This window comes from Buttiauxella noackiae ATCC 51607, from assembly GCF_001654865.1.
GTDB classification, from domain to species: domain Bacteria; phylum Pseudomonadota; class Gammaproteobacteria; order Enterobacterales; family Enterobacteriaceae; genus Buttiauxella; species Buttiauxella noackiae.
This window is the reverse complement of sequence record NZ_LXEO01000067.1, coordinates 1-42,657: the sequence shown is the minus strand read 5'-3', so window position 1 is coordinate 42,657 and position 42,657 is coordinate 1. Positions and strand designations below refer to the sequence as shown.

Here is a 42,657-nt window from a genome sequence, read left to right as displayed (position 1 = left end):
GTATATCAGGACTAGTCATGTTAAAGATTGAATCTCTGAGGTTTCAATGGCCGGCAGTGTCTACGCCTATCATTAATGGACTGAATTTGACTATTAACTCAGGGGAATGGGTGGCACTAATTGGCGATAACGGTGCGGGCAAATCGACGTTGCTGCGTCTGATTGCCGGATTATTAAAACCGGGGAGTGGGCACGTATTCTTACAGAACAAAAATATTGCCAGCATGAAAGCAGCACAGCGCGCACCTCTGGTGGGTGTGTTATTCCAGGAAGCGGAGCGGCAAATATTCCATAACCGTGTACGTGATGAAATTGCTTTTGGTTTACGACATCAAGGAATACGCGGTGATGAACTACAACAGAAAATCATGCAGACCCTCACTCTTTGCGAGTTAACCGATGTCGCGGACGCCCACCCTCTGGACTTACATGCTGGTCAACGCCGAATGGTGGCAGTTGCCAGTCTCGCGGCCGTTGCTCCGCCATTATTATTATTAGATGAACCGAGTCGCGATTTTGACAGTCAGTGGCTGGCAATTTTTACGAAATGGTTGTCCGTCTGCCGTGAGCAAGGCACGACTATTCTCGCCATAAGCCATGACTATGACTTTGTGAAGCAGCATTTCTCCCGCACGATCCGATTAGCCAATGGTGTTATCGTCGAAGATCGGGAGACTCACTCAATGCATATAAGTTGATGAGGTATCAATGTTAATCATTAAATTGACATCTACCCCATCAGAGCTCTTCACCATATTCACTACCTGCCCCCTCTTCACTTCAATATCTACCTGACTACTAAAAAAAACAATTCTGGCGGCTTGCTGAAATAACGCACTTAGCAGCCTTGTGGACTATATATTTCTTGGACTGATTCTCGGAATGACATCCATGATGCGGCTAACAATGATCCTGCTTGGCGTTGATTTCCTGCGCTCCCACTGGCGCGGGCTGCGCCGTTTTGGCTGGGTTACACTAATTGCCGGCGTGGTGATATTCATTGATGCACTGGATGGAACACTGTTCTTTCCTATTGAACCTTTTGCCTGCTTACTGCTGATCGAAGGATGTGCGACGCTGATGGTTGCTCATAGCGGTATGGGCGGGCAGCGCGTGCTGCGCTACGTAAAAGGCGGGGCATTTACTGTTGCTGCGCTGTTGATTCTGGCGGGCCATCATGACGGAAACTTCGTGCTAGCGATGATCTTCGGCACGCTATTTATGTTTGATGGCGCACTGCAAATCGCTTCTGCATTAGTAGTGCGCTATCGGCGCTGGCGGCCCGCTTTCTGGGGCGGAATTGTCGAAATAGCTCTGGCAATATTCTTCTTCCAGCCCTGGCCCTCACACTATGAAGGTACGGTTCCGTACTGCCTCGGGCTGGGCCTGGCTTTTGCGGGCTGGAATATGTTTATTCTCGCCAACCGCGTTAAAAGCGCCGCTGCAAACCCTGGGCTTAAAGGGGCGGTCTTTATGGAAGAAGCAGATATTCCGCCGCTTAAGGTCGTGGAGTGGGACGGGCCACCCAGCGATGATGAAAAAGCACTGACGGTTCATGTCTGGACACCTGCTGGCTCAGCCCCGAGCGAGACAATTCCCCGCCCGGTAATAAGCCGTTATATCGCCGCTGTCGACCGCAACGGGGTTATCTCAACCGGTCACGCAGCCCTTGAGTCCCCAGGCGGGGTTTATATCAGCCTCTATCCTGCAGAACTTATTGACCAGTCGCCCGACGAGTTCGTCCGCCTGTTACGCGCGACCCCGGAAAACAACGTTGCAGGATTATTTCAGCCAGATTATGCGACGGAGGCCGCAAAGTGGTGCCCGTCGACAAGAAAAGTGCGCATCCGTAATTATAACGAGGAAAAGCTAAAAACATTCTGGGAAAGTTACCGCCAGAATGAGTCCTACAACCTGACTTACCGCAACTGCTCCAGTAGCGTAGCGCGGGCGTTGGAAGCCGCACTAGAAGGATCGGTTGGACGGCTGTGGCATAAACGCGGGTTCTGGATGGCAATGGGGAAATTGATGTCGACTCCAGAGCTTTGGGTGGCGCTGCAACTGCGTAAGCGTGCTGAAACCATGGCCTGGACACCAGGGCTTGTGCTGGATTACGCCCGCGCCCTGAGTATGCTTGCCGACCCACGCCCAACCGGTTGGTTAAATACATCCGGCCGGGCGCTAAAAAAGATGCTCCAGCGCCGCGCTGCATGGGGGAAAGGCAAAAGCGAAGAAAGCGTTACGGAAGATTAGCTAAATATCCGATACCAATTTTTCGTAGCCTTTGTGCGACGGGAGATTAAATCCGCTACATCCAGCCCAGCGATATTGCCGTTGGTGACGCGCTATTTCCCGCCGACCATCACATGTTCAGCCTTTTCCACTCCACTTAAAATCGCATCATAGCTGCCGCTAAAACCACCATTACAGCACTCGTCATATAGCGAATTAAATTTCTTTTCATTTAATAAGCATCTCGTTGGAAATAAGAGTATAAATTCCAAAAATTAGAAAACATAATTCTAAATGAACAACTATAATAATGGTGATAAATACAAAATTTCAGGAATATTATTTATATTCAGCCAATCATTTTTAAACGCCGAGCCGTTTCATAATGATCCATCCAGTAGCGGTTAGCCAGTGAGGAAATGGTTACTCCCACGCTGCTTGAAGCATGGATAAACTCGTTATTACCGACATACACGCCAACATGGCGGGTACCTGGAGAAGTTTGAAAAAAGACTAAATCACCTGGTTTAAGCATTTCTTTATTGACGTGTTCACCATTTCGAATTTGCTGAGTTGTCGTTCTTGGTAGCGACTTGTGAAAAGAATCACTAAAAATATGCTGCATGAGTGCAGAGCAATCCACACCTTTATGTGTGGTGCCACCAAAATGATAGCGTGTTCCTTTCCAGTTGGAAAATTCAGCCAATATAGTGGCTCTGATATTATTAGAATTTATTTTTCTTTCAGGATTTATAAGTGAAGCCTGTTTAGAAAACACATCTTTATGTGAAAGAGCATTAACACCCAATGATGCAAATTCCTTTGGCATATTAAAAGCAAAGGAATTTGCACTAATAACTAAAGGGATAATTAAGAGTGAAGCGGTAACGATTTTTTTAAACAAATACATGCGTTATATCTTTATTGAAGGTAAATACTGCATTACTGAATGTTCAGCAACGTGACGAGCAACTCCATTTAGTGAACAAATAATAAACAATACTGAATGTTAATCCAGAAGATAATCAGTCCATTTTTAGATTTGGATTTTTTTAGTTTAAAAAACAGCCTGATGTCAGATCAATCTAAATGGGAAAAGGCACTATACATTCTCAAGACAGACCTCTGGGCGCTGAAGATGCGGCCACACCAAAGCAACCAATGCAGGATAAGCATCATGACTGAACTCATCAAAGCACTGACGTAAATTCAGCACCTCGATATCAGCAAAAGGTACCATCTCCCCCTCTGAACAGCGTTTTCTGAGATTTTCGTAATAGCGGTAGATGGCCGAGTGTAAATCACTACAACGTCGCTGAGCGTTAAAGAGTGCCAGATCAGCGCTGAGTTCGTCGATACGCATCCGTTTGATAGTGGCGTGGTTGAAATCCACATATTCATGGCTAACTCGCCAGTAATAATCAGGCGTTATTTTTGACATTAACTTAGCAAAATAATCTTCGCGCTCATCAATTTCAGATAAATTTAATTTAGGGACGTTACCGGGCGTTAATTTCACTTTGGGATGCGAAATCTCACGCATCAGCACCAGTACTACGCACAGCAATAACAATATTAATACAATTGAATAAAAGACGCTTTGCATGAGGACTCCTGTTTTTTTTATAGTAATTTTGAGGCAACATATAGTCAACCTGCCGTCTGTTAACCATAAAATTTAATTCCATTGCTATAAAAGGACATCTCTAATGCTGCCCAACAACCTGGTGCCAGTGACCTTTCCTGTCTCACAGGCTGATATTGCCGTATCAGAAGAACATAGCGCTCTAACACTAAATTCTCAGGATAATCTTTTAGTTCTGGAGAAAACGATTCTGAGCGCCCCTCATTATGCTGGGCAAGCGAAAAATACATTGCTTGAAGAGAATGACCAGCATTTAAAAGACCGCTTATTTTATGCAGTAAAAATTGAAGCGATAGTGACAGTATTAAATGAACTCATAGAACAAGAAAAAATCAACTCAGCCGATCTGCAAATGCTAATAGAAGATAAAAAATTGCAGATAAGTCATCATTCGCAGCAAATCTGGGTAAATCAGTTAACCCAGGAAAAAAGCTGGCCTCTGTTTTATTCGCTGGATGAGTAATGCCAATGTCAGAATTGCAATTCCCCCCTCTTCAAACGGTTGTGCCATCTGACGATACAGTGTCTGAAAATACGTTATTACGTGAAAATATCGCCGCGCTGGTACAGATTAAAAATGAAAATATTGCCCGCATCGCGCAAGGCCAGATCAATATTACTGCGGCATTGGTTGAGCAAAAATGGCACAACCGCCATCAAATTTACCCATATCGCGTGAAAGATGAGATTTACGGCGCCGTGCTTAGCGAAATCATCAGCCACAATCCCAGGCTTAAAGCCGAAATTCTGGCTCGACTAGAGGAGGTGTATCAGAAGTTGAGAGATGAAGAAACACAAACACTCTCACGTACCCGCGCGTTGCTGGAAAACAGCTACAAAACACCCCACTTATAAAGTTGCTGAGGCGCCTGCAGCAAGCAGGCACTCTTTCCAGCGACAAAAATTCGCTCGCGAAACCTGCTATCAGGCCAGACGAAATACTGAGATTGCCTGCTGTAAATCATCAGCCTGATGCTGTTGTTGGCGCGCGGCCTGTACGGTTTGCGCAGTATGCTCCACGTTATACCTCACGCTTTCATCGATACTGGCAATACTTTCATTCATTTGCGTGATGCTGATACTTTGCTGGGCACTCATATCGGAAAGCTCCTCCACCAACCCTGCCAGCGCATTAATGGAACCAATCACTTCACGCATGGTTTGCCCAGCATTTTCCACTTGCACCGAGCCTGTCCGAGTACACTCTACCGATACGCTTATCAACTGGCGAATGTCTTTGGCCGCGTTTTCGCATCGTAACGCCAGTGTGCGTACTTCCGAAGCCACCACCGCGAATCCTCGACCGTGAGCGCCTGCCCGGGCTGCTTCAACAGAGGCATTCAGGGACAGAATATTAGTCTGGAAGGCAATGCCATCAATCAGTTCAAGTATGTTGCTGATGTGGTCAGACTCTTCACGGATTTGCTCCATAGTGCGTGTGGCAGCATCAATACTGACTCCACCTTTGCTTGCGAGATGACTTGCCTGAGTGGCAAGCGCTCTGGCACTTTGCGCTTTGTCACTAGTCGCGACTGCGGAGGAGCTGAGTTGTTCCATAGCACTGGCGGCAACGGCAAGTGCTGCGGCCTGCTCGTCAGTACGTTTAGACAGTGCGGCATTACGTTGGATGATGCTTTCCGAAGCTGTGAGTACTGATGCCACACCAGTGCTCACCTGGCTTAGGGTACTTCTCATCGTGGTAAGCGTAGTATTAAAGGTTTGAGCAAACGGCGTGCGACTTTCCCTTTCACTACACGTAAGGGTCAGGCAACCCGGCTGGCAATTTATCTGTGCTGCTAACTGCGCCACTTCGCTGGCTGAACGTGCGTCATCGGCCATACGCAATGCCATGTAAATGAGTATCGCAGTTTGTGCCACCACAAAAATGGCATGGAATACGACCATATGAATTCCTGGATGCATAAAGCAGGTGATACCGAATAACTCATTAGCTTGCAGCCAGGCAAATAATACATGGTGAAGCGCTGCAACCGCCGCCCCCATTAATAATGGTCGATAATCGCGATAAGCTAATAATGCTGATAGCAATACAAAAACCGAAAAGTGATATTCAGTTTCACCATCGCCTAATTGAATTAACAATGCGGCAAATCCAATTAATGTAAAAGCGTAATAGAGCCGGGTAAATAGTTTTCCGGGTAGCAATAGCTTAACAACACTGGAGCTTACAGCAAGAATGCTGCCAGCTATAAGTGCGACGAAAAGTGCATCGTAAGCCCACCCCACACCAAGCGAAATTACAAATAGCCCCCAGACAACAAAAAACATTAATACATCTGCATGTAGATAAATACTCCGAAGAGACACCACATCGGGCTTTTTGTTGCCTGCATCAAAAACAGTCATCGTTGCCATTTGGTTATCCACATTTTTATCATTAAGTTTTTATTAGGTATTTTCAATATGGAACTATTACGTACAGAAAAAGCATAGAAGGTTATTGTTAGCCTGAGTATATTTTTCTTCTGTTTTCAATAATAAAGCTGAGTGATTTTTATAATTTGAATTAAGTCAGCAAAGAGGAGCAAATGAAAGAGTGATTTACAGGATGGGATACTGAACTAAGTAAAATCATTATGGGTATGAAAAAGCGGCCTGATAGTTAAACTAGCAGGCCGCAGAGGATTTCGTTGCAGTAATAAATTAAACGTTATTGAGTTTTGGTGACTTCTTGTCCCACCAACCCAATCTTCAAATACCCTGCCTGATGCAGAGTATCCATCACGTTCATCATGGTTTCGTAATCAACCGTTTTATCAGCGCGGAAGAAGATCGTGGTGTCTTTCTTACCTTCTGTCGCAGCCATCAGCATGTTAACCATGTTATCCCTGGTCACTTCGTCGTTCCCAATAAACATGGTTTTGTCCGCTTTGACGGAGAGATAAATCGGTTTTTCCGGGCGCGGCTGCGGCTGGCTTGAGGATGCTGGAAGGTTAACCTTCACATCAACCGTCGCAAGGGGTGCTGCCACCATGAAGATAATCAGCAACACCAACATGACATCGATAAACGGCGTCACGTTGATATCATGCATCTCGCCGTTATCGTCGTGGTTTTCGTTAAAACTCATTGCCATGGGATTAACCTACACGCAGTTTCTGAGCCGTACGTACCGGGCGAGCCTGAGAGCTGGCCTCTAAATCCAGGTCACGACTTTGCAACAACAGAACCTGAGCCGCAACGTCACCCAGAGAAGCTTTATAGCCACCGATAACACGGGCAAATACGTTGTAGATAACTACCGCAGGAATTGCTGCAATCAGGCCGATAGCCGTTGCTAACAATGCTTCTGCAATACCAGGTGCCACCACAGCAAGGTTAGTGGTCTGCGACTGCGCAATACCAATAAAGCTGTTCATGATGCCCCAGACCGTACCAAACAGACCGACGAACGGGGATATCGCACCGATGGTCGCAAGGAAGCCATTACCGCGCCCCATGTGACGACCCGCTGCCGCGACACGACGTTCAAGGCGGAAACCGGTACGCTCTTTAATGCCTTCGTTGTCTTCGCTGCCCGCGGAAAGCTCAAGCTCATTTTGCGCTTCATTGATAAGCATGGTGCTCAGGCTTTTCGCATCAAATGCTTCCGCCATTTCACTGGCTTCATTCAGAGAGCGGGCATTAGCCAGTTGTTGCTGCTCACGCTTCAGACGACGCTTTTGCGCAGACAGCTCAACACTTTTGCTAAAGAAGATTGCCCACGTGACGACAGAGGCCATAATCAGGCCGATCATCACAATCTTTACCACGATGTCGGCATGTTGATACATGCCCCAGACAGAGAGGTCTGTCTGCATCAAATTATTCGTCACTCTTACTCTCCACCACGAAATGATACAAAAACTGTGCGCAATAATATCAAAACGACATCGAATTGATAGTAGTTCTCATTAGTATTTAAAGAGTGCCTTAAATTGTCTATGCATTCCTTGCGCTTACGCAGCAAAAGCATGATAAGTTAGATTTAGACATCCAGATGGTTAAACAGGGTAAAGTGAAGATGAGTAAAAAGCACATTGAAACGGCGCTGGTTAATGCCGGGCGCGATAAAAAATTCACCCAGGGTTCGGTTAACAGCGTCATTCAACGCGCTTCTTCTTTGGTGTTCGAAAGTGTTGAAGCCAAAAAGCTGGCAACGGCTAACCGCGCGAAAGGCGAACTTTTTTATGGTCGCCGCGGCACCCTGACCCACTTTTCTTTACAAGAAGCGATGTGCGAGCTCGAAGGTGGTGCGGGTTGTGCGCTTTACCCTTGTGGTGCCGCAGCCGTTGCCAATGCGATTCTGGCGTTCGTCGAGCACGGCGACAATGTGTTGATGACTGGCACAGCTTACGAGCCTAGCCAGGACTTCTGCACCAAAATCCTCGCAAGGCTCGGCGTGAGCACCACCTGGTTTGACCCGATGATTGGCGCAGGCATCGCAGAACTTGTGCAACCCAATACTAAAGTCGTATTTCTGGAATCACCTGGCTCTATCACAATGGAAGTACATGACGTTCCAGCAATTGTGCAGGCGGTGCGTAGCGTTGCCCCGGATGCCATTATCATGATTGATAACACCTGGGCGGCAGGCATTCTTTTTAAGGCGCTGGATTTTGGTATCGATATTTCAATTCAGGCTGGCACCAAATACTTGATTGGCCACTCGGATGCGATGGTTGGCACAGCTGTATCAAATGCTCGTTGCTGGGATCAACTGCGTGAAAATTCTTATCTGATGGGGCAAATGTTGGATGCCGATACCGCTTATATGACGAGCAGGGGTTTACGCACTCTTGGTGTGCGCCTGCGTCAACATCATGAAAGTAGTTTGAAAATTGCCGAATGGCTGGCGCAACACCCGCAGGTTGAACGTGTAAACCACCCTGCACTACCCGGCAGTAAAGGGCATGAATTCTGGAAACGAGACTTTACAGGTAGTAGCGGCTTGTTCTCATTTGTACTGAAAAATCGTTTAAATAACGAGCAATATCAGCACTACCTGGATAATTTCCATTATTTTAGTATGGCCTATTCCTGGGGTGGCTATGAATCGCTTATCCTAGCCAACCAACCGGAAGAACTCGCGCAGATCCGCCCGGCTGGCGGGATAGACTTCAGTGGGACATTAGTACGCATTCATATTGGCCTGGAAAATGTTGACGATCTCATCGCCGATCTTGAAGCAGGTTTCCAGCGGATCGCCTAAAATTGCCAGAAGTGGACGCCCGGAAGGACAGTTTTTGCTATTCCATGATGATTTGTTGAGCCTGCGATCAAGATGTCGCAGGTTTTTTAGCGTTACACTAAGCCCCTAAAACTAAGGTGTGCCTAATCTAACTACTGTAGATTCAGGCCTGCTCAATAAAGCGGTTCCACAGGATTTGCCATGGCTGTTATACACAATATCGTTCAAGCGCTTTGGCAACATGACTTTGCTGCACTCGCGGACCCTCATGTTGTTGGAGTGGTTTATTGCGTCATGTTTGCGACGCTGTTTCTCGAAAATGGATTGCTGCCCGCCTCGTTTTTGCCGGGCGACAGTCTGCTGTTACTCGCAGGAGCGTTAGTGGCAAAAGGGGTCATGGATTTCGTCCCGACAATCATTATCTTAACCGCGGCGGCAAGCCTCGGTTGCTGGCTGAGCTATGTGCAAGGCCGCTGGCTCGGCAATACTCGGGTGGTGAAAAGCTGGTTGAAACAACTTCCACCGCAATATCACGAACGAGCAACGGTGATGTTTGATCGACACGGTTTGTTCGCATTGTTAGCTGGGCGTTTTTTGGCGTTTGTGCGCACATTGCTGCCAACCATGGCGGGCATTTCTGGCCTTAGCAATCGCCGCTTCCAGGTATTTAACTGGCTAAGTGGGTTGTTGTGGGTTGGTAGCGTCACCAGTCTGGGTTATGCCCTGAGCATGATTCCATTTGTGAAACGCCACGAAGACCAGGTGATGACCTGCCTGATGATTCTGCCGATGGTTCTGCTGGTCGCAGGTCTGGTAGGCACGCTATTTGTAGTTATTAAAAAAAGATTTAACCCCGCATAAAAATCACAGAGTGGGTAATGCGAAATTATCCACTCTGTAAGCTTCGGCTTAAATGACTCGCATACGAGCAGCATCTTCCCCCGGGGTTACCCCAAAGTAGCGTTTAAACTCGCGGCTAAACTGCGAAGCACTTTCATATCCCACACGAATAGCCGCAGCGCTAGCTTTCATCCCGTCATGCAAAATCAACATCCGCGCTTTATGCAGACGGTAGCTTTTGAGGTATTGCAGCGGCGAAGTACTGGTCACCGACTTAAAGTTATGATGAAACGCAGAGACGCTCATATTCGCTTCAGCGGCCAGTTGGTCCACTGAGAGGTTCTCGGTGTACTGCGTTTCGATGCGGCGCAAGACACGGCTAATCAGGCTGAAATGCGTCTGCCGGCTGACCAATGCCAACAATGCTGCACCGCACGACCCCACCAGGATGTGATAGAGAATTTCGCGGATAATTTGTTTACCCAAAATACGCGCGTCGAGCGGGTTCTCGAGCACGTCGAGTAAACGCTCGACGGCGCAAAGAATTTCTTCTGAAAGTTCGGCGGAATTAATGCCCGTTGAGCACGTTTGCGGGTGTGATAAATCGTCTTCACCGATATCCATCAGCAAGTCCTGCAACTGCAAAATATCGATGTTAATACGCAGGCCAGCCAGCGGAACTTCAGGTGTCGCGAAGGTTTCGCATTCAAAAGGCAGCGGCACAGTTAACAGCAGATATTCATTAGCATCGTAGCGAAACACGCGATCGTTTAGATAACCCGTTTTATGGCCAGAAAAGAGAATAATGATTCCCGGCTCATACATCACCGGAGTGCGGGCATAAGGTTTCGTACCATACAATAAAGTGACATTTGGCAATGAAGAAAGAGCACTATTTTCTTTTTGTATCAAATGATTAATCTTATTTGTTAATTGCAGACAAATCTCTTTCCGCTTCATTTCCTTCCGCTCCACAAGGCTTTTATGACGCAATAAGTTTGCGACTAATTTTTATTTTTCTCCAGAGGTAAGTAGAAATAGGCAAGACAAAGGCAGGAATAAGCATTGAGAGATAACCACCTGAAGCCGACAATGGCTACCATCAAATTCGATAAGTATTGTCTCTAACGCTCCAAACCACAGGAATCAAATAATGAACAACTTCGACCTACATACCCCAACTCGCATCCTGTTTGGTAAAGGCGCTATTTCCGAATTGCGCGCACAAATTCCTGCTGATGCTCGTGTGTTGATCACCTACGGCGGCGGCAGTGTGAAGAAAAATGGCGTACTGGACCAGGTTTACGCCGAACTCGAAGGGCTGGATGTACTAGAATTTAGCGGCATCGAACCAAACCCGGCTTACGAAACGCTGATGAAAGCAGTAGAAGTGGTGCGCCAGCAGAAAGTCACTTTCCTGTTAGCCGTTGGTGGCGGTTCTGTGCTCGACGGCACTAAATTCATCGCAGCAGCAGCGAACTATCCGCTGGATCAAGATCCGTGGAATATCCTGCTGACTCGCGGTAGTGACGTTAAGAGTGCAATCCCGCTGGGTTCCGTATTGACGCTGCCTGCAACCGGTTCTGAATCCAACAAAGGCGCTGTGGTTTCCCGCCGCTCAACCGGCGACAAACAAGCATTTATGTCTGAACACGTGCAGCCTGTCTTCGCGGTACTTGACCCGGTTTACACCTATACTTTGCCACCGCGCCAGGTCGCAAACGGCGTAGTCGATGCTTTTGTTCACACCGTTGAGCAATACATCACTTACCCGGTGAACGCCAAAGTGCAGGACCGTTTTGCCGAAGGCATTCTGTTAACACTGGTTGAAGACGGCCCAATTGCACTGAAAGAACCAGAAAACTATGACGTGCGTGCCAATGTAATGTGGGCGGCGACCATGGCGTTAAACGGTTTGATTGGTGCTGGCGTCCCGCAGGACTGGGCAACTCACATGCTGGGGCATGAACTGACTGCGATGCACGGTCTGGATCACGCACAAACTCTGGCGGTTGTTCTGCCTTCTCTGCTGAATGAAAAACGTAACGAGAAACGCGGCAAACTGCTGCAGTATGCTGAACGTGTATGGAACATCACTGAAGGTTCTGAAGAAGAACGTATTGATGCAGCGATTGAATCTACACGTAATTTCTTCGAGCAAATGGGAGCACCAACTCGCCTGTCAGCCTACGGTCTGGATGGTAGCTCTATCCCAGCTCTGCTAGTGAAACTGGAAGAAAAAGGCATGACCAAACTGGGTGAGCATCAGGATATTACTCTGGACGTAAGCCGTCGCATTTACGAGGCAGCACGCTAAGTAATTTAGCCATTTTTTTCACGTTTCTGAGTATTTGGTCCAGACTTAAATGCATTATTACGCTGGGGCCTGGCCCCAGTCGTATCATTTGATTAAGGAGGAATACATGGCAAACCCAACCATAATCAAGCTCCAGGACGGGAATGTGATGCCGCAGTTAGGCCTCGGCGTCTGGCAAGCCAGCAACGACCAGGTTCAAATTGCAATCGATAAAGCGCTGGAGGTCGGCTATCGATCTATTGATACCGCCGCCGCGTACAAGAACGAAGACGGCGTGGGTAATGCGCTAAAACAGGCCAGTATCCCGCGCGATGAACTGTTTATCACCACCAAACTGTGGAATGACGACCAGCAGAGGCCGCGTCAGGCATTAGAAGATAGCCTTGAGAAATTACAGCTCGATTACGTCGATCTGTATTTGATGCACTGGCCGGTGCCAAGCAAAGATCATTATGTTGAAGCCTGGAAAGGCATGATTGAGTTGCAAAAGCAGGGGCTGGTCAAAAGCATCGGTGTTTGCAATTTCCAACTCAACCATCTCCAGCGGTTGATTGATGAAACGGGCGTCTCACCGGTTATCAACCAGATTGAACTCCATCCATTACTGCAACAACGCCAGCTTCATGCCTGGAATGCGACACACAAAATTCAGACCGAATCCTGGAGCCCACTGGCTCAGGGCGGTGAGGGTGTGTTTGATAAGAAAATCATCCGCGACCTGGCCGATAAATATGGCAAAACCCCGGCACAGATTGTCATTCGCTGGCATCTGGATAGTGGGCTGGTTGTGATCCCGAAATCGGTCACACCATCGCGCATTGCTGAGAACTTTGACGTGTTTGATTTCCGTCTTGATAAAGACGAGTTAAGCGAGATTGCGAAGCTGGATAGTCATAAGCGTCTGGGACCAGACCCTGATGTGTTTGGCTCGTAAAACTGTTTCATAGTGTCGGATGGCGCTTACGCTTATCCGACCTACGAAAAATATTGTAGCGGTAGTGCTGATGTGGTTCACGACATCCGCCCTACCGCTGTTTTACAACAATCGTTAAGCTGGGCGCTTCCGACTTGTAGGCTTCGATACAACTTTAGGTGCAGGTCTTGCACCTGTAGACGCTTTCGCACCAGCATTAGGTTTCGAACCAGCAGCAGGTTTCGCACCAGCAACTGCTTTAGCATCAGCAGGTGCACGACGCTGATGTGTCATTGGCGTATGTTTCGTCAATGCTGGGCGCGCACCACGGTTATAACGACGCGCTTCACGCATCTCTTCAATCGTTGGCGAAGGCACCAGGCACTCACGACGGCCACCAATCAGGTGCTTTTTACCCATCGCTTCCAGTGCTTCACGAATCAACGGCCAGTTGGCAGGATCATGATAACGCAGCAGCGCTTTGTGCAGGCGGCGCTGACGGTCACCTTTCGGCACCACTACATCTTCACTCTTATAGCCAATCTTACCCAACGGGTTCTTACCGGTGTAATACATGGTGGTCGAGTTTGCGAGCGGTGACGGATAAAAGTTCTGCACCTGATCCAAACGGAAGCGGTTTTTCTTCAGCCACAGTGCCAGATTCACCATGTCTTCATCACGCGTACCAGGGTGCGCAGAGATAAAGTAAGGAATCAGGTACTGCTCTTTACCTGCCTGTTTAGAATAAGTATCAAACAGCTCTTTAAAGCGCTGATAACTGCCCATACCCGGCTTCATCATCTTAGAAAGCGGCCCTTCTTCGGTATGTTCCGGGGCAATCTTCAGATAACCGCCAACGTGGTGCGTCGCCAGCTCTTTGATATAACGTGGATCTTCTACCGCGATATCGTAGCGAACACCGGATGCGATCAGGATCTTCTTAACGCCTTTAATCTCACGGGCGCGGCGATACAAGTTGATCGTCGGCTCATGGTTGGTGTCCATGTGCGGGCAAATATCCGGATAGACGCAAGACAAGCGGCGGCAAGTCTGTTCCGCACGTGGTGACTTACAGCGCAGCATATACATATTAGCGGTCGGGCCACCGAGATCCGAAACCACGCCAGTGAAGCCTGGAACGGTATCGCGCATCGCTTCAATTTCGCTGATGATCGAATCTTCGGAACGGCTCTGGATGATACGACCTTCGTGTTCGGTAATAGAACAGAATGAACAGCCACCAAAGCAACCACGCATGATGTTCACCGAGAAACGAATCATCTCATAAGCAGGGATACGCGCCTTGCCATAGGCAGGATGCGGAACGCGCTTGTAAGGCAGTGCGAACACACTGTCCATCTCTTCAGTGGAAAGCGGGATGGCTGGCGGGTTAATCCAGATATAACGGTCACCGTGTTTTTGCATCAACGCACGAGCACAACCTGGGTTGGTTTCATGGTGCAAAATACGTGAGGCATGCGCATATAGCACTTTGTCGTTTTTGACTTTTTCAAAGGACGGCAGCAACACGTAGGTTTTTTCCCACGGCTTCATCGGTGCAGGCTTAACCACGATAGCCTGCGCTTCGTTAATTGGCTTATCCGGCTTACCGGTTTCTGCACACGGCAAATCTTCGCCGTAAGGGTGTGGAATCGGGTCAATACGGCCAGGCATATCCAGACGCGTAGAATCCACACCAGACCAGCCCGGCATCGCTTCTTTACGCATCATAGCGGTGTTACGCACGTCGCAGATTTGGTCGATTTTCTCACCCATTGCCAGGCGGTGAGCTACTTCTACCAAAGGGCGCTCGCCGTTGCCAAAAATGAGCATATCGGCTTTAGCATCGACCAGGATTGAACGACGAACGGTATCAGACCAGTAATCGTAATGCGCGGTACGGCGCAGGCTCGCTTCAATGCCACCAAGAATAACAGGCACATCGCGCCAGGCTTCTTTACAACGCTGGGTGTAAGCAAGTGATGCGCGATCCGGGCGTTTACCTGCCACGTTATCTGGCGTGTACGCATCGTCATGGCGCAGCTTGCGGTCCGCGGTGTAGCGGTTGATCATGGAGTCCATGTTGCCAGCAGTCACACCGAAAAACAGATTCGGTTTGCCAAGGCGCATGAAGTCTTCTTTGGTGTTCCAGTCCGGTTGAGCAATGATGCCCACGCGGAAACCCTGGGCTTCCAACATACGGCCACAGATCGCCATACCGAAACTTGGATGGTCAACGTAGGCATCTCCGGTAACCAGAATGATGTCGCAGCTATCCCAACCTAACTCGTCCATTTCCTTACGTGACATGGGTAAAAATGGTGCCGGGCCGAAACAGGCAGCCCAGTATTGTGGCCACGAAAAGAGTTCGCGATCGGGCTGGATCAAGCTAATAGAGCTCATAATGCTTCCGAAAAATGAATAAAAAATGATTTAAAAATAACCAAAGCCGGCGATTATACGCTGGTATGGGTTCAAAAATGAAGTGTTATTGCCGTGTTAAAATCTAAGGCCCTTTCACTGATGGAAAGGGCCTAAATGGTTTATGGCGCAGGCTGCACCAGCACCTGCCCGATAGATCCACGGTCCGCCATTTCAAGCGTCTGACTTGTATACAAGAATGGGAAATGTTCCCAGGAAGGCTGACCAAAATAGACCAGTAACTCGACCTGCCCATCAACCCAAACCGTGTCTTTCCAGCCGCGGTCTTCACCAAATGGTGCTGCGCCATTGACGTTTTTAATCAGGAAACTCACACCTTCAATATGGAAGGATTGGGGCATATCGGAACGCACAGTCCAGCGCTCCCAGGTGCCTTGCTGAGTCTGAATATCAATGCGTTTCATATCCCATAGCTGACCGTTAATGCCAGGATCTTCGCCGAGTGTAATTTCACGGCTACGCGCCGGGTTGCCATTGATAATCTCATCCGGCAGCAGACGCATTGGTAATGTATCAGTCACTAACGGCAGCAGGCCGGTGGCACGCAACGTGAGAACCAACGTGGAAATAAGAATGCTCGACGGCTCGAAGAAGCCACGGATTCTATCCATGATACCGGCAGCTTCACCGCAGGTTATCGACACTTCTTTGCCGTCACTCATATCCACCAGAATCTCACGGCGTTCCCCCGGAGCCAGTGAAAGTTGCTTCACGGAAACCGGTGCTGGTAGGAAACCCTGGTCACTGGAAATCACGTGCATCGCGCGGCCATCGCTCATTTGCAGCAAATAGCGGCGCGAGTTAGAAGCGTTCAGCAAACGCAAACGCACCCAACCGCGAGAGACCTCAACATATGGCCCCTGCACACCATTCACCAACAATGTGTCGCCCACAAATCCACCATTGCCCGGTTCTTCATATTCAGGCGCACCAAAGTTATCGAGGCGCTTATCCTGAATAATGACCGGGAAGTCATCGACGCCATAGTGGTTAGGAATCGGCAGCGACTTACTCACTTCATCTTCAATCAGCCACATGCCCGCAAGGCCATTGTAAACCTGCTTTGCGGTACGGTTAGGCGTGTTGGCATGATACCAAAGCGTCGCTGCTTGCTGGCGAATAGGCAGAACCGGGGCCCAATCCACATTGGGTTGCATCATACGTGCAGCACCGCCCATAAGCGGGCCTGGAACCTGTAAACCGGCAATCGTCATAGCGATATTTTCTTGTAGACGATTGCTGTAAATCATCTTCACGTCATCACCGCTCCATACCCGAATGGTCGGCCCGAGATAACGTCCGTTCAAACCCCAGACCGGCGCTTTAGCACCGCCGGTAAATGACCAGTGCGCGCGCTGTAAGGTCAGGAACAAAGGCTGACCACGACGAGATTCTAATAACGGCGGTACGGGTAAAGGTTGCTGCAGCCCTGCTGCGTTTGCCCTCAGTGGCACCGAGCCTGCACAAAGTGCGACTCCTGATGCCTGGATAAACTGACGCCGACTGAGTGACATATTAACTCCATGTGAAACTGACTAACGTGGTGCGGCACAAGACGTGCCGCCAAAATATCCCCGTCATACATCTAATTACAGGGGTATAAAAATGATTAATTCGCCTGCTTTTTCTCAACTCGGCCGGAGGCTTCACGCTCCGCGACTTCTTTATCTAATTCGGCGATTTTTTCCCTCATGATATCGCGGCAATGCGTAGCGAGTTTACGCGCCTGATCTTTGCCATAACCACTGATATCAATTGGCTCCAGCATTTCGACAATCACCAAACCGTTATTCCAACGGTTTAGCTTAATTTTATTACTGGTATTGGAAACACACACCGGAATAATTGGGACGCCCGCAGCAATTGCGGCATGGAAAGCGCCGGTTTTGAACGGTAACAGGCCACGACCACGGCTACGCGTGCCTTCAGGAAACATCCAGACCGATATTTTACGTTTCTGAATTTGTGCCACAACCTGGGAAATGGTGCTGAGAGCTTTGGCGCGATTATCACGGTCGATAAGCATATTTCCAGTCAGCCAATAGATTTGGCCAAAAAATGGAATCCACAGCAGGCTCTTTTTACCAACAGTAACTGTCGGTGGCTGCACGATATTCGCAGCAGTGACCATGTCGAAATTATTCTGGTGGTTACAGATATAAATCGCCGTCGGGTGATTTTCATGACCTTTCGGTAAACGGGTTTCGACTTTCAAACCGAATACCGGTGCCAGGCGCCCAAACAGATGGCCAAAAGTTGCAACGTGGCGCGGGTTACGTGGGCTGAACAGGCAATAAATACAGCCAAAAATGCTCACCAGGATGCAATAAATTATAACGATAATAAAACGTACGATGGATAGCATAACAACCTCAAAAGCCAAAAGCGCTGACAAGTATACCCTAAATAATTCGCCATGCAGGAAAGCACCAGACTGTAAGCATGGGGGTAGTCAGGGCTCTGCAACTTGAATGATGACGGGTGTACGACTTGCTTAAGCGTAAAACATACCAATCTGGCGGCCTTTAAGCCGCCATTTTTTTGATTACTCTTCGCTATCACCTGCACTTGCACGAAGCGGAGAATCAACTTCAACACGATCAATGCGTTGTAGACCACGCATCAATGTGCCGCGACGACCACGCTCACCAGTGATTTTTTGAAGCTCTTCCGGACGAAGTTTAATTTTGCGCTTGCCGACGTGCAAAGTAACGGTGCTTTGCGGCGGCAATACAAATAGATGAACCAGTTTGTCTTCGCCGTTTGCTGCTTCAGCAGTTGGAATAGAGATAATTTTATTCCCTTTCCCTTTAGAAAGCTGCGGTAAATCGCCAACAGGGAACATCAACATACGACCCGCAGCAGTGATTGCCAGCAGCATGTCATCAACACTTGAAATCTCTACCGGCGGCATCACTTTTGCGTTTTCCGGCAATGAGATGAGCGTTTTACCCGCACGGTTACGTGACACTAAATCATTAAAGGTACAGACGAAACCGTAGCCTGCATCAGACGCCATCAGTAATTTTTGGTCATCCGGTGCCATTAATACGTGTTCAACGACGGCACCCGGCGGCGGTGTCAGTTTACCGGTAAGGGGTTCGCCCTGCCCGCGCGCTGACGGCAACGTAATCGGGTCGAGAGCGTAGCTACGCCCGGTGGAGTCGATAAACGCCACCGGCTGGTTGCTCTTACCTTTAGCACAACCCAGGAAGCTATCACCCGCTTTGTAATTCAAACCTTGCGCGTCGATATCATGGCCTTTGGCGCTACGCACCCAGCCCATTTGCGACAGCACAATAGTGACGGGTTCAGACGGCGTCATGTCGTGCTCGCTCATGGCTTTCGCTTCACCACGTTCACGCAGCGGTGAACGACGATCGTCGCCATAAGCATCTGAATCCGCCTGCAACTCTTTCTTCAGCAAGGTATTCATTTTGCGTTCAGACGCCAGAATGCCCTGCAATTGGTCACGCTCTTTTTCCAGCTCGCTCTGCTCGCCGCGAATCTTCATCTCTTCGAGTTTTGCGAGGTGACGTAATTTCAGCTCGAGGATAGACTCAGCCTGGGTTTCGCTTAACTCGAAACGCGACATAAGCACCGGCTTCGGCTCATCCTCAGTACGAATGATGTGAATCACTTCATCAATGTTGAGGAATGCCACCAGCAAACCTTCGAGGATATGCAGGCGTTTGAGTACTTTTTCGAGACGGTAGCTAAGGCGACGGCGCACCGTTTCACGACGATAAACCAGCCATTCGGTCAAAATTTCCAGCAGGTTTTTCACCGATGGACGGTTGTCCAGGCCAATCATATTGAGGTTGATGCGATAGCTTTTCTCAAGATCGGTGGTGGCAAACAGGTGGTTCATCACCTGCTCTACGTCGATACGGTTAGAACGGGGAACAATCACCAGACGCGTTGGGTTTTCGTGGTTCGACTCATCGCGCAAGTCTTCAACCATTGGCAGTTTTTTAGCACGCATTTGGTTGGCGATTTGTTCAAGTACGCGCGCGCCGGAAACCTGGTGCGGCAACGCGGTGATCACCACATCGCCATCTTCTTTTTTCCACACCGCACGCATACGCACAGAGCCACGGCCGTTCTGGTAGATTTTGCGGATCTCTTCACGCGGGGTGATGATTTCGGCTTCTGTCGGGTAATCCGGCCCCTGAACAATATCCAGCAACTCATCAAGCGTAGTTTTCGGCTGGTCAATCAGAGTGATTGCCGCTTTCGCTACTTCACGTAAGTTATGCGGAGGGATGTCGGTTGCCATACCAACGGCAATGCCGGTGGTGCCGTTTAGCAGGATATTCGGCAGACGCGCAGGAAGCATTTTTGGCTCCTGCATGGTGCCGTCAAAGTTTGGCACATAATCAACCGTCCCCTGCCCTAACTCTCCCAGCAGGACTTCAGCATATTTCGACAGACGCGATTCGGTATAACGCATCGCGGCGAAGGATTTCGGATCATCCGGCGCACCCCAGTTTCCCTGGCCATCAACCAGCGGGTAGCGATAAGAGAAGGGTTGTGCCATCAATACCATGGCTTCATAACAAGCGCTGTCGCCGTGTGGATGGTATTTACCCAGTACGTCACCGACGGTACGGGCAGATTTTTTGAATTTAGCGCTATTGCTTAATCCCAACTCCGACATCGCATAGACGATACGACGCTGTACGGGCTTTAAACCATCGCCAATGAACGGCAGGGCGCGGTCCATAATGACGTACATGGAGTAGTTGAGATACGCATTTTCCGTGAATTCGTGCAGCGCAAGGCGTTCTGCACCATCATGAGTTAAATCACTCATTAATTATTCATCCTCAAACTGACGAGCCGAGTGTTGCCACATACCCTAAATAATTCGCGTTGCACAAAGACGGCAAACTCAGTAATCCCAAAAGCTTACTTGAGTAAGTGACTGGGGTGAGTGAGTGCAGCCAACGCACATGCAGATTGAAATATGACGGGTATAAACGGCGTAATTGCCGCCGATAGTAACCTATCTGGCAGTCGTAGTCACAGAGGAGTGCGTATCTTTAAGAGAAGTAAGGGAGGAAGAAATGAGCCGCAAATTGCGGCTCATTCGGGGCGTTATTTTACTTTGGTAATTTGCTTCACGTCGATTTCAACAGAGTTCCAGTCCTTATCGACTTCACCTTGAATCTCAACGGTATCTTGCGGAGTGATAGTCTGGCCGTTCCAGCGCTTATGGTCGATATCGACATTAATAGTGCCAGAAGTATCACGGAAGATGTAATGGTCGCCGCCGATACGTGACTCAATCTTGCCGCGCAAAGTGACCCAGGTATCGTCAGACAGTGACTTGGCCTGAGTCGCCGTGGTGTTGCTGCCACTTGGGCCGACAAAACCGCCTGCGGTTTGAGTTTGTGTGGTGGCAGGAGCTGCGTTCGGATCAGAGAAACCACCCTGATTTGCAGCCAGTGCAGGTGCTGCGGTAATAGCGAGAATAGTCATAATAGCGGCTATTTTTTTCATTTTAATTTTCCTTTTATGAATGATTTCATGAGTGCTATTTAACGTGATAGATCTTAACGCGATCTTAATTCTCCCATCAAAAATCGCTTTTTTTAGTCAATTGCGCACCATGCCGAAGCATCGTATTTTTCCCCTGTACACATCCTCGCAAAAGTTATTAACTTCCCGCAAATGGGCAGTAAGGGAAACACCATGCGCATATTACTAATTGAAGACGATAAGCTCATTGGCGACGGACTCAAAGCCGGGCTGACAAAAATGGGTTTTACCGTCGACTGGTTTACTGATGGTCTTCAAGGCCAGTCAGCTCTGAGTTTAGCCCCCTACGACGCAGTGGTACTGGATTTAAGTCTGCCGGGAATCGACGGGCTGGATATCTTAAAATATTGGCGTCGTAATGGCCGAACTGAACCTGTGTTAATTCTAACCGCGCGCGATGCGCTGGAACAACGTGTTGAGGGATTACAACTTGGTGCCGATGACTATTTGTGTAAACCCTTTGCGTTAATAGAAGTTGCCACCCGCTTACAGGTTTTAATTCGCCGTAATCATGGGCAGACGCAATCAACCCTTTGCCACGCTGGTGTTGAACTTGATCCGATTAAATTAACCGTTACCCGCGACGGCGAACCACTGCTGCTAAAACCTAAAGAATTCGCCTTGCTGGAATTATTTATGCGTAACGCAGGACGCGTATTACCGCGCACGCTTATTGAAGAGAAACTTTATAGTTGGGAGAACGATGTTTCCCGAAATGCGCTGGAAGTGCATATCCACCATTTACGCCGCAAACTCGGCAGCGGGTTTATTCGTACAGTGCACGGCATTGGTTATACGTTAGGTGAAGAATGCTAAAAAGAGTGACTCAGAGTTTACGCGCAAGACTCATTGCCGGGTTTATTTTGCTCACGCTGGTTGCCTGGGTTGGCGCAAGTGTTGCTGCCTGGCAGCAAACCAGCAAAAACCTCAATAAACTTTTTGATACCCAACAAGTGCTGTTTGCCAAACGTCTGAGTGCTTTGGAGCTTGATGGCGTGCAAAGCGATACACAATTGCCTCGTACCAAAAAGATGATTTCGCATCATCGCGGTAAGCAAGATGATGACACCCTCGCCTTCGCCATTTATACCGCCAATGGGCAGTTGTTGCTCAATGACGGCGACAACGGCAGGTATCTCAGCTATCGCTACCAGCGTGACGGATTTGTTGATGGCAAGTTGGCGGGCGATGACGATATGTGGCGCATGGTCTGGGTGACAACACCTGATGGAAAATACCGTATCGTGGTAGGTCAGGAGTGGGAATACCGCGAAGATCTGGCACGGGATATCGTTTTGTCTCAACTTACTCCGTGGCTTATTGCCTCACCGATGATCTTGCTGTTGTTGGTATGGCTGGTCAGCCGGGCACTCTCCCCGCTCCACAAACTGGCGCTGCAATTACGTAGCCGTAAACCAGACGATGCCAGTGAACTGCCAATACAAACGCTGCCGCAAGAAGTGCGCCCTTTGGTGATAGCACTTAATCAGCTATTTACCCGTACCGGGGAATTTATGCAGCGCGAACGGCGCTTTACCTCTGATGCTGCACATGAGCTACGCAGCCCACTCGCCGCATTAAAAGTACAGGCCGAAGTGGCACAGCTTGCGCAAAATGATGAGCCGATGCGCGATCACGCACTGAGTAACCTGAGCACAGGCATCGATCGTGCGACTCGCCTGGTCGATCAACTGCTAACCTTATCGCGGCTGGATTCTTTAGCGGGTCTGGATGATGTGCAAGAGGTAGCTTTTCAGCCGCTACTGCAAAATGCGGTGATGGATGCGTATCACGAGGCGCAGCGTGAAGGCATTGATATTCGCCTTGATATTCAGGACGCAAAAGTAAAACGCCAGGGTCAGCCGCTACTGCTCAGTTTGATGGTCAGAAACGTGCTGGATAATGCCGTGCGCTACAGCCCGCGCGGCAGCGTAGTCAATGTCGTTCTCCAGAGCCACGAAATTACGATTACCGACAACGGCCCGGGCGTTAGCACTGAATATCTGAGCTCTTTGGGTGAACGCTTCTTCCGTCCACCCGGACAGGAAAAAACCGGCAGCGGTCTCGGGTTATCTATCGTCAGAAGAATCGCTGCATTACACGGTATGCAGGCGATTTTCTTAAACGCCACCAGCGGTGGATTTCAGGTAAAAATAGACTGGTAAAAACAGATTCAGCCCTCTGATTATTGCGTTTTTAGCAAAAGTCTTTGCCTATTTATGGCATTTAACTGTGACAGCCGTCACGGTAAACTCCGCGCCAGACGCAATTATTCGAGGAATAACGATGAGCAACATTCTGATTATCAATGGTGCGAAAAAATTCGCCCATTCTAACGGCCAACTTAACGACACCCTGACCGACGTCGCGGAAAGCTTTTTGCGCGACCTCGGGCATGATGTTCAGGTCACACGTACCGACAGCGAGTACGACATTAAAGAAGAAGTCGCAAAATATATGTGGGCTGATACCGTGATTTACCAGATGCCAGGCTGGTGGATGGGCGCACCATGGACCATGAAGAAATACATTGATGATGTATTTACTGAAGGTCATGGCTCACTGTATGCAAGCGATGGTCGCACCCGTTCTGATGCAGAGAAAAAATACGGTTCCGGCGGCCTGATCCAGGGCAAAACTTACATGTTGTCACTCACCTGGAACGCCCCGCTGCAAGCATTTGAAGATAAAGAACAGTTCTTCCACGGTGTTGGCGTTGATGGTGTTTATCTGCCATTCCACAAAGCTAACCAGTTCCTTGGAATGGAAGGCCTGCCGACCTTTATCGCCAACGATGTAATGAAAGCGCCTGATGTACCGCGTTTTATCGCAGAATACCGCGAGCATCTGGGCCGAGTTTTTGCTTAACTGTCTTATGTCGACAACAAGGAGTTGAACATGATTACAGTAATAGCTGAAATTCGTACCCGCCCTGGTGTTCACCATCGCCAGGCTGTACTGGACGCGTTTGCAAAAATTATTCCTACCGTGCTCGAAGAGGAAGGCTGCTTTGGTTATGCGCCACTCATCGACCATAACGCACAAGTCGCGTTCCAGACCACTGCACCAGATTCTGTGTTTATGCTGGAAAAATGGGAGAGCGTGGCTCACCTGGAAGCTCACCTGCAAACACAGCATATGAAAGCGCACAGCGTCACGGTTAAAGATGACGTTCTGGACGTTCATATCCATATTCTGGAAGACGCAATTAAGTAATTGGGTTTACCGAATCATTAAAGGGAGCGGTGTTTACACCAGCTCCCTTTTTTATTTTCTAAACCTGAATATTGCAGGCAGATTAAAGGAAATCAGCCTTGCGGAAGGCTTGCAGCGCATCTTGCTTTTGCTGCTCAGTCATTGGGCGCAGCGGACGACGCGGGTCGCCGACATCAATGCCATGGAGTTTCATCGCAACTTTACCAGCCGCAACACCACCGTACTGCACCAGCACGCGGATGATAGCGATGACCTTATCCATGCAACCAGCAACATCTGCCAGGTCACCACGATTAAAACTCTCTATCAGGCGGTGATACAAAGGCGCTGCATAGTTATAGGTGCTGCCAACGGCACCAACCGCACCACATGCCAGGCCCGCAGGTAAAAACTCATCCACACCAAATGGAATATCGAACTGGCCGTTATTCACGCGCACACAGCGTTGATATTCATACATGTCACTGGAGTTAAACTTCATGCCAGTAAGGTTAGGAATACGATCGGCTGCAACCTGTAAAAATTGCTCCATATCGAGATTCACACCAGACATGCCGGAATGGTAATAGTAGAAACCTTTAGATGGTGCAGCTGCTGCATTGATGCGGCAGTATTCGACTAAGTCTTCGATGTTACCCGGCTTGAAGAAACAAGGACCAATCACTGAGGTAGCAAAGATATCTAAAGTTTCAGCATGGCGGCTAAGTTCAACAGAGTCTGCGATACTCAGAGCACCAGTATGCAAAGTGATACTCAATTTACCCGCACTTGCACTCACCCAACGTTCTGCAATTTTTTTGCGCTCATCTACCGAGCAATGAATACCTTCACCGGTAGTTCCCAGTACATAGGCACCTTTAACACCTTGCTTAATCAAATGTGCAGCTATTTGGTCAATAACCGGATAATTAACACTACCATCAGCGGTAAACGGGGTGTGCGGCGCGGCGATTAAGCCAGTTAACTTTTCCATGCAAGCCTCTTTGGAGTTTTACTTCTAATGATTTGTGATTATGAAGTTTAACTCTATATTAAGGTGACAAATGGAGTGATGCAACCATGGCTGCATAGCTAAAATGGCTTAATACATTGAACTGTGATCAATGCCGCTAATGTGGCATTACTTTGCGATGTTAAGTGCGTCCATGGTACGCAACTTACTTTCCCGGGCTTGCTCTGGTGCAGCTTGTACCAGCAAGGTGTAGAGCAAATCCAGTACAAATAGTTGTGCTGTCTTAGTGCCAATCGAATCGCCTTGCAGCATCCCCTGGCGGTTACCGTTGATCAGGCTAAAATCGGCTATTTCAATAAGTGGGGAGCCTAAATTATGGGTCAGCGCTACCGTGGTAGCTCCCGCTTGCCTGGCAAGCTTGAGGGCATGGACGGTTTCCGGTGATGTACCAGTGTGGCTGATAGCAATCGCGACATCGCCCGCTTTGAGTAATGTGGCCTGCATATACATAAAGTGATTATTGGTAACGGCATCGACCCGCAAACCAATACGCATCAGCTTATGCTTCATATCTTCCGCCGTAATTCCCGACGAACCGACACCGAAAATATATACCGAGTGACTGGTACGCAACGCATCGACTACCTGATTAACCTGATTCATATCAAGCAGGTTTAAGGTTTCAGACAACACATTATTAATGGTGCTTTGCAGTTTCAAACCAATGGTATGCGCATCGTCTGACTCAGTGATTTCTCCATCCAACAGCGGGCTACTGTTATCTGTATCCATCGTGGCTAACTCAATAGCCAAATCCATTTTGAAATCTTGAAAACCTTTATAGCCCAGGGTGCGACAGAAACGAATAACGGTGGCTTCGCCAGCCTGTGTTTCGCGTGACAACTCGGCGATAGAGAGCTGAGTTACCTGCTGTGGAGAGGTCAAAATATAGTGCGCGATCCGCTGTGAAACACGCGTCATGCTATTTTGCATCGCACCAAGTGTGTCGAGGATTTTTCCGGGTTTAAGACGTAGGGCTTGAGACTCCATAATTTCCTGCTCTTGAGTGCGTGTTGTGGCAAAAAGCCTGCAATATTGAATGGTTGAGAGCGTAACAAGTCTGTGGCATGAAAAAAAGCGCGATGTAAGCATAGGGGGTATGCGTACATCGCGCCGTCAAAGAAGAACTAATTTACGGCTTAATATTATTATGGCTTTAAAACAAAATTTTATAGACAGCGATAATGCACTTTGATGACTACCTTGCTGATTGACTGCGCCGTTTCGCTGACACAACCTGGTTTATGTGGCTCCCCTGGGAGAAATATCGCAAACATTCCGGGTTGCATATGCAAAGTCTGGCAAGGCACGACCTCATCACAAAGCAGATAATCATCATCCTGGTGATAAACATCTGGCTCTATTGCCGCACCAATCGGGCCAAAATCAATGCGCTCCTGGCCATTAAGTAACAGCTGAATATCAAGATATTCGCGGTGCTGCTCGTAACGCTTGCTCTGCGGTTCTGAGGTATCAAAGCTCATAACATTCATAAAGATATCGTCGCCGTCTATTTCATGGCGGCCCGCACTTAGTGTTTCCGGATGCTTCGCCAGTGCCTGCTTAATAATAGCCAGTAGCTGAGGAGCGATACCGGTCTGAGCACTGAGCTCCGAAATGCGTCCTAAAATCATGATGTCACCTTTTACTCACGTGTTTCACCAAGCGTCAACGCTGGCGCTGAAGCAAATAATGGGGCGAAAATAACGCCGCTGATCACTACACTCAGACAGCCAACCACACCATAGAAGAAGAAATTCAAGTCTGTGGCATAGCGGGCAAACAGCACCGCTACAATACTGACCACAATGCCAAGAGTGGCACTACCCGCATTGGCGCGTTTGCAGAAAATCCCCAGCATAAACAGACCTGTCATCGGGCCACCCATCAATCCAATCAAGCTGTTAAAGGCATCCCAGATTTCTGATTCATTCGCCATAACCAACCATACCGTCGCAGCGCTACTAAATAGCCCGGCAATAAGGATCACCAGTTTCGCCATACGCATACTGTTTTCTGGGGTTCTCTTTTTGCTGCTCAGTCGTTGATAAATATCGGAGTTAAAGCAACTGGAGATGCTGTTCAGGCTGCTTGAAATACTGGACTGCGCAGCAGCAAAAATAGCGGCGATAATCAAACCGGCAATACCTGTAGGCATTTCTGTCACCACGAATAGCGGCAAGATTCCCCCGATGTTAAAACCTGCGGGTAACAGGCCTGGGTTTTGTTTGTAGTAAACAAACAGAGCCGAACCGATAGCAAAGAAGAAGATAGGAATAATGGCGATAAGCTTAGCGTTGGTCAGCAATGTTTTCTTCGTCTCCTCGATGGAGTCCGTGACGATATAGCGCTGGACCACGTCCTGGCTGGCAGTAAATTGTTGAATATTGGCAAACAGAAAACCAATCATCAGTACGGGCACTGTGCTTTCCGTCCAACTCCAGCGGAACTGTGAAGCCGGGAAGAATTTATCGGCATGTTGGGTCACGGTAAAAATCTCGCCGAACCCGCCTTGCACTTTAAAGCAAATTACGATGAAAATAAGCACCGCGCTGCCCGATAACAACAACCCCTGAATAACGTCAGTCCAGATAACCCCTTCGATACCGCCCATCCAGGTGTAAATAATGCACATAACACTAATCAGCAGCACTAAAACAATAGGGTCAATACCAATAAATGGTCGCAGAGCCAATACCGTTAAGTAAGTGATAATGGCGATACGGCCAATGTTAAACATCATAAAAGAGAGACTGGCGAACAAGCGGCTACGAACATCAAAACGAGCTTCAAGATATTCGTAGGCAGAGGTTACTTTTAGCTTCCGGAAGAATGGAATATAGAAGTAAAAGACAACCGGTAAAATAGCAATAACCAGATATTGGCCGAGAATAAATGTCCAGTCAGTGGTGAATGCCTTGGCTGGAATGGACATAAAGGTAATTGAGCTTAGCGTAGTAGCAAATACACTGACACCTGCAGCCCAGCCAGGAATTCGGCCGCCGCCACGGAAATAATCATCAGCCGTTTTCTGCCGCTTTGAAAAATAGACACCGACTAACATCATGGCCAGTAAATAGCCGAAAAGAACAACGTAATTTAAGATGCCGAAAGAATGAGTCATTATGGCACTTTCCTACTTATGGTTTTATTAGGGTGAGGTAACTGTCTGAATTTTAAATTTTATAAACGATCAGACTGCGCGATATTCAGACCAGAGGGCAGCTCCCATTAACCCCGCATCATGCAGATAGTGAGCTGAATAAACTGGAACATGGAATGCCACGGGTAATGTTGCGAGCTGCTTTTCCACCTGTAGACGATAACCCTGGGCAAGCCCGACGCTGCCACCTAGCACGATGCATTCGGTATCCAACAGAGCTTTAAGATTGGCAATCAGTTGGCAAATTGCCTGTGCTGAACGCGCAACTAGTTGTTGTGCCTGCTCATTTCCTTCCTGCGCCAAAGCAAAGATTTCGCGGGCATTTTTTCCCAAAAGATCGTGCTGAGCCCCTGCTGCAATGGCACGCCCGGACGCTATGGCTTCAACACAACCAACACGTCCGCAACCACACATTGGGCCATTCGGATCCGCCTGGGTATGCCCAATGTGGCCTGCAAAGGCATGAGGACCCGTTAGCAACTCGCCATTAATCACGATGCCACCACCGACTCCTGTGGAAACCGTAATAAACGTAACGTGTTTGAATTGAGCTGACAGATGGCAATATTCTGCCCAGGCGGCAGCCTGTGCATCGTTGAGAACTACACACGGCAACCCCGTGAGACGTTCAACGGTCGCCTGCAATGGAAATTGATTCAGCCCACCGAGATTATCTGGATTTAGCGCAGTAAGAATTCCGTTATCAATAATACCTGTAGAGGCAATAGCCACCCGCTGTGCTTTCCCTTCATAGACTGCAACCAAATGAGCCATAGCCTGCTCCAGAGCTTGTGGCTCTGCATGTGCCGGAGTGGGGATCTCCGTGCGTAGCGAGATTTCATGCTGCGAGTTGATAAGCGCCGCGGCCAGCTTGGTACCGCCGATATCAATAGCAAGTGTGTTCATCATCTTCTCCGACTTAGCGCTTAACGGCATCACTGAACCACTGGCAAATATGTTCAATACGGGTGATGGCTGAACCAACAGTAACAGCCCATGCGCCATGATTGATAGCCTGTGATGCCAACTCAGGAGAGTTGTAACGACCTTCAGCAATGACGCGGCAGCCAGCATCGCTTAACTCTGACACCATCATCAGATCCGGTCCTTCAGGCGTAACTGAAGTGATGTAACCAGACATCGTTGTGCCGATAAACTCGACGCCTTTGTGTTTGCAGTTGAGGCCTTCTTCTACCGTGGAACTGTCTGCCATTGCCAGTAATCCATGATGGTGAATACGGGCAATCAGTTCATCAATAGCCACCGGGCGCGGTCGGAATGTTGCATCAAAGGCAATAATGTCAGCTCCGGCTTTTGCAAGCGCATCAACGTCATGCAAAAACGGGGTGATGCGCACCGCGGAGTCTTCCAGATCGCGTTTCATAATGCCAATGATTGGGACTGAAATAAGTGGCCGTACCGCTTCCAGATTGGCGATTCCTTCAATGCGTATGGCAACAGCTCCCGCAGATACAGCAGCTTGCGCCATTGCTGCCACGATATCAGGCCTGTCCATTGGGCTTCCGGGTACGGGCTGACAGGAGACGATAAGCCCCCCGCAATCACGCACGCTTTGTTCTAATGTTGTTAGTAGTGACATTGTGCTCCGCCTTGCAAACTTAAAATGAAGTTTAACTCCAAAAAAGAATAGCGGATGGAGTATTACTATTTCAAGCTACAAACGGGAAAAATGTGAGGAGGGTCATACGCACGGGGTTCGCGAGATCGGTAACCAAGATTTTTAACTTGTGAGGATGGTCGATAAAGCGAAATCTGATGCAGAGAAAAGCAAAGTGTTTTTTTCAATCAGGCCAAGGATGTCATATCACTGGATCTATTTACCCCCTTTTTTTCTTTAAAAACCATCGTAACCCTTAATATCTGAAACCATTATCTGAAAGAGGTAATTCCACCCAACGTATGAAAAAAAGCTAATCGATTCTGGCATCTCATTGAGTTCACAAATGCGCTTTAGCTATTTAATATATTCTGTAAAAATAGGGCATTACAAAATGAAAAGTATTATCAATTTCTGACTCACTGACTTCCGTTGAGCTTCATTTGATTTCAAGCCACGAGAAAGATAATGCACCCCAGACATACCTTAATCTAAATATTGAATACGCAAACCAATTATTTATATAATAATACATAAATACTTATAACTGGCTCATAAATAATGAATAAAAAGCATTTATTGTTAGTAATTTGGGTGGTTTGCGTTGCTGCAATGTTGGGCTCATATTGGGAAAAAGATACTGTACGTATAAATGAAACAGTTGAGACATATATAAAAAGCATCAGTGAAAAAATAAACGTAAGCATTGTATTGTGCGAAATGCTACGAAAACAGATGGAGATTAACTTACAATCTAACAATCGTTACAATCCCATTTCAATGCCAATAAAAAACAATAATTCTTCAGAGAATTGGCATTTTAAAATAACACCTCACAATAATATTTCTGGAGGGATGATTAGCGGTATTGGTTCTTATGATAAATTAGATTCTGATACAAAAAATGAAGCTAATGCTGCAGCGTCTCTTAACATTGATGTAGGGGATGGTTATTTTACAAAATTATACTCATGGATCTACTACACTTCCAAAAACTCATTTGTCTATATCGCTCCTTACTCATCTGAAAAAAAGGTTAGCACTTACTATTTTAATCCCGGCATGTATACCGATCCATTCTGGTATTTAGTTACACCAGAAAATAATCCTAAGCGTGAGGTGAAAATCACAACCCCTTATATTGATATTGCCGGGAAGGGGCAGATACTAACGGTTACAGCGCCTGTTTATAATAAAGATGAATTCAAAGGAGCTATTTCCCTTGATCTTAACCTTGATTATATAAATAAAATAGTTAAAAACAACGATAATAATTATCACGTTGTAGTATTTGACAAGAATAATAAAATTATAATTTCCAGCGATAATGACCCTTCGAATAAAGAAATTGCTTCAATCGTAAAAACTAAAGGAGGGGTTTACTCTAACTATACTAACAAAGAGATACTGAGTGGCATACTCTATATTGAACAATATACTACTATACAAGAGAAAATAATCAGAGTAGCAACTCAAGCCGGATTACCAATAGGTATCATAACATTTATCATTTTTTCTTTTATGTTCCTGCAATCATTTTCTAATTATAATTTCCTTTCTAAAAAATACATGCTCCGCGCCATGAAAAAAAATGAGTTCATACCTTTTGCGCAGGCAATAATGGACACAAAAAATAAAGAAATCATTGGTTGTGAAATACTTCTTCGATGGAAACACCCAACGATGGGACTCATTCCCCCAAATACATTTATTCCGGCAATGGAATCAAGCGGAATTATTATTAAAGTGACACATCAATTACTTGAGAACATACAGAAAACCTTACAAATTAAGGCACATAAACTACCGAGTAATTTTCATTTATCAATTAATATCTCTCCTGATCATTTAGAAGATCCGGAGTTGGTTACAAGAAGTAAATCATTTAAAGAAAATTGTACTTCAATCACAACTATATTCGAAATAACAGAAAGAAACTTTAATACTGATACTAAAATTGCGATAAAAGGTGCTGTGGCGCTTAATAATCTAAATATTCTTTTTGCCCTTGACGATTTCGGAACAGGATATGCTACCCACCACTACCTCCAAAAATTCCCGGTAAGCTATATTAAAATTGACCGTAGTTTTATTAAAATGATTGGTCTTGATGCTATCTCTCACCATATCGTAGAAAATGTTGTCTCATTATCAAAATCACTGAATTTAAAAGTTATTGCGGAAGGCGTTGAAACTGAGGAACAGGCAAAATATTTGCATGATAACAACGTTGATTATCAGCAGGGCTATTTGTACCACCGCCCGGTTCCTTTATCCGATTTTTTGGATACATTGGGGGCATAGGAGGGATTTTGCTTCAATATAGAAAATTAAGTGTGGGAAGCTAGCCTGCAACTTTCTTGTCGAATTCTAAATTCAGGCAGTATTTTCATCCTGGGATCGATTTCCCACGATTCGATTTAACAGACTGAAATAAAGAATATTTTTACACTAAATCTTTAGAGCAAGGCCTGACGTTTTGCAACTTACGCCAGAGCTTCCTTGCTCAACGTTTAGCTGATTTATCAATCTATCCTTGCAGGGACATCAGACTTCAAGATCCGCCATATCGCCTTTATCTTGCAGCCAATTGCGACGATCTTCGGAACGTTTCTTCGCAAGCAACATATCCATGATTGCCATTGTTTTATCGTTGTCCTCATCGTCAATCGTGAGCTGCACCAGGCGGCGAGTGTTTGGATCGAGCGTCGTTTCACGTAATTGCAGGGGGTTCATTTCGCCCAGCCCTTTAAAGCGCTGAACGTTCGGTTTCCCTTTCTTACGTTTGAGTTGCTCAAGCACACCGGCTTTCTCTTCTTCATCCAGGGCGTAGTAAACCTCTTTGCCCAGATCGATGCGGTACAAAGGTGGCATCGCGACATAGACATGCCCACCGCGAACCAGCGAACGGAAGTGGCGTACGAACAACGCACACAGCAAAGTGGCAATGTGCAAACCATCAGAGTCCGCATCCGCAAGGATACAAACTTTACCGTAGCGCAGCTGGCTCAGGTCTTCACTGTCTGGATCAATACCGATCGCGACAGAAATATCGTGCACTTCTTGTGATGCCAGTACTTCGTCGGAAGAGACTTCCCAGGTGTTGAGGATCTTACCTTTAAGAGGCATGATCGCCTGATATTCACGGTCACGCGCCTGTTTAGCTGAACCGCCTGCGGAATCCCCTTCCACCAGGAACAACTCAGTGCGACTCAAATCTTGTGCAGAACAATCGGCCAGTTTTCCAGGCAATGCAGGACCACTGGTCAGTTTTTTACGTACCACTTTTTTGGCGGCACGCATACGACGCTGGGCGCTGGAAATTGCCAGTTCAGCGAGTTGTTCTGCAATCTGAATATTCTGGTTCAGCCATAAGCTGAATGCGTCTTTCACAACACCGGAAACAAATGCCGCACACTGGCGTGATGACAGGCGTTCTTTGGTTTGCCCGGCGAACTGAGGATCCTGCATTTTTACCGAGAGCACGTAAGCGCAACGTTCCCAGATATCTTCAGCAGATAACTTTACGCCACGCGGCAGAATGTTGCGGTATTCGCAAAATTCGCGCATCGCATCAAGCAGACCCTGTCGCAAACCGTTGACGTGAGTACCGCCCTGCATTGTTGGAATCAGGTTGACGTAGCTTTCCGTCAGCAATTCCCCGCCTTCCGGGAGCCACAACAACGCCCAGTCAACCTGCTCGACATCCCCGGCAAAGTTACCGACAAATGGAGACTCAGGAAGCGTAGGCAAGCCATTTACCGCTTCGCACAAATAATCTTTCAGACCATCCTGGTAGCACCAGCGTTGTTCAGTATTATTCACTTTGTCGGTGAAAGTGATTTCCACGCCCGGGCAAAGTACCGCTTTGGCTTTCAGCAAATGGCTTAAACGGGAAACGGAGAAACGTGGGCTGTCGAAGAAGGAAGCATCTGGCCAGAAGTGAACGCTGGTACCGGTGTTGCGTTTACCGCAGGTGCCGACCACCGCCAGTTCCTGGACTTTATCGCCGTTTTCAAATGCAATGCTGTAAACCTGCGCATCACGTCGCACGGTGACTTCAACACGTTTAGACAAGGCGTTAACGACAGAAATGCCCACGCCGTGCAGACCACCAGAGAACTGGTAGTTTTTATTGGAGAATTTACCGCCAGCATGCAGGCGACAAAGAATAAGCTCGACCGCCGGAACGCCCTCTTCCGGGTGGATATCTACCGGCATGCCGCGCCCGTCATCAATGACTTCTAACGACTGGTCGGCATGGAGAATAACATCAACACGCTTCGCATGGCCTGCCAGCGCTTCATCCACGCTGTTATCAATGACTTCCTGGCCCAAATGGTTTGGACGGGTGGTGTCGGTGTACATCCCCGGACGGCGGCGAACAGGCTCAAGCCCGGTGAGTACCTCAATGGCATCGGCGTTATAACTGGATTGCGTCATGGTTTATTCGTTCAGATAGCGAAACAGGAATCCGACATCAGGCCTCAGTGCAGGCCAAGAAAGTCGACAATCTGTGTGAAATAATCTTCGAAGCCTACAAAGGCGTGATTGCCACCGGATTCTACCGTCTGGCGACAGGGGGTGTAGTACGCAACCGCCTGGCGATAATCAAGCACTTCGTCACCCGTTTGTTGCAACAACCAGATAAGATCTGGCGAATCTAACGGGTCAACTTGCATGACTTTAAGATCGTAAATATGGCGAGACTCTAGCACATATTGCTGCCCGGTGTAGGGGTTCTCGTTGGTGCCGAGATAATCCACCAGCAATTCAAAAGGCCGGACTGCCGGGTTTACCACTACCGCAGGAAGCGTGAAACATTGCGACAGCCAGGTGGCGTAATAGCCGCCTAAAGACGAGCCAACTACACCTAACGGTTCACCACCATGCTCCAGCACCAGCGACTCCAGCAACTCTGCCGCATCGGCAGGATACGGTGGAAGTTCCGGTACAATCATATTGATATGCGGATGGTTCTTCGCAAGCCACGCTTTCAAACTGGTGGCCTTGGCTGAACGCGGCGAACTGTTAAAGCCGTGTAAGTAAAGTAGCGTTGACATCAATACCCTTCTGACGCGGTATCTGGGTTAAACACCGCACCTTTCAAGCGACAAACCTCAGTAGTCACCCCACCGTTTGGATGAAGTTCCAGCCAGCGCCAACCGGGCTCGATGGTATCGAGTGTGAAGTTAGAGCAGTGAGGTTTGAATTGCACGCAAGTAGAAGGTGTTGCCAGCATGCGCCGGCCATTCCAGTCGAGATCTAACTCCTGATGAATATGCCCGCATACCAGAGTTTTCACTTTTGGGAATTTTTGCAGCACGTTATCAAGCTCGGCGGCATTGCGCAGGCTATGTTGGTCCAACCAACTACAGCCCGCAGGGACAGGGTGATGATGCAACAGCAATAGAGTATGGCGTTCAGGTGCACCGGCGAGCTTGCGCTCGAGCCAGTCGAGCTGATAGTCGCTCAATTCACCATGTGGGACACCAAACACCTGGCTGTCCAGCAACAAAATCTGCCAGCTATCGCCTAAGAAAACTTGTTTAGCCGGGGAAATACCGGCCTCCAGCAACGAGCTAAACATCGCCGGTTGGAAATCGTGATTACCGGGAAGCCAAACGCAGGGCGCAGGAATCTCCGCTATGCCTTCAACAAAGTGTTGGTAGGCTTGCGCACTATGATCCTGGGCTAAATCCCCAGTTGCAACGATAAGGTCGTAATGACGCTGCTCAGCGAGGATGGCGTCAATAACAGCCTGATAACTCATCCAGGTATTGATACCAAGCAGCGTTTCGTTCTTTCCAGAGAACAGGTGGGTATCTGTAATTTGCAAGATCCTGATCTGGCCCCCACCGGCCACAGGAAGATTTAACAGGCTTTCCAAATGGTGTCCTTAGGTTTCACCCTCACTAACAAACCGGAACCGCCATCGCTCCATGCGCCAAACAATAACGCAGCCAATCGGCTAGAAACTGGTTAATTTGATGCTTTTCGTCGCGTTGATGCAACTTTTTATTAGGATAATCATAACGCGCTTTGAAGCGAAAGATCTGCTGACTTGAACACACTTCCGCGACCATCGCGTCATGATATAGCCTGACCGACATCGATGGTAGGCTCCAGTAGCTCACAGTTGGGGCCGTTTGTTCGATTTGCACAAGAGTTGTATAGCGTGTCGACTCAAGGATAGTGAGTCGATATTGGGCGCTACTGACCTGATAAGTGACTTTTTCACCTACCTCATCATTACGAGGAAGCAGGCGTCGTAGTTGTGCAAAATTGGTTTCGCACAGGCGCATCATTTCCGGGAAGTCAGGTGTGTAGCGCTTCATGTTTAGTTGTTCCACTCGGCTCTTAATTTCTCATGATGCAATTGCAGCCAAAGCAGTGCGATGACTGAAGCTGCGTTGTCGATTTTCCCTTCTTCTACTAACTGATAAGCCTGTTCCCGGCTCACGACATGAACACGAATATCTTCGTTTTCATCTGCCAGACCATGTATGCCCGTAGCCAAAGTTGCGTCCACTTCCCCAACAAGGATAGATAAACGCTCACTGGTTCCGCCGGGGCTTGCCAGGTAGTTAATGACCGGTTTAGTCCGACCAACAACCACTCCAGCCTCTTCAACTGCTTCGCGGCGAGCAACGTCTTCGACGCTTTCACCTTCTTCAATCATTCCTGCAACCAGTTCGAGCAGCCACGGGCTCTCGCTTGTGTCATAGGCAGCAATCCGAATCTGCTCTATCAATACAACTTCGTCTCGCACAGGGTCATAGGGTAGCAGTACTGCGGCGTGCCCGCGTTCTAAAATTTCACGCCGAACTTCACCACTCATTTCGCCATTAAACAGGCGATGGCGGAAGCGATAAAGATCTAGCGAAAAAAAACCGCTATAAAGCGTTTCCCGTGCAATAATTTCAACATCGTTTTTACCTAACGTGACAAGTTGATCTTTTTGCTTAGTCATAGTGGTTTCCTGATATTTTTATGGTCATGAAATGTGCTAATACAAGTCTGTACGACTGCCGTTTCATTTCCTATGTGGTAGATTGATGAAAATTAAGGGCAGATGGCACATTACGCCAAGCTTCCCAGCTGGCAGACTCTGCTAGAATCGGCGATCATTTTCGGCTCTTGTCAGCGCTAACAAACAATTTCTGCTTCACAACAAGGAATGCAAATGAAGAAACTGCTCCCAATTCTTATCGGTCTGAGCCTAACGGGTTTCAGTGCCATGAGCCAGGCAGAAAACCTGATGCAGGTTTATCAGCAGGCACGTTTAAGCAACCCGGACTTGCGAAAATCCGCTGCTGACCGTGATGCCGCATTCGAAAAAATCAACGAAGCACGCAGCCCATTACTACCACAGCTAGGCCTTGGTGCTGATTATGGATACAGCAATGGCTTCCGTGACTCGAATGGCATCGACTCCACTACGACCAGTGCCTCTTTGCAATTAACACAAACCATTTTTGATATGTCGAAATGGCGTGCGCTCACACTGCAAGAGAAATCTGCCGGTATACAAGATGTTACTTATCAGACCGACCAGCAAACACTGATCCTGAATACTGCTACTGCCTATTTCAATGTGTTGAGTGCCATTGACGCACTCTCCTATACAGAAGCTCAGAAACAGGCTATTTATCGCCAGTTAGATCAAACTACTCAGCGCTTTAACGTTGGTTTGGTTGCAATCACAGACGTACAGAACGCCCGAGCACAATACGATAACGTATTAGCGAACGAAGTGACTGCACGGAATAATCTGGATAACGCGGTAGAAACGTTACGCCAGGTCACCGGTAACTACTATCCGTCTCTGGCTTCGCTGAATGTTGATGGCTTCAAAACCAACAAACCTGATGCGGTAAATAATCTGCTCAAAGAAGCTGAAAAGCGTAACCTGGCATTGTTACAGGCACGTCTGTCGCAGGACCTGGCGCGCGAGCAAATTCGTTACGCTGAAACTGGCCATATGCCAACAGTAGGTTTAACCGCTTCTACCGGTGTTTCTGACACTAATTACAGCGGCTCTAAAACCACCAGCCAGGCGTACGATGACCAGGGTGTAGGCCAGAATAAAATCGGTCTGAACTTCTCCCTGCCATTGTATAGCGGCGGTTCTGTAACCTCTCAGGTGAAACAAGCGCAATACAACTTTGTTGGCGCGAGTGAGCAACTGGAAAGCGCACATCGTAGCGTGGTGCAAACGGTGCGTTCTTCATTTAACAACGTTAACGCCTCTATCAGTACCATTAACGCTTACAAACAAGCGGTTGTCTCTGCCCAAAGCTCTTTAGATGCAATGGAAGCAGGTTATTCAGTGGGTACACGTACCATCGTTGATGTGTTAGATGCGACGACAACGCTGTATAACGCAAAACAACAGCTCTCTAGTGCTCGTTATAACTACCTGATCAACCAGCTGAATATTAAATCAGCTCTGGGTACACTTAACGAACAAGATCTGGTTGCGTTGAACGGCACATTAGGCAAACCAGTACCAACGACGGCCGAAAGCGTCGCGCCAGAAACGCCAGACCAGAATGCCCGCGCAGATGGTTACTCAGCTGATACAGCCGCAACCACTAAGACGGAAACACCTGCACAAGCCACTCCAGTCTCAGCAACAAACAAAAAATCAGCTAACCCATTCGGTAACTGATTGGATATTTCGGGGGCATGACAACATGCCCCCGTCACAACTTACGCATCCGAACGTAAGGCAAGGTAAAGATCTCCCTCCAAACAGTCGTCATCGCTTCAATTTCAACCATTCATCCCCTATTCTAAGCACCATGACCACTGGGCTCAGGACAGAATAATGAAACGGACAAAAATCATAAATCACGCATCGTTCCGCAAAAGCTGGAACGCACGCCATTTGACGCCGGTCGCACTGGCAGTTACCGCAGTATTTATGCTTGCCGGTTGCGAACAAAATGACGAAACAGTTTCCATGTATCAAAATGCGGATGACTGCTCGCAGGCCAACCCAGGCAAAAGTGCCGAATGTACGACTGCTTTTAACAATGCCTTGAAAGAAGCAGAACGTACCGCACCGAAATATGCTTCACGTGAAGAATGTATCGCTGAATTTGGTGAAGGCCAATGTCAGCAAGCTCCAGCACAGGCAAGCATGGCGGGTGAGCAAGCTCAGGCTCAACCACAACAAAGCGGCAGCTTCTGGATGCCGCTGATGGCAGGTTACATGATGGGTCGTCTGATGGGTGGCGGTGCAGGCTTTGCTCAGCAACCGCTGTTCACATCGAAAAACCCAGCAAGCCCGGCTTATGGTAAATACGCCGATGCCAGCGGTAAAAGCTACGGTGCAGCCACACCTGGTCGTACGGCTACAGTTCCGAAAACAGCCATGGCGCCAAAACCTGCAACTACCAGCACAGTAACTCGTGGCGGTTTCGGTGATTCAGTCGCCAAACAATCAACAATGCAGCGCAGCAACAGCGCAACGGGTTCTTCTCGCTCCATGGGTGGCTAAGAAATTATGGAAAGAATTGCGATTACTGAGCGCCCGGACTGGCGCGAAAAAGCCACAGAATATGGTTTTAACTTTCACACCATGTATGGCGAGCCGTACTGGTGTGAAGACGCATATTACAAGCTGACACTCCCTCAAGTTGAACGACTGGAAGAAGTCACCGCTGAACTGCATCAGATGTGCCTGAAAGTTGTAGAAAAAGTTGTGGGCAGCGATGAGCTGCTGGCTAAGTTCCGCATTCCTAAGCACACCTGGGAATTTGTGCGTCAGTCATGGCGCACGCAACAGCCGTCTCTTTACTCACGCCTGGATATTGCGTGGGATGGCGCTGGTGAACCTAAGCTGCTGGAAAACAACGCCGACACGCCAACGTCTTTATACGAAGCGGCATTCTTCCAGTGGATCTGGCTGGAAGATCAGATCCAGGCCGGCAACCTGCCAGCCCAAAGCGATCAGTTCAACAGCCTGCAAGAAAAGATCATCGAGCGTTTTGCTGAATTAAAACAGCAGCACGGTTTCAATCTGGTGCATTTCGCATGCTGCCAGGACACAGTAGAAGATCGCGGTACTGTCCAGTATTTGCAAGATTGTGCAGCTGAAGCAGAAGTGGCGAGCGAATTCGTCTACATGGAAGAAATCGGCCTGGGCGAGAAAGGCCAGTTCACCGATTTGCAGGATCAGGTTATCAGTAACCTGTTCAAGCTCTATCCGTGGGAATTCATGCTGCGTGAAATGTTCTCCACCAAACTCGAAGACGCTGGCGTTCGCTGGCTGGAACCTGCCTGGAAGAGCATTATCTCCAACAAAGCATTGCTACCAATGCTGTGGGAAATGTTCCCGGATCATCCAAACTTACTGCCTGCTTATTTCGCCGAAGATAACTATCCGCCGATGAATAAGTACGTGGTGAAGCCAATCTTCTCTCGCGAAGGCGCGAATGTGAAGATCATCGAAAACGGCGAAGAAATTGCCCGTGTCGATGGCCCTTACGGTGAAGAAGGTATGATTGTGCAGGAGTTCTATCAGTTGCCTAAATTTGGCGACAGCTATGTGTTGATCGGCAGTTGGCTTATCAACGATCAACCTGCAGGAATTGGTATTCGTGAGGATCGCGAGCTAATCACTCAGGATCTATCGCGCTTCTATCCGCATGTATTTGTAGAATAAATTTCAAAAGGCGCGAATTTCGCGCCTTTTTTATATCAGCATATCCAATTTGAATTATAACGCGTCAGCCGATTTGCACCGAAAGCATACTCAACGATCCCATCTCTATCCCATCCGTTGGTAGAGTTATCGGCTCTTTACCATCCCACGACCCCAATACATACAGTAATGGCAGGTAGTGATCCGGAGTTGGGTTAGATAACGATCCGCCTTCGTGCTGCAAGTAATTCACCAACGGGTGCTCGGCAACCGGCCCAGACCATGTGAGATTGTCTTTCACATATTGGTTAAACGACTCAGCCCATGGGTATGGCGTGTTTTCACCGTGCCAGCGTGCAGTGCGCAGGTTATGGACAACGTTGCCACTGGCAATCAGCATAATACCCTGGTCGCGTAACGTCGCCAGTTTACGGCCTATTTCAAAATGCCACTCGGCTGGTTTGGTACTATCGATACTGAGCTGCACCATTGGAATATCAGCATTCGGGTACATCTTTATAAGAACGCCCCAGGAGCCATGATCAAACCCCCAGGCTTCTTTGTCTTGCATCACCGGAACGGGTGCCAGCAAATCAACCAACTGTTGTGCCAGCTCAGGGGAGCCCGGTGCGGGGTAATGAGTATCGTACAAGGCCTGTGGGAAACCGCCGAAATCATGGATAGTTTTTGGCGTTTCCATTGCCGTAACACCCGTGCCTTTAGTGAACCAGTGCGCAGATACCACCACAATTGCTTTTGGACGCGGTAAGGTCTCTCCCAAATGGCGCCAGGCTTGGGTATATTGGTTATCTTCAAGCACGTTCATTGGGCTACCGTGTCCGAGGAACAGCGCAGGCATTCGTTGAGTTGTCATGGTAGTGTCCTTTAATCAGGTCATTCAGTTTATGAAAACTACAGTACGCGCTTTTACGCTATGAAGAACTCAGATAAGAATGATGAAGATCTTCAGGAAATTTGAATGTAAGCTATGTGTAAAGCTTCTCAACTGGCTCTCGATTTTTATCACATCGCCCATTAATATGAATGAGAATCATTATCAAAAGGAGTGATAAATGTCAGTACCCTTGATCCTGACCCTATTAGCAGGGGGAGCCACTTTCATTGGTGCTTTTCTTGGCGTCCTCGGCCAGAAACCATCAAACCGTGTGCTGGCATTTTCCCTCGGCTTTGCAGCGGGCATTATGCTGCTTATCTCTTTAATGGAGATGCTGCCAGCCGCACTTCATACCGAGGGAATGTCGCCGGTACTGGGTTATGGCATGTTTATGCTGGGTTTGCTGGGCTATTTCGCACTCGATCGCGCCCTGCCCCATGCGCATCCGCAAGACTTGATGGACAGCAAGCCACAGCCGCGTAACTTACGCCGCACCGCATTGCTGCTAACGCTGGGTATTAGCCTACACAACTTCCCTGAAGGGGTGGCAACCTTTGTGACCGCCAGTAGTAACCTGGAATTAGGGATGGGGATTGCGCTCGCAGTAGCATTGCACAATATTCCTGAAGGTTTGGCCGTGGCAGGCCCGGTCTACGCGGCTACGGGTTCAAAACGCAAAGCTATCTTCTGGGCTGGGATTTCGGGACTTGCGGAAATTCTCGGTGGTGTATTGGCCTGGCTGATTTTAGGCCCGATGATTTCACCAGTTTTAATGGCTGCAATTATGGCTGCCGTCGCAGGCATCATGGTGGCGTTGTCGGTTGACGAACTGATGCCGCTCGCTAAGGAAATCGACCCACATAACAACCCGAGTTATGGCGTTCTTTGCGGTATGGCAGTGATGGGGTTTAGCCTGACGTTGCTGCAAACTAATGGGATAGGATAATACTCGATATATGACTAGTCCTGATATAC

At 48.1% G+C, this 42,657-nt stretch carries 40 protein-coding genes; 17 read left to right on the top strand and 23 right to left on the bottom strand.

Translation table 11 applies throughout. The features are described 5' to 3' along the window. The first annotated feature begins 17 nt into the window (after positions 1-17). Both M979_RS20950 and M979_RS20945 read left to right on the top strand, forming a co-directional pair. Positions 18-698 carry an ABC transporter ATP-binding protein gene (locus tag M979_RS20950; RefSeq protein WP_064556270.1) on the top strand — a complete coding sequence of 227 codons (681 nt, stop codon included), beginning with the start codon at positions 18-20 and terminating at the stop codon, positions 696-698. 193 nt (positions 699-891) lie between these two features. Then, positions 892-2,253, top strand: coding sequence for an HdeD family acid-resistance protein (locus M979_RS20945; RefSeq protein WP_064556269.1), 1,362 nt, complete (start codon positions 892-894; stop codon positions 2,251-2,253). 328 nt (positions 2,254-2,581) lie between these two features. Here M979_RS20945 and M979_RS23940 read toward each other — a convergent pair whose 3' ends face one another. Next, on the bottom strand, positions 2,582-3,142 hold the full coding sequence (locus M979_RS23940) for an NlpC/P60 family protein (protein ID WP_064556268.1): 561 nt from the start codon (positions 3,140-3,142) through the stop codon (positions 2,582-2,584). Between the two features lie 192 nt (positions 3,143-3,334). Continuing rightward, positions 3,335-3,838: an ESA_00282 family adhesion-associated protein gene (locus M979_RS20935; RefSeq protein ID WP_064556267.1), complete on the bottom strand. Its 504-nt coding sequence runs from the start codon at positions 3,836-3,838 to the stop codon at positions 3,335-3,337. Positions 3,839-3,941: 103 nt separating this feature from the next. Between M979_RS20935 and M979_RS20930 the strand changes: the two genes are divergently transcribed. After that, positions 3,942-4,340, top strand: coding sequence for a hypothetical protein (locus M979_RS20930; protein WP_034460985.1), 399 nt, complete (start codon positions 3,942-3,944; stop codon positions 4,338-4,340). Further along, complete coding sequence (locus M979_RS20925; protein ID WP_157093282.1) at positions 4,340-4,732, top strand: cytoplasmic protein; 393 nt, start codon at positions 4,340-4,342, stop codon at positions 4,730-4,732. The genes M979_RS20930 and M979_RS20925 overlap by 1 nt, the downstream gene beginning before the upstream one ends. 69 nt (positions 4,733-4,801) lie before the next feature. Here M979_RS20925 and M979_RS20920 read toward each other — a convergent pair whose 3' ends face one another. The 3 genes from M979_RS20920 to exbB form a co-directional block, all read right to left on the bottom strand. Then, positions 4,802-6,253, bottom strand: coding sequence for a methyl-accepting chemotaxis protein (locus M979_RS20920; RefSeq protein WP_064556266.1), 1,452 nt, complete (start codon positions 6,251-6,253; stop codon positions 4,802-4,804). Between the two features lie 295 nt (positions 6,254-6,548). Beyond that, complete coding sequence (exbD, locus tag M979_RS20915) at positions 6,549-6,974, bottom strand: TonB system transport protein ExbD (RefSeq protein ID WP_064556265.1); 426 nt, start codon at positions 6,972-6,974, stop codon at positions 6,549-6,551. Between the two features lie 4 nt (positions 6,975-6,978). Continuing rightward, a complete protein-coding gene (exbB, locus tag M979_RS20910) occupies positions 6,979-7,713 on the bottom strand; it encodes a tol-pal system-associated acyl-CoA thioesterase (RefSeq protein WP_034460988.1) in 735 nt (244 codons plus the stop codon). Positions 7,714-7,901: 188 nt separating this feature from the next. Here exbB and metC point away from each other — a divergent pair, with 188 nt between their 5' ends. Next, positions 7,902-9,089, top strand: coding sequence for a cystathionine beta-lyase (metC, locus tag M979_RS20905; protein WP_034461058.1), 1,188 nt, complete (start codon positions 7,902-7,904; stop codon positions 9,087-9,089). Between the two features lie 180 nt (positions 9,090-9,269). Beyond that, on the top strand, positions 9,270-9,929 hold the full coding sequence (locus M979_RS20900; RefSeq protein WP_034460989.1) for a DedA family protein: 660 nt from the start codon (positions 9,270-9,272) through the stop codon (positions 9,927-9,929). Positions 9,930-9,977: 48 nt separating this feature from the next. Here the strand turns inward: M979_RS20900 and M979_RS20895 are convergent, their stop codons facing one another. Then, entirely contained in the window at positions 9,978-10,868 is an 891-nt protein-coding gene (locus M979_RS20895; protein WP_064556264.1) for an AraC family transcriptional regulator, read from the bottom strand. Between the two features lie 193 nt (positions 10,869-11,061). Between M979_RS20895 and yqhD the strand changes: the two genes are divergently transcribed. Beyond that, positions 11,062-12,225: an alcohol dehydrogenase gene (gene yqhD, locus M979_RS20890; RefSeq protein ID WP_064556263.1), complete on the top strand. Its 1,164-nt coding sequence runs from the start codon at positions 11,062-11,064 to the stop codon at positions 12,223-12,225. A gap of 106 nt (positions 12,226-12,331) precedes the next feature. Continuing rightward, positions 12,332-13,159 carry a 2,5-didehydrogluconate reductase DkgA gene (dkgA, locus tag M979_RS20885; RefSeq protein ID WP_064556262.1) on the top strand — a complete coding sequence of 276 codons (828 nt, stop codon included), beginning with the start codon at positions 12,332-12,334 and terminating at the stop codon, positions 13,157-13,159. Positions 13,160-13,273: 114 nt separating this feature from the next. Here dkgA and M979_RS20880 read toward each other — a convergent pair whose 3' ends face one another. The 5 genes from M979_RS20880 to M979_RS20860 form a co-directional block, all read right to left on the bottom strand. After that, positions 13,274-15,541 (bottom strand): YgiQ family radical SAM protein, encoded by a 2,268-nt coding sequence (locus tag M979_RS20880; protein ID WP_064556261.1) that lies wholly within the window; start codon positions 15,539-15,541, stop codon positions 13,274-13,276. Between the two features lie 140 nt (positions 15,542-15,681). Beyond that, positions 15,682-17,094, bottom strand: coding sequence for a cell division protein FtsP (gene ftsP, locus M979_RS20875; RefSeq protein ID WP_064556260.1), 1,413 nt, complete (start codon positions 17,092-17,094; stop codon positions 15,682-15,684). Positions 17,095-17,189: 95 nt separating this feature from the next. Beyond that, the gene (locus M979_RS20870; RefSeq protein WP_034460995.1) at positions 17,190-17,945 is read right to left on the bottom strand and encodes a 1-acylglycerol-3-phosphate O-acyltransferase; all 756 of its coding nucleotides are present in this window, start codon (positions 17,943-17,945) and stop codon (positions 17,190-17,192) included. Positions 17,946-18,125: 180 nt separating this feature from the next. Further along, a complete protein-coding gene (gene parC, locus M979_RS20865) occupies positions 18,126-20,396 on the bottom strand; it encodes a DNA topoisomerase IV subunit A (RefSeq protein WP_034460997.1) in 2,271 nt (756 codons plus the stop codon). Between the two features lie 284 nt (positions 20,397-20,680). Next, positions 20,681-21,085 carry a YgiW/YdeI family stress tolerance OB fold protein gene (locus tag M979_RS20860; RefSeq protein ID WP_034460999.1) on the bottom strand — a complete coding sequence of 135 codons (405 nt, stop codon included), beginning with the start codon at positions 21,083-21,085 and terminating at the stop codon, positions 20,681-20,683. Positions 21,086-21,277: 192 nt separating this feature from the next. Between M979_RS20860 and qseB the strand changes: the two genes are divergently transcribed. The 4 genes from qseB to M979_RS20840 all read left to right on the top strand — a co-directional run bounded on the left by qseB (position 21,278) and on the right by M979_RS20840 (position 24,340). Further along, on the top strand, positions 21,278-21,940 hold the full coding sequence (gene qseB, locus M979_RS20855) for a quorum sensing response regulator transcription factor QseB (RefSeq protein WP_034461000.1): 663 nt from the start codon (positions 21,278-21,280) through the stop codon (positions 21,938-21,940). Next, on the top strand, positions 21,934-23,289 hold the full coding sequence (gene qseC / locus M979_RS20850) for a quorum sensing histidine kinase QseC (RefSeq protein ID WP_064556259.1): 1,356 nt from the start codon (positions 21,934-21,936) through the stop codon (positions 23,287-23,289). The genes qseB and qseC overlap by 7 nt, the downstream gene beginning before the upstream one ends. Before the next feature lie 121 nt (positions 23,290-23,410). Further along, positions 23,411-23,992 (top strand): NAD(P)H-dependent oxidoreductase, encoded by a 582-nt coding sequence (locus M979_RS20845; protein WP_034461002.1) that lies wholly within the window; start codon positions 23,411-23,413, stop codon positions 23,990-23,992. Positions 23,993-24,022: 30 nt separating this feature from the next. After that, positions 24,023-24,340: a putative quinol monooxygenase gene (locus M979_RS20840; protein ID WP_034461003.1), complete on the top strand. Its 318-nt coding sequence runs from the start codon at positions 24,023-24,025 to the stop codon at positions 24,338-24,340. Between the two features lie 82 nt (positions 24,341-24,422). Here M979_RS20840 and M979_RS20835 read toward each other — a convergent pair whose 3' ends face one another. The 6 genes from M979_RS20835 to M979_RS20810 form a co-directional block, all read right to left on the bottom strand. Continuing rightward, positions 24,423-25,313 carry a dihydrodipicolinate synthase family protein gene (locus tag M979_RS20835; protein WP_064556258.1) on the bottom strand — a complete coding sequence of 297 codons (891 nt, stop codon included), beginning with the start codon at positions 25,311-25,313 and terminating at the stop codon, positions 24,423-24,425. Positions 25,314-25,460: 147 nt separating this feature from the next. Next, complete coding sequence (locus tag M979_RS20830) at positions 25,461-26,342, bottom strand: MurR/RpiR family transcriptional regulator (RefSeq protein WP_064556257.1); 882 nt, start codon at positions 26,340-26,342, stop codon at positions 25,461-25,463. Between the two features lie 179 nt (positions 26,343-26,521). Continuing rightward, positions 26,522-26,986 (bottom strand): N-acetylneuraminate anomerase, encoded by a 465-nt coding sequence (gene nanQ / locus M979_RS20825; protein ID WP_064556256.1) that lies wholly within the window; start codon positions 26,984-26,986, stop codon positions 26,522-26,524. Between the two features lie 11 nt (positions 26,987-26,997). Beyond that, complete coding sequence (locus tag M979_RS20820; RefSeq protein ID WP_064556255.1) at positions 26,998-28,479, bottom strand: sodium:solute symporter family protein; 1,482 nt, start codon at positions 28,477-28,479, stop codon at positions 26,998-27,000. 66 nt (positions 28,480-28,545) lie between these two features. Next, positions 28,546-29,421: an N-acetylmannosamine kinase gene (nanK, locus tag M979_RS20815; RefSeq protein ID WP_064556254.1), complete on the bottom strand. Its 876-nt coding sequence runs from the start codon at positions 29,419-29,421 to the stop codon at positions 28,546-28,548. Positions 29,422-29,434: 13 nt separating this feature from the next. Continuing rightward, the gene (locus M979_RS20810) at positions 29,435-30,115 is read right to left on the bottom strand and encodes an N-acetylmannosamine-6-phosphate 2-epimerase (protein WP_064556253.1); all 681 of its coding nucleotides are present in this window, start codon (positions 30,113-30,115) and stop codon (positions 29,435-29,437) included. A gap of 579 nt (positions 30,116-30,694) precedes the next feature. Here M979_RS20810 and M979_RS23165 point away from each other — a divergent pair. Beyond that, positions 30,695-32,437: an EAL domain-containing protein gene (locus M979_RS23165; protein WP_064556252.1), complete on the top strand. Its 1,743-nt coding sequence runs from the start codon at positions 30,695-30,697 to the stop codon at positions 32,435-32,437. Between the two features lie 243 nt (positions 32,438-32,680). On the opposite strand, the gene parE is transcribed toward M979_RS23165, so the two are convergent. The 5 genes from parE to nudF are packed head-to-tail and all read right to left on the bottom strand — an operon-like array spanning position 32,681 to position 37,106. Continuing rightward, positions 32,681-34,576, bottom strand: a complete 1,896-nt coding sequence (gene parE / locus M979_RS20800; protein ID WP_034461014.1) for a DNA topoisomerase IV subunit B — start codon at positions 34,574-34,576, stop codon at positions 32,681-32,683. 44 nt (positions 34,577-34,620) lie between these two features. After that, positions 34,621-35,196 (bottom strand): esterase YqiA, encoded by a 576-nt coding sequence (gene yqiA / locus M979_RS20795; protein WP_064556251.1) that lies wholly within the window; start codon positions 35,194-35,196, stop codon positions 34,621-34,623. Further along, a complete protein-coding gene (gene cpdA / locus M979_RS20790) occupies positions 35,196-36,023 on the bottom strand; it encodes a 3',5'-cyclic-AMP phosphodiesterase (protein WP_034461018.1) in 828 nt (275 codons plus the stop codon). The genes yqiA and cpdA overlap by 1 nt, the downstream gene beginning before the upstream one ends. A gap of 25 nt (positions 36,024-36,048) precedes the next feature. Then, on the bottom strand, positions 36,049-36,471 hold the full coding sequence (locus M979_RS20785) for a DUF1249 family protein (protein WP_034461019.1): 423 nt from the start codon (positions 36,469-36,471) through the stop codon (positions 36,049-36,051). 2 nt (positions 36,472-36,473) lie between these two features. Then, a complete protein-coding gene (nudF, locus tag M979_RS20780) occupies positions 36,474-37,106 on the bottom strand; it encodes an ADP-ribose diphosphatase (protein ID WP_034461020.1) in 633 nt (210 codons plus the stop codon). Between the two features lie 207 nt (positions 37,107-37,313). Here nudF and tolC point away from each other — a divergent pair, with 207 nt between their 5' ends. From tolC to M979_RS20765, 3 genes are all read left to right on the top strand, one after another. Next, positions 37,314-38,807, top strand: coding sequence for an outer membrane channel protein TolC (gene tolC, locus M979_RS20775; protein ID WP_034461021.1), 1,494 nt, complete (start codon positions 37,314-37,316; stop codon positions 38,805-38,807). A 159-nt stretch (positions 38,808-38,966) separates the two neighbouring features. Beyond that, entirely contained in the window at positions 38,967-39,641 is a 675-nt protein-coding gene (locus M979_RS20770; protein ID WP_064556250.1) for a DUF1190 family protein, read from the top strand. 6 nt (positions 39,642-39,647) lie between these two features. After that, positions 39,648-40,808 carry a glutathionylspermidine synthase family protein gene (locus tag M979_RS20765; protein ID WP_064556249.1) on the top strand — a complete coding sequence of 387 codons (1,161 nt, stop codon included), beginning with the start codon at positions 39,648-39,650 and terminating at the stop codon, positions 40,806-40,808. 64 nt (positions 40,809-40,872) lie between these two features. Here the strand turns inward: M979_RS20765 and ygiD are convergent, their stop codons facing one another. Further along, positions 40,873-41,661 (bottom strand): 4,5-DOPA-extradiol-dioxygenase, encoded by a 789-nt coding sequence (gene ygiD / locus M979_RS20760; RefSeq protein WP_064556248.1) that lies wholly within the window; start codon positions 41,659-41,661, stop codon positions 40,873-40,875. 199 nt (positions 41,662-41,860) lie between these two features. Between ygiD and zupT the strand changes: the two genes are divergently transcribed. Further along, a complete protein-coding gene (zupT, locus tag M979_RS20755; protein WP_034461027.1) occupies positions 41,861-42,628 on the top strand; it encodes a zinc transporter ZupT in 768 nt (255 codons plus the stop codon). Positions 42,629-42,657: the final 29 nt, after the last annotated feature.

What these genes read in the sequence shown, in the direction of transcription:
- M979_RS20950 (WP_064556270.1), top strand. Translation starts at nt 18, where the DNA reads ATGTTAAAGATTGAATCTCTGAGGTTTCAATGGCCGGCAGTGTCTACG.
- M979_RS20945 (WP_064556269.1), top strand. Translation starts at nt 892, where the DNA reads ATGATGCGGCTAACAATGATCCTGCTTGGCGTTGATTTCCTGCGCTCC.
- M979_RS23940 (WP_064556268.1), bottom strand. Translation starts at nt 3,142, where the DNA reads ATGTATTTGTTTAAAAAAATCGTTACCGCTTCACTCTTAATTATCCCT.
- M979_RS20935 (WP_064556267.1), bottom strand. Translation starts at nt 3,838, where the DNA reads ATGCAAAGCGTCTTTTATTCAATTGTATTAATATTGTTATTGCTGTGC.
- M979_RS20930 (WP_034460985.1), top strand. Translation starts at nt 3,942, where the DNA reads ATGCTGCCCAACAACCTGGTGCCAGTGACCTTTCCTGTCTCACAGGCT.
- M979_RS20925 (WP_157093282.1), top strand. Translation starts at nt 4,340, where the DNA reads ATGCCAATGTCAGAATTGCAATTCCCCCCTCTTCAAACGGTTGTGCCA.
- M979_RS20920 (WP_064556266.1), bottom strand. Translation starts at nt 6,253, where the DNA reads ATGGCAACGATGACTGTTTTTGATGCAGGCAACAAAAAGCCCGATGTG.
- exbD (WP_064556265.1), bottom strand. Translation starts at nt 6,974, where the DNA reads ATGGCAATGAGTTTTAACGAAAACCACGACGATAACGGCGAGATGCAT.
- metC (WP_034461058.1), top strand. Translation starts at nt 7,902, where the DNA reads ATGAGTAAAAAGCACATTGAAACGGCGCTGGTTAATGCCGGGCGCGAT.
- M979_RS20900 (WP_034460989.1), top strand. Translation starts at nt 9,270, where the DNA reads ATGGCTGTTATACACAATATCGTTCAAGCGCTTTGGCAACATGACTTT.
- M979_RS20895 (WP_064556264.1), bottom strand. Translation starts at nt 10,868, where the DNA reads ATGAAGCGGAAAGAGATTTGTCTGCAATTAACAAATAAGATTAATCAT.
- yqhD (WP_064556263.1), top strand. Translation starts at nt 11,062, where the DNA reads ATGAACAACTTCGACCTACATACCCCAACTCGCATCCTGTTTGGTAAA.
- dkgA (WP_064556262.1), top strand. Translation starts at nt 12,332, where the DNA reads ATGGCAAACCCAACCATAATCAAGCTCCAGGACGGGAATGTGATGCCG.
- M979_RS20880 (WP_064556261.1), bottom strand. Translation starts at nt 15,541, where the DNA reads ATGAGCTCTATTAGCTTGATCCAGCCCGATCGCGAACTCTTTTCGTGG.
- ftsP (WP_064556260.1), bottom strand. Translation starts at nt 17,094, where the DNA reads ATGTCACTCAGTCGGCGTCAGTTTATCCAGGCATCAGGAGTCGCACTT.
- M979_RS20870 (WP_034460995.1), bottom strand. Translation starts at nt 17,945, where the DNA reads ATGCTATCCATCGTACGTTTTATTATCGTTATAATTTATTGCATCCTG.
- parC (WP_034460997.1), bottom strand. Translation starts at nt 20,396, where the DNA reads ATGAGTGATTTAACTCATGATGGTGCAGAACGCCTTGCGCTGCACGAA.
- M979_RS20860 (WP_034460999.1), bottom strand. Translation starts at nt 21,085, where the DNA reads ATGAAAAAAATAGCCGCTATTATGACTATTCTCGCTATTACCGCAGCA.
- qseB (WP_034461000.1), top strand. Translation starts at nt 21,278, where the DNA reads ATGCGCATATTACTAATTGAAGACGATAAGCTCATTGGCGACGGACTC.
- qseC (WP_064556259.1), top strand. Translation starts at nt 21,934, where the DNA reads ATGCTAAAAAGAGTGACTCAGAGTTTACGCGCAAGACTCATTGCCGGG.
- M979_RS20845 (WP_034461002.1), top strand. Translation starts at nt 23,411, where the DNA reads ATGAGCAACATTCTGATTATCAATGGTGCGAAAAAATTCGCCCATTCT.
- M979_RS20840 (WP_034461003.1), top strand. Translation starts at nt 24,023, where the DNA reads ATGATTACAGTAATAGCTGAAATTCGTACCCGCCCTGGTGTTCACCAT.
- M979_RS20835 (WP_064556258.1), bottom strand. Translation starts at nt 25,313, where the DNA reads ATGGAAAAGTTAACTGGCTTAATCGCCGCGCCGCACACCCCGTTTACC.
- M979_RS20830 (WP_064556257.1), bottom strand. Translation starts at nt 26,342, where the DNA reads ATGGAGTCTCAAGCCCTACGTCTTAAACCCGGAAAAATCCTCGACACA.
- nanQ (WP_064556256.1), bottom strand. Translation starts at nt 26,986, where the DNA reads ATGATTTTAGGACGCATTTCGGAGCTCAGTGCTCAGACCGGTATCGCT.
- nanK (WP_064556254.1), bottom strand. Translation starts at nt 29,421, where the DNA reads ATGAACACACTTGCTATTGATATCGGCGGTACCAAGCTGGCCGCGGCG.
- M979_RS20810 (WP_064556253.1), bottom strand. Translation starts at nt 30,115, where the DNA reads ATGTCACTACTAACAACATTAGAACAAAGCGTGCGTGATTGCGGGGGG.
- M979_RS23165 (WP_064556252.1), top strand. Translation starts at nt 30,695, where the DNA reads ATGAATAAAAAGCATTTATTGTTAGTAATTTGGGTGGTTTGCGTTGCT.
- parE (WP_034461014.1), bottom strand. Translation starts at nt 34,576, where the DNA reads ATGACGCAATCCAGTTATAACGCCGATGCCATTGAGGTACTCACCGGG.
- yqiA (WP_064556251.1), bottom strand. Translation starts at nt 35,196, where the DNA reads ATGTCAACGCTACTTTACTTACACGGCTTTAACAGTTCGCCGCGTTCA.
- M979_RS20785 (WP_034461019.1), bottom strand. Translation starts at nt 36,471, where the DNA reads ATGAAGCGCTACACACCTGACTTCCCGGAAATGATGCGCCTGTGCGAA.
- nudF (WP_034461020.1), bottom strand. Translation starts at nt 37,106, where the DNA reads ATGACTAAGCAAAAAGATCAACTTGTCACGTTAGGTAAAAACGATGTT.
- tolC (WP_034461021.1), top strand. Translation starts at nt 37,314, where the DNA reads ATGCAAATGAAGAAACTGCTCCCAATTCTTATCGGTCTGAGCCTAACG.
- M979_RS20770 (WP_064556250.1), top strand. Translation starts at nt 38,967, where the DNA reads ATGAAACGGACAAAAATCATAAATCACGCATCGTTCCGCAAAAGCTGG.
- M979_RS20765 (WP_064556249.1), top strand. Translation starts at nt 39,648, where the DNA reads ATGGAAAGAATTGCGATTACTGAGCGCCCGGACTGGCGCGAAAAAGCC.
- ygiD (WP_064556248.1), bottom strand. Translation starts at nt 41,661, where the DNA reads ATGACAACTCAACGAATGCCTGCGCTGTTCCTCGGACACGGTAGCCCA.
- zupT (WP_034461027.1), top strand. Translation starts at nt 41,861, where the DNA reads ATGTCAGTACCCTTGATCCTGACCCTATTAGCAGGGGGAGCCACTTTC.